At 71.3% G+C, this 55,903-nt stretch carries 46 protein-coding genes and 7 pseudogenes (1 of these 53 cut by a window edge); 25 read left to right on the top strand and 28 right to left on the bottom strand.

Annotated elements, in window-relative coordinates:
* Positions 1–204, bottom strand: partial view of a hypothetical protein gene (locus AB0L95_RS36805; RefSeq protein ID WP_365169928.1) — the start only. The gene continues 294 nt to the left of window position 1, outside the view; only the first 204 of its 498 coding nucleotides appear in the window; the start codon lies at positions 202–204; the stop codon falls past the left edge of the window.
* A gap of 117 nt (positions 205–321) precedes the next feature.
* Between AB0L95_RS36805 and AB0L95_RS36800 the strand changes: the two genes are divergently transcribed.
* On the top strand, positions 322–780 hold the full coding sequence (locus tag AB0L95_RS36800) for a nuclear transport factor 2 family protein (RefSeq protein ID WP_365169925.1): 459 nt from the start codon (positions 322–324) through the stop codon (positions 778–780).
* 78 nt (positions 781–858) lie between these two features.
* On the opposite strand, the gene AB0L95_RS36795 is transcribed toward AB0L95_RS36800, so the two are convergent.
* Positions 859–1,506: a MarR family transcriptional regulator gene (locus AB0L95_RS36795; protein ID WP_365169922.1), complete on the bottom strand. Its 648-nt coding sequence runs from the start codon at positions 1,504–1,506 to the stop codon at positions 859–861.
* Positions 1,503–3,140 carry an FUSC family protein gene (locus AB0L95_RS36790; protein WP_365169919.1) on the bottom strand — a complete coding sequence of 546 codons (1,638 nt, stop codon included), beginning with the start codon at positions 3,138–3,140 and terminating at the stop codon, positions 1,503–1,505. The genes AB0L95_RS36795 and AB0L95_RS36790 overlap by 4 nt, the downstream gene beginning before the upstream one ends.
* A gap of 170 nt (positions 3,141–3,310) precedes the next feature.
* Between AB0L95_RS36790 and AB0L95_RS36785 the strand changes: the two genes are divergently transcribed.
* The 3 genes from AB0L95_RS36785 (at position 3,311) to AB0L95_RS36775 (ending at position 5,779) form a co-directional block, all read left to right on the top strand.
* On the top strand, positions 3,311–3,856 hold the full coding sequence (locus AB0L95_RS36785) for a DUF5134 domain-containing protein (protein WP_365169917.1): 546 nt from the start codon (positions 3,311–3,313) through the stop codon (positions 3,854–3,856).
* A gap of 132 nt (positions 3,857–3,988) precedes the next feature.
* The gene (locus tag AB0L95_RS36780) at positions 3,989–4,924 is read left to right on the top strand and encodes a M56 family metallopeptidase (protein ID WP_365169914.1); all 936 of its coding nucleotides are present in this window, start codon (positions 3,989–3,991) and stop codon (positions 4,922–4,924) included.
* 156 nt (positions 4,925–5,080) lie between these two features.
* Entirely contained in the window at positions 5,081–5,779 is a 699-nt protein-coding gene (locus tag AB0L95_RS36775) for an HAD-IA family hydrolase (RefSeq protein WP_365169912.1), read from the top strand.
* Positions 5,780–5,798: 19 nt separating this feature from the next.
* Here the strand turns inward: AB0L95_RS36775 and AB0L95_RS36770 are convergent, their stop codons facing one another.
* Positions 5,799–6,044, bottom strand: a complete 246-nt coding sequence (locus tag AB0L95_RS36770) for a DUF2630 family protein (protein ID WP_365169909.1) — start codon at positions 6,042–6,044, stop codon at positions 5,799–5,801.
* Between the two features lie 395 nt (positions 6,045–6,439).
* On the opposite strand from AB0L95_RS36770, the gene AB0L95_RS36765 reads away from it, so the two are divergent.
* Positions 6,440–7,153, top strand: a complete 714-nt coding sequence (locus AB0L95_RS36765) for a helix-turn-helix domain-containing protein (RefSeq protein WP_365169906.1) — start codon at positions 6,440–6,442, stop codon at positions 7,151–7,153.
* Between the two features lie 97 nt (positions 7,154–7,250).
* Here AB0L95_RS36765 and AB0L95_RS36760 read toward each other — a convergent pair whose 3' ends face one another.
* Entirely contained in the window at positions 7,251–7,781 is a 531-nt protein-coding gene (locus AB0L95_RS36760) for a DUF6214 family protein (RefSeq protein ID WP_365169903.1), read from the bottom strand.
* A 162-nt stretch (positions 7,782–7,943) separates the two neighbouring features.
* Here AB0L95_RS36760 and AB0L95_RS36755 point away from each other — a divergent pair, with 162 nt between their 5' ends.
* A complete protein-coding gene (locus AB0L95_RS36755) occupies positions 7,944–9,386 on the top strand; it encodes an FAD-dependent oxidoreductase (RefSeq protein WP_365169900.1) in 1,443 nt (480 codons plus the stop codon).
* A gap of 72 nt (positions 9,387–9,458) precedes the next feature.
* Here the strand turns inward: AB0L95_RS36755 and AB0L95_RS36750 are convergent.
* Both AB0L95_RS36750 and AB0L95_RS36745 read right to left on the bottom strand, forming a co-directional pair.
* Positions 9,459–9,608, bottom strand: a pseudogene (locus AB0L95_RS36750) (transporter); the annotation flags it as partial.
* 60 nt (positions 9,609–9,668) lie between these two features.
* A complete protein-coding gene (locus tag AB0L95_RS36745; RefSeq protein ID WP_365169897.1) occupies positions 9,669–10,268 on the bottom strand; it encodes a hypothetical protein in 600 nt (199 codons plus the stop codon).
* Positions 10,269–10,506: 238 nt separating this feature from the next.
* On the opposite strand from AB0L95_RS36745, the gene AB0L95_RS36740 reads away from it, so the two are divergent.
* The 3 genes from AB0L95_RS36740 (at position 10,507) to AB0L95_RS36730 (ending at position 13,876) form a co-directional block, all read left to right on the top strand.
* Positions 10,507–11,592 (top strand): exo-alpha-sialidase, encoded by a 1,086-nt coding sequence (locus AB0L95_RS36740; protein ID WP_365169895.1) that lies wholly within the window; start codon positions 10,507–10,509, stop codon positions 11,590–11,592.
* Positions 11,593–11,831: 239 nt separating this feature from the next.
* Positions 11,832–12,509, top strand: coding sequence for a uracil-DNA glycosylase (locus AB0L95_RS36735; RefSeq protein ID WP_365169892.1), 678 nt, complete (start codon positions 11,832–11,834; stop codon positions 12,507–12,509).
* Positions 12,510–12,952: 443 nt separating this feature from the next.
* Positions 12,953–13,876: a hypothetical protein gene (locus tag AB0L95_RS36730; RefSeq protein WP_365169889.1), complete on the top strand. Its 924-nt coding sequence runs from the start codon at positions 12,953–12,955 to the stop codon at positions 13,874–13,876.
* Positions 13,877–14,043: 167 nt separating this feature from the next.
* On the opposite strand, the gene AB0L95_RS36725 is transcribed toward AB0L95_RS36730, so the two are convergent.
* A complete protein-coding gene (locus AB0L95_RS36725; protein ID WP_365169886.1) occupies positions 14,044–15,063 on the bottom strand; it encodes a lactonase family protein in 1,020 nt (339 codons plus the stop codon).
* Between the two features lie 76 nt (positions 15,064–15,139).
* Positions 15,140–16,627: an FUSC family protein gene (locus tag AB0L95_RS36720; protein WP_365169883.1), complete on the bottom strand. Its 1,488-nt coding sequence runs from the start codon at positions 16,625–16,627 to the stop codon at positions 15,140–15,142.
* Between the two features lie 227 nt (positions 16,628–16,854).
* On the opposite strand from AB0L95_RS36720, the gene AB0L95_RS36715 reads away from it, so the two are divergent.
* A complete protein-coding gene (locus AB0L95_RS36715) occupies positions 16,855–17,331 on the top strand; it encodes an Lrp/AsnC family transcriptional regulator (protein ID WP_365169881.1) in 477 nt (158 codons plus the stop codon).
* Positions 17,332–17,361: 30 nt separating this feature from the next.
* Positions 17,362–20,514, top strand: coding sequence for a carboxyl transferase domain-containing protein (locus AB0L95_RS36710; RefSeq protein WP_365169878.1), 3,153 nt, complete (start codon positions 17,362–17,364; stop codon positions 20,512–20,514).
* Positions 20,515–20,625: 111 nt separating this feature from the next.
* Here AB0L95_RS36710 and AB0L95_RS36705 read toward each other — a convergent pair whose 3' ends face one another.
* Positions 20,626–21,432 (bottom strand): LysR family substrate-binding domain-containing protein, encoded by an 807-nt coding sequence (locus AB0L95_RS36705; RefSeq protein ID WP_365169875.1) that lies wholly within the window; start codon positions 21,430–21,432, stop codon positions 20,626–20,628.
* A gap of 58 nt (positions 21,433–21,490) precedes the next feature.
* Between AB0L95_RS36705 and AB0L95_RS36700 the strand changes: the two genes are divergently transcribed.
* On the top strand, positions 21,491–21,883 hold the full coding sequence (locus tag AB0L95_RS36700) for a DUF5997 family protein (RefSeq protein ID WP_365169872.1): 393 nt from the start codon (positions 21,491–21,493) through the stop codon (positions 21,881–21,883).
* Between the two features lie 72 nt (positions 21,884–21,955).
* On the opposite strand, the gene AB0L95_RS36695 is transcribed toward AB0L95_RS36700, so the two are convergent.
* The 4 genes from AB0L95_RS36695 to AB0L95_RS36680 all read right to left on the bottom strand — a co-directional run bounded on the left by AB0L95_RS36695 (position 21,956) and on the right by AB0L95_RS36680 (position 24,922).
* Positions 21,956–23,023, bottom strand: coding sequence for an iron-containing redox enzyme family protein (locus AB0L95_RS36695; protein WP_365169869.1), 1,068 nt, complete (start codon positions 23,021–23,023; stop codon positions 21,956–21,958).
* Positions 23,020–23,253: a CDGSH iron-sulfur domain-containing protein gene (locus AB0L95_RS36690; protein ID WP_365169959.1), complete on the bottom strand. Its 234-nt coding sequence runs from the start codon at positions 23,251–23,253 to the stop codon at positions 23,020–23,022. The genes AB0L95_RS36695 and AB0L95_RS36690 overlap by 4 nt, the downstream gene beginning before the upstream one ends.
* A 34-nt stretch (positions 23,254–23,287) precedes the next feature.
* Complete coding sequence (locus AB0L95_RS36685) at positions 23,288–23,965, bottom strand: HemK2/MTQ2 family protein methyltransferase (protein WP_365169866.1); 678 nt, start codon at positions 23,963–23,965, stop codon at positions 23,288–23,290.
* A 117-nt stretch (positions 23,966–24,082) separates the two neighbouring features.
* The gene (locus tag AB0L95_RS36680) at positions 24,083–24,922 is read right to left on the bottom strand and encodes an SDR family oxidoreductase (protein ID WP_365169863.1); all 840 of its coding nucleotides are present in this window, start codon (positions 24,920–24,922) and stop codon (positions 24,083–24,085) included.
* A 332-nt stretch (positions 24,923–25,254) separates the two neighbouring features.
* Between AB0L95_RS36680 and AB0L95_RS36675 the strand changes: the two genes are divergently transcribed.
* From AB0L95_RS36675 to AB0L95_RS36660, 4 genes and pseudogenes are all read left to right on the top strand, one after another.
* Positions 25,255–27,132 carry a glycoside hydrolase family 15 protein gene (locus AB0L95_RS36675; protein WP_365169956.1) on the top strand — a complete coding sequence of 626 codons (1,878 nt, stop codon included), beginning with the start codon at positions 25,255–25,257 and terminating at the stop codon, positions 27,130–27,132.
* On the top strand, positions 27,129–28,058 hold the full coding sequence (locus AB0L95_RS36670; protein ID WP_365169860.1) for a cyclase family protein: 930 nt from the start codon (positions 27,129–27,131) through the stop codon (positions 28,056–28,058). Before AB0L95_RS36675 ends, AB0L95_RS36670 begins: the two co-directional genes overlap by 4 nt.
* A 16-nt stretch (positions 28,059–28,074) precedes the next feature.
* On the top strand, positions 28,075–29,688 hold the full coding sequence (locus tag AB0L95_RS36665) for a GMC family oxidoreductase (RefSeq protein ID WP_365169857.1): 1,614 nt from the start codon (positions 28,075–28,077) through the stop codon (positions 29,686–29,688).
* 154 nt (positions 29,689–29,842) lie between these two features.
* Positions 29,843–31,095: pseudogene (locus AB0L95_RS36660) on the top strand (hypothetical protein).
* Positions 31,096–31,208: 113 nt separating this feature from the next.
* On the opposite strand, the gene AB0L95_RS36655 reads toward AB0L95_RS36660, so the two are convergent.
* From AB0L95_RS36655 to AB0L95_RS36640, 4 genes are read right to left on the bottom strand one after another with little or no spacing between them, the layout of a single operon-like run.
* Positions 31,209–32,351, bottom strand: a complete 1,143-nt coding sequence (locus AB0L95_RS36655) for an XdhC family protein (RefSeq protein ID WP_365169854.1) — start codon at positions 32,349–32,351, stop codon at positions 31,209–31,211.
* Positions 32,344–34,482, bottom strand: coding sequence for a xanthine dehydrogenase family protein molybdopterin-binding subunit (locus AB0L95_RS36650; protein ID WP_365169851.1), 2,139 nt, complete (start codon positions 34,480–34,482; stop codon positions 32,344–32,346). The genes AB0L95_RS36655 and AB0L95_RS36650 overlap by 8 nt, the downstream gene beginning before the upstream one ends.
* Positions 34,479–35,471 (bottom strand): xanthine dehydrogenase family protein subunit M, encoded by a 993-nt coding sequence (locus tag AB0L95_RS36645; RefSeq protein WP_365169849.1) that lies wholly within the window; start codon positions 35,469–35,471, stop codon positions 34,479–34,481. The genes AB0L95_RS36650 and AB0L95_RS36645 overlap by 4 nt, the downstream gene beginning before the upstream one ends.
* Positions 35,468–36,040 carry a 2Fe-2S iron-sulfur cluster-binding protein gene (locus AB0L95_RS36640; RefSeq protein ID WP_365169846.1) on the bottom strand — a complete coding sequence of 191 codons (573 nt, stop codon included), beginning with the start codon at positions 36,038–36,040 and terminating at the stop codon, positions 35,468–35,470. The genes AB0L95_RS36645 and AB0L95_RS36640 overlap by 4 nt, the downstream gene beginning before the upstream one ends.
* Before the next feature lie 289 nt (positions 36,041–36,329).
* Here AB0L95_RS36640 and AB0L95_RS36635 point away from each other — a divergent pair, with 289 nt between their 5' ends.
* Together AB0L95_RS36635 and AB0L95_RS36630 are read left to right on the top strand one after the other, a co-directional pair.
* A complete protein-coding gene (locus AB0L95_RS36635; protein WP_365169843.1) occupies positions 36,330–36,908 on the top strand; it encodes a TetR/AcrR family transcriptional regulator in 579 nt (192 codons plus the stop codon).
* Positions 36,909–36,983: 75 nt separating this feature from the next.
* Positions 36,984–37,724, top strand: coding sequence for a class I SAM-dependent methyltransferase (locus tag AB0L95_RS36630; RefSeq protein ID WP_365169840.1), 741 nt, complete (start codon positions 36,984–36,986; stop codon positions 37,722–37,724).
* Positions 37,725–38,123: 399 nt separating this feature from the next.
* Here the strand turns inward: AB0L95_RS36630 and AB0L95_RS36625 are convergent, their stop codons facing one another.
* Together AB0L95_RS36625 and AB0L95_RS36620 are read right to left on the bottom strand one after the other, a co-directional pair.
* Positions 38,124–41,684 (bottom strand): protein kinase, encoded by a 3,561-nt coding sequence (locus tag AB0L95_RS36625; protein WP_365169837.1) that lies wholly within the window; start codon positions 41,682–41,684, stop codon positions 38,124–38,126.
* Between the two features lie 27 nt (positions 41,685–41,711).
* Positions 41,712–42,389: an SAVMC3_10250 family protein gene (locus AB0L95_RS36620; protein WP_365169834.1), complete on the bottom strand. Its 678-nt coding sequence runs from the start codon at positions 42,387–42,389 to the stop codon at positions 41,712–41,714.
* A 311-nt stretch (positions 42,390–42,700) separates the two neighbouring features.
* Here AB0L95_RS36620 and AB0L95_RS36615 point away from each other — a divergent pair, with 311 nt between their 5' ends.
* Positions 42,701–42,916: a DUF4177 domain-containing protein gene (locus AB0L95_RS36615; RefSeq protein WP_365169831.1), complete on the top strand. Its 216-nt coding sequence runs from the start codon at positions 42,701–42,703 to the stop codon at positions 42,914–42,916.
* Between the two features lie 293 nt (positions 42,917–43,209).
* On the opposite strand, the gene AB0L95_RS36610 is transcribed toward AB0L95_RS36615, so the two are convergent.
* The 3 genes and pseudogenes from AB0L95_RS36610 to AB0L95_RS36600 all read right to left on the bottom strand — a co-directional run.
* Positions 43,210–44,694, bottom strand: coding sequence for a DEAD/DEAH box helicase (locus tag AB0L95_RS36610; RefSeq protein ID WP_365169828.1), 1,485 nt, complete (start codon positions 44,692–44,694; stop codon positions 43,210–43,212).
* Positions 44,695–44,865: 171 nt separating this feature from the next.
* Positions 44,866–45,069, bottom strand: a complete 204-nt coding sequence (locus AB0L95_RS36605; RefSeq protein WP_210586179.1) for a cold-shock protein — start codon at positions 45,067–45,069, stop codon at positions 44,866–44,868.
* A 926-nt stretch (positions 45,070–45,995) separates the two neighbouring features.
* Positions 45,996–46,115, bottom strand: a pseudogene (locus tag AB0L95_RS36600) (LysR family transcriptional regulator); the annotation flags it as partial.
* Between the two features lie 117 nt (positions 46,116–46,232).
* Between AB0L95_RS36600 and AB0L95_RS36595 the strand changes: the two are divergent.
* Positions 46,233–46,407: pseudogene (locus AB0L95_RS36595) on the top strand (hypoxanthine oxidase); the annotation flags it as partial.
* Positions 46,408–46,435: 28 nt separating this feature from the next.
* On the opposite strand, the pseudogene AB0L95_RS36590 reads toward AB0L95_RS36595, so the two are convergent.
* Positions 46,436–46,690: pseudogene (locus AB0L95_RS36590) on the bottom strand (aminopeptidase); the annotation flags it as partial.
* 584 nt (positions 46,691–47,274) lie between these two features.
* On the opposite strand from AB0L95_RS36590, the gene AB0L95_RS36585 reads away from it, so the two are divergent.
* Complete coding sequence (locus AB0L95_RS36585; protein ID WP_365169823.1) at positions 47,275–47,694, top strand: TOBE domain-containing protein; 420 nt, start codon at positions 47,275–47,277, stop codon at positions 47,692–47,694.
* Between the two features lie 310 nt (positions 47,695–48,004).
* Here AB0L95_RS36585 and AB0L95_RS36580 read toward each other — a convergent pair whose 3' ends face one another.
* Entirely contained in the window at positions 48,005–48,811 is an 807-nt protein-coding gene (locus tag AB0L95_RS36580; protein ID WP_365169820.1) for a sulfite exporter TauE/SafE family protein, read from the bottom strand.
* A 101-nt stretch (positions 48,812–48,912) separates the two neighbouring features.
* Between AB0L95_RS36580 and AB0L95_RS36575 the strand changes: the two genes are divergently transcribed.
* The gene (locus AB0L95_RS36575; protein WP_365169817.1) at positions 48,913–49,707 is read left to right on the top strand and encodes a helix-turn-helix transcriptional regulator; all 795 of its coding nucleotides are present in this window, start codon (positions 48,913–48,915) and stop codon (positions 49,705–49,707) included.
* A 174-nt stretch (positions 49,708–49,881) separates the two neighbouring features.
* On the opposite strand, the gene AB0L95_RS36570 is transcribed toward AB0L95_RS36575, so the two are convergent.
* On the bottom strand, positions 49,882–51,306 hold the full coding sequence (locus AB0L95_RS36570) for a nucleobase:cation symporter-2 family protein (RefSeq protein WP_365169814.1): 1,425 nt from the start codon (positions 51,304–51,306) through the stop codon (positions 49,882–49,884).
* 482 nt (positions 51,307–51,788) lie between these two features.
* On the opposite strand from AB0L95_RS36570, the gene AB0L95_RS36565 reads away from it, so the two are divergent.
* The gene (locus AB0L95_RS36565; RefSeq protein ID WP_365169811.1) at positions 51,789–52,820 is read left to right on the top strand and encodes an aromatic ring-hydroxylating dioxygenase subunit alpha; all 1,032 of its coding nucleotides are present in this window, start codon (positions 51,789–51,791) and stop codon (positions 52,818–52,820) included.
* 397 nt (positions 52,821–53,217) lie between these two features.
* Here AB0L95_RS36565 and AB0L95_RS36560 read toward each other — a convergent pair whose 3' ends face one another.
* Positions 53,218–53,388, bottom strand: coding sequence for a hypothetical protein (locus tag AB0L95_RS36560; protein WP_365169809.1), 171 nt, complete (start codon positions 53,386–53,388; stop codon positions 53,218–53,220).
* Positions 53,389–53,749: 361 nt separating this feature from the next.
* Between AB0L95_RS36560 and AB0L95_RS36555 the strand changes: the two are divergent.
* Both AB0L95_RS36555 and AB0L95_RS36550 read left to right on the top strand, forming a co-directional pair.
* Positions 53,750–53,854 (top strand): annotated as a pseudogene (locus AB0L95_RS36555) (IS5/IS1182 family transposase); the annotation flags it as partial.
* 51 nt (positions 53,855–53,905) lie between these two features.
* Complete coding sequence (locus AB0L95_RS36550) at positions 53,906–54,553, top strand: class I SAM-dependent methyltransferase (RefSeq protein WP_365169806.1); 648 nt, start codon at positions 53,906–53,908, stop codon at positions 54,551–54,553.
* Between the two features lie 352 nt (positions 54,554–54,905).
* On the opposite strand, the pseudogene AB0L95_RS36545 reads toward AB0L95_RS36550, so the two are convergent.
* Positions 54,906–55,809, bottom strand: a pseudogene (locus tag AB0L95_RS36545) (amidase family protein); the annotation flags it as partial.
* Between the last annotated feature and the right edge of the window lie 94 nt (positions 55,810–55,903).

Raw genomic sequence — 55,903 nt, 5'->3', positions numbered from 1 at the left:
CCGGCGTGGCCAGGGCGCGGGAAAGCGCACCCCGGCGTCGGACGGTGTGAGCGTGGTGGCGTCCAGGGTCTGGGCCACGATCGCGTCGTCGTCCCGCTGGACGAACATCCGGCGCCCGGGCGGACCGGGCAGGACCGGGATGTCGCCCTGTGCCGAGGGGATGAGGGCGGCGACGGTGGCATGGAGCCGGGCACGAGCAGGCACGCGAATCTCCCGGGGACGGCGACGTTCCGCGAACACTACGGCACGCCTCGGACAGTGCGGCCGGTCCGCCGGGCCGGGGCTTGACCTCAAGTGCGCTTGAGGCAGAAGGCTCTGCTCATGACCGCACAGAACGATCACGCAGAAATCACCCTGCTCGTCGACCGGTTCTTCCGGGCGCTGGACGAGCGGACGTTCGCAGATGGCTGGGCCGACGACTTCCTCACCGAGGGCTCTGGTATGGAAACACCCCTGGGCACCTTCCACGGGGCCGACGCCGTGCGCGCCACCGAGGAGGCGCTCGGCCGCTACGACCGCACCCAGCACCTCGTGTCCGGGGTCGTCGTCGACGCGGCCGTCGGGGAAGACCGGGCCGCCGCTTCCTGGAACGCCCTGATGACCCATGTGCACAACGACGCCACACTCCGGGAGTACAGCGCCGACACCGATCCGCTCTTCACCGTCGGCGGCCGTTTCGATGCCGAGCTGCGACGGACCTCTGGAGGCTGGCGCTTCAGCCATGTCACGGTCCGGCCGATCTGGACCAGAGGCCGCCCGCCCCTGGGCGTGGGCGTCTAGGCCCCGCCGTCACCGCGCGGCCTGGTGCGGCCGGGCCGGGCGCACGGTCCGTGGCCGTCGTGTCCCGGCAGTGGGCGCTCAGCCGCGCGGTGTGCGGAGTCGTCCCTCCAGCTGGATCAGCAACTCCCCGAGCAGCGACGCGAGGTGCGACTGTTCCTGGTCGTCGAGGCCGGAGAGGACCGCCGTCTCGTAGGTGAGCTGCTCGGGCAGGACGGCGTCGACCAGGTCGCGGCCCGCGTCGGTGAGCCGGACATGGGCGACCCGGCGGTCCCGGGTGTCGCCGCGCCGCTCGACGAGTCCGCGTTCGGTGAGCTGCTTGAGGCGCTTGGTGACGGCGGCCCCGGAGGAGAACGTCTCGCGGGCGATCTCACCGGGCGTCAGCTCGTGGCCCGTACGCCGCAGCGTCCCGAGGACGTCGAACTCGGGCCGGGTGAGCCCCGCACGGCGCAGCGGTGCGTCCTCGGCCTGCTGGAGCAGGGCGGCGCAGCGGTTGACGCGCCCGATGATCTCCATGGGGCCCGTGTCGATGTCGGGGCGGACGGCGTGCCACTGGCGCACCACCGCGGCGACGGTGTCACTCGCGCGACCGTGGTCGACCGTCTCCCGGCCCACGCGCCGCGGCCCCACGGCGCCGACGGCCGCAGCAGGCGCCCTCGATCCGACGGCCTTTCGTCCGTCCGTGTCCTCGTCGCCCGCGGCCGCCCCCCGTCCGTTCCCTGCCGTCATGCCCGTGCGCCTTCCGAGGTGTCCAGTCCCTGCCGTCGTACCGTCGCGGCGAGCGTACGGTGTCCGGCCTGTTCGGCGCGCAGCACCCGCTCCTCCGGCAAGGCGCGCTGCCACCACTCGCCGGCCGCCGCGTCGGCCGCGGCGCGCAGGTCCACGACCGCGGCGGCGAGGCCCCGGCGCGCGACCTCCAGGGCGCCCGGTTCGGGGTGCTCCGCGGCCACCACACCGGCGGCGTGCACACGAGCCCGCTCCAGAGCGGCGAGGGCGTGTTCGATACGGTCGCCGGCCCGCCGGTTGGTGACGGCGACCGCGGCGACGAAGCCGAGGAGTGCTCCGACGAGCGTGTCCAGGACCCGGTCGGCCATCAGTGTGCCGGGCTGCTGGTACTGGGCGAACTCGGTGACGAGCAGGGCCATCGGGGTCACGCAGACACTGCCGAGCCAGTAGTTGCGGCTGATCAGCGCCTCGGCGCCGAAGTTGAGGGCGAGCCCGCACAGCACGAGGGAAAGCCGGCTCTGGTGGGCGAGCGGTGCGATGGCCGCGAACAGCACGACGCCCACCAGGTTGCCGACGACGCGCTGGACGCCGCGGCTCCAGGTGAGGGTGACATTGGCCTGGTAGAGCGAGGCGGCGGTCACCAGCGCCCAGTACGGGCGACCGACACCGAACGCGAGCGAGGCGTATCCGGCGAGGGCACAGCCGGTCGCGGTGCGCAGGGCGAGGGGGCCGAGCGGTTTGAGCCTGCGGTGCAGCGGGGGCATCGGGGCGTCGAGTTCGGCCTCGACACCGAGGAGTTCGTCGGCGGCCTCGCGGAGGTCGTCCGGCTGCGGCACCGGCCCGGTGCCCCGCAGGGCGCGGGCCCACATCCGCAGCCGCTCGGGGTCACTGTCGGCGGGTGCCGCAAGCGCGACCTCGGCCCGGACGACGAGCCGCTCCAGGGCCCGCCGCGGCGCCGAACGGGCCCCGGTGGACAGCAGCGACTGCCAGGCGGTGTGCACGGCGGCCGCCGCGCCGGCCCGGGCGGCGGCCGTACCGGTCTCGGTGAACGCGGCGGTCGCGCTCAGCGCGTGGGCGGCGGCCCGGCGCTCGGGTCCATGGGGCCGCAGCAGGCCGGGGGCCATGCCGACGATCCAGGACCAGACACCCCCTGCCGCGGCGAGGGCCAGATGGCCGGGCACCTGGTCGAGTGTCTGCGGGACGAACAGGGACGCCGAGCTGATGAAGGTGAAGATCACGTTTCCGGGCGGCCCGATCCGGGTCGCGTCGCACAGCACCTTCTGCACGGCCGCGAGCAGGGCCCCGACGGTCACCAGCACCACCACGTCCGTGGTGAGCGAGGCGGCGAGCAGGGCGACGGCGACTCCGCCGAGCATGCCGAGGACGACCAGGGCGAGGGTGCGGGCACGGGCGGCGTACGGGCGGCTGTGGCCGTAGAGGGCGCAGAGCGCGCCCGCCATGGTGTAGGCCGCGAGGTCGAGGCGGCCGAGGGCGAGCAGGACCAGATTCGGCGGGGCGACCGCGGCGACCACGCTCAGCGCGGGCTTGAACCAGATCTCCGACGGCCTGCCGAGACGCAGAAGGCCGGACAGGGGTAGCGGGCGCACACGGGAGGTTCTGGGGGTCGCACTGCTCATGTTCAGAAGATTAGCAGGTGTTTTATTCGTAAAAGAATGTGGGCACTGTTCCCTTGACCTGCGCCACGTTCCCCGCGCTCCCCCGGCGTACCCCTGTGCGCTCGCTTGCGCACCGTCGGTGACGGGCATGCCCCCTGCGTCCGTCTCAGAGTCGAGCGCGGAGGTGCGCGGTGCACGAACCGGCTTCGCCCGGCTGGCTGCTCGTCGCGCTGTGCGCGGCGACCGGTGCCTACTGTCTGCTGCGCATGCGCAGCGCCGTCGAGGAGCAGCGCCGGGCGGCGGGGGGCGAGGCGCTGATGGGGTTCGGCATGGCGGTGATGGCGGTGCCCACCGCGGTCGTGGTGCCGCCACGCTGGATCTGGGTCGCCTACGCTCTCGTCTTCGGCGGGGCCGCCCTGCGAGCTCTGTGGGCGGCCCGGACGAGCTCCCACCATCTGCACCACCTGGTGGGGGCCGGAGCGATGGTCTACATGGCGGCGGCGATGGCGGCCTCGCCCGGACACCACGAGCACGGGGGCATACCTCCCCTGACCGGGGCGCTCCTGCTGTACTTCACGGTCTATGTGCTGTGGTCGGGAGCGCGATTGGTGCCGGTGGCCGCGGTGGCCACGGCCGAGGGCGCGCGCCCTGCGGGCTGGGGCGACCGTCCTGAACTCGCACGTGCGTGCCGACTGTCCATGGCGATCGGGATGCTGGCGATGCTTCTGACCCTCTGAAGCGCTCCGCGGCGGGCGATCGCACGAGCGCATCGGCCCCCGCGAGGGACGACCCAACGAAACCGTGGCGTACGTCACTTTGCCGCGACAGCACGTATCCCGTGGCGCCGCCCGGCTCATAGGCTTCGGCCCATGATGGTCCCCGCGGCACTGTTGCTGCTCGGCGCCCTGACCGCCGTGCTCGCTCCGCGGCTGCTCGCCCAGGCGGACTGGCCGGACCGGGAACCGGTGGTCGCCCTGTGGGTGTGGCAGTGCGTGGTGGCGGCCGTGCTGGTGTGCTGCGCGCTGTCGATGACCCTCAGCGCCGCCGCGGCCTGGGCCGCCGTCCGGGGCCATGTGTTCGCCACCGCACCGCACGGCGTCGTGGACGCCTATGCGCTGGGCACCGGAAGCCCCTGGGCCGCGACCACCGCCGTGGCGCTGGCGTGCGGCGGGGTGTGGACCGCGGCGATGCTGGCGCGGGAGGTCCTACGGGCACAGGCGCGCCGTCGACGCAGCCGGGCCGAACTGCTCGTACGCTCCCCGCAGTTGCCCGGCGAGGAGCCCGGCGGCGACCGGCTGGTGGTGCTGGAGGGGGAGCGTCCGGACGCCTGGTGGCTGCCCGGAGCGTCGCCCCGGCTGGTGATCACCACGGCCGCGTTGCGCCGGCTCAAGGGCAGCCAGCTGGACGCGGTGCTCGCCCATGAGCAGGGCCACGCACGGGCCCGGCACGACTGGCTGCTGCACTCCTCGGCCGCACTGGCCAATGGTTTCCCGCAGGTGCCGGTCTTCGCCGCGTTCCGCGACGAGATGCACCGGCTGGTCGAGCTCGCCGCGGACGACATGGCGTCGCGCCGCCACGGCCGCCTCACCACCGCGCTCGCGCTGGTGGAACTCAACGAGGACCGGGGCGTGTTCGGGCCCTGCGCCACCCCGCAGGCCCATGTGCCCCAGCGCGTCCACCGTCTCCTCACTCCCCCGGACCGGCTGCCTGCGGCGCACCGGCTCAGGCTGACGGCGACGGCGGCGCTGGTTCCCGTGATTCCGGTGCTGGTGGCGTTCGTACCGGGGCTGCGGGCCCTGGGATAGCCACCGGTCGCGCAAGGCTGGGATGGCCCGCTGCGGCTCCTTCCCGGAACGGCGCCCCGCGCCCTGTCGTCGCATACGCGGCCGGGGGCAGCCGGGCCCTTCGCTCCGCCGAAAACGGTCCTTGACCCGCGCGGACCGGTCCCGAAGGATCGGCCCATGACGATCAAAGCTGTGCTCTTCGACTTCTCCGGGACCCTCTTCCGCATCGAGTCGACCGAGTCATGGCTGCGCGCCACGATGACGGAAGCCCGACTGACCCTGCCCGAGGCGGAGTTGATCCGCGCGGCCGAGCAGCTGGAGGCGGCGGGCGCGCTGGCCGGCGGCGCCGCTCCCACCGCTCCCCTGCCGGACGATCTGGTCGCGCTGTGGGCGGTGCGGGACCGTAACGCCGAGGCACACCGGGCCGCGTTCACCGGCGTCTCACGTCAGGTGCCGCTGCCGGACCCCCGGCTCCATGACGCCCTCTACGACCGCCATATGACCCCTGCCGCCTGGCGGCCCTACCCCGACACGGCCGAGGTGCTCGGCGCACTGCGGGAGCGGGGCGTGGCCGTCGGCGTGGTCAGCAACATCGGCTGGGACCTGCGACCGATCTTCCACGAGCACGGGGTCGCCCCGTACGTGGACGCATACGTGCTGTCGTACGAACACGGGATCCAGAAGCCGGACACCCGGCTGTTCGCCCTCGCCTGCGACGCGCTCGGGGTGGCTCCACGGCACACGCTGATGGTGGGGGACGACCGCCGCGCGGACGGCGGCGCGGCGGATCTGGGCTGCGCGGTGCACTTCGTCGACCACCGTCCGGTGGCCGAACGCCCGGACGGGCTCCGTCCCGTGCTGGACCTGATCCGCTGAGCCGGCCGTCCGGCCGCGCTCAGCTCTCGTAGTCCTCGACCTGCGACGCCGGGCGGACGCGGGCGTCGTCAGGGTTCTCGCCGAACTCGGTCTTGGCGCGGCGCTGGCGCAGCAGGTCCCAGCACTGATCGAGCGCGTGTTCCAGTTCGGTGAGCCGTTCGTGCTCCGTCGCATTGTCGATCCGACCGGACTGCAGCGCGTCACGCAGGTCGCGCTCCTCGTCCACCATCGCCGCGATCCGGGTCAGGATCTGCTCTTGGTCCATGTACGTACGCCTCCTCTGGGACTCGTGCCCACTCTAGGGACCGTTGAGCGCCACTGCGAGACCTGGCCGGGCCCGCGACGCATGAGGAAGGGCGCGGGTGGGGCGCGAGTTCTCGGGGCAGGTCCGGCGCGGGCGGGCCCGGCCGACGCTCGCCCCGGAGGCAGGACCGGCGCGCGGCTCGTCGGGCCCGGTCGGCACTCGACGCGGCGGAAGGGCCTCCTGGGTGTGCCGTCCGGCGGATCACACACAGGGGGCGGGGGCACGGTGACACCGGTGCCTGCCCTGGACCATCCCCCGTGTGATCCAGGGCAGACGCCCCCGGAACCGGCCCGCCGGGCACGGTCCGGATGCGCTGAGTATAGTTGGCTGGCAACCAGTCAACGCAGGAGTCCAGGATGTCCCCGCGCAGCGCCTCGGTCAATGAAGAATTGCGGCGGCGTTCCCGCGAGCGGCTTCTGCAGGCCGCGGTCGAACTGGTCAGCGAGCGCGGCTACGACGCGACGACGCTCGGCGACATCGCCGACCGCGCCGGTTCCGCGCGCGGTCTGGTGTCGTACTACTTCCCCGGCAAACGACAGCTCCTCCAGTCCGCCGTGCACCGCTTAATGCACCGCACCCTGGAGGAGGCCCTGGAACGCGAGCCGCGCACCGAGGACGGCCGCGAGCGGATGGCGCGGGCCATCGACGCGATCCTGGGGCTGACGGTTCATCACCCCGTGCTCATGCGCCAGCACATGGCGGGCATCCTGCAGGCGGAGGGGTTCGTGCGGTGCCCCGAACAGCAGCGGCTGGCGGAGCTGTTGCGCGACACGGTCGCCGGGCACGGATCGCAGGCTCCCGACGCCGACTACCCGAAGCTACGGGCCCTGTTGATGGGCTCGGTCTACGCGGCACTCGTGCCCGGCGCACCGATGCCGCTGCCGGTGCTGCGGGCCGAGCTGTTCCAACGGTACGGACTCGACTGGCGGTTGGGGACGCCGCCGGATGCCGAGGGCACGCGCGGGCCGCACGACAAGGACCTGTCGCGGTTCTTCGCGACGGAGCGCCGCGATCCCGAGAGGACCGACCAAGACAGCCGCGATCCCAAGAGGACCGACCAGGACGGCTAGCGGAGCGCTCCGGTCACGCTCCCGCCGTCGCGGACACACTCCTGCCCCCATACACGCCCCTGCCCTCGCACACCCCCCGTCCTCGTGCGCGCCCCGCTCAGCGTCGTGTGTGACGTGGTGGCAGGAAGCCGGCGTCGCGCGCCCCGCCGATCAGTCTGAGCGAGCCGCGGCGGCTGCGGCCCGTCGCGGACATCACCGCGAGCACCGGATCGACCCCTCGCTCCTGGGCCGCCAGGTACTCCTCGGCGACGAGGCGCATCCCTTCGGCGCCGGGCGGCCAGGCGGGGCGGTCGCCGGTCGCGAGCACCCCGGCGGACTCGGGCGCCGAGGCGGATTGCGCGGCGCACGCCTCCAGCAGGGGTTCCTCGATCCAGTCGGCGAGCGCCGTCAGATCGTCGAGGGACAGCGGCGGCTGCGCCCTGACCTCTTCGATCTCCACGGTTCCACCGGCCGCCACCGCGAGCACGTCCACCCGTCCCCCGTCGGGCAGATCGAGCCGGACCGCGAACCACGACGTGACACTCCCGCACTCCTGCACTTCCCAGGCGGGCCACACGGAGACCGGCCCGTCCGAAGGGAAGTCGGATCGGAAGTGATCGGAAAAATCCCCAAAGGACGCTTCCAACATATACGCAACGTAAGCGAGCGATCACATACCATGCGAAGAGCCACGCACGGCAGGAACCCGCTCCGCACTCCGTCGGCCCAGTGCCACGACCGCCCTCCCCTCCCGTCGTGCGCGGTGCGATGCTGGAGCCACCAGCGATCTCCTCAGCGAGGGAGTTCCGCCGTGCTGAATGTCGCCGTCGTCGGCTCCGGGCCGAGCGGGGTCTACACCGCCCAGAGCCTTGTCCAGCAGGACCCGGAGGTACGTGTCGACGTCCTCGACCGGCTGCCCTGCCCGTACGGGCTGGTCCGCTACGGAGTGGCGCCCGACCACGAGAAGATCAAGTCGCTGCAGAACAACCTGCGCGCGGTTCTGGAACACGAGCGGATCCGGTTCCTCGGCGGTGTCGAGGTGGGCGCGGGCGGGGTGCCGCCCGCCCGGCTGCGCGAGCTCTACCACGCGGTGGTCTACTGCGTGGGGGCCGCGACCGACCGGCATCTGGGCATTCCGGGCGAGGAGTTGCCCGGCAGCTGGTCGGCGACGGATTTCGTGTCCTGGTACAGCGCGCACCCGGACTCTGTCGCCGACGGCTTCGTGCTCGGCGCGCGGACGGCCGTGGTGATCGGCGTCGGGAACGTCGCGGTGGACGTGACCCGGATCCTCGCCCGCGGGGTGACGGAGCTGAGCCCCACCGACATGCCGCAGGCGGCGCTCACGGCGCTGGCCGCCAGCCAGGTCACGGAGATCCACATGGTGGGCCGGCGCGGCCCCTCGCAGGCCCGGTTCACCACCAAGGAGCTGCGCGAACTGGGCACCCTGCCGGACACCGAGGTGATCGTGGACGAGGAAGAACTGGCGCTCGACCCGGCGTACCTCGACCCGTCCGGGCTGCCGGCCGCCCAGCGCCGCAATATCGAGGTGCTGCGCACATGGGCCGGGACACCCCCGCGCGGCGCTCCCCGCCGGATCCGGCTGCGGTTCTTCCTGCGGCCGGTGGAGCTGCTCACGGCCGAGGGCACCTGCCCGCTGGAGCTGAGCCCGGAGCCCGGGGAAGGCCGTGTGGGCGCGGTGCGCTTCGAACGGACGATCCCCGACGGCACCGGCGGGGTCGAGGGCACCGGGCGCTACGAGGACGTGGAGGCCCAACTCGTATTGCGTTCGGTCGGCTATCGCGGGGTGCCCCTGGAGGGGCTGCCGTTCGACGCGAAGAGCGGCACCGTGCCGCACAGTTCGGGGCGAGTGCTGCGGGACGGGGCCGCCTCACCGGGCGAGTATGTGGCCGGCTGGATCAAGCGAGGTCCCACCGGCGTGATCGGCACCAACCGGCCCTGCGCCAAGGAGACGGTTGCCTCCCTGCTGGAGGACGCCTCCGGGCTCATGGGGCGGATGGTGCCCGAGGACGCGCTCCCGCTGCTGCGGGCGGACGGGCTCACTCCTGTCGAGTGGCCGGGGTGGCTGGCGATCGAGCGGGCGGAAGCCGAGCTCGGGCTCTCGCTCGGCCGGACGGTGGTGAAGCTCCCGGACTGGCAGTCCCTCATGGCCGCCGCGCGGTACGACGCGGCGGCCATGACCGTCGCGCAGCACGACGCACAGCGGCAACCGCCTCGGAATCAGCAGCCTGTCTGAGCCGCCTGCCGTCTCCCCCGTGCATGCGGTCGCGGCGCGCCCGGGGCGCGACCGTATCCGCCGCCGTGCCCGTCAGCGCTCGCGCAGCCGAGCGAGAGTGGCGTCCAGGCCCGCGCCGCGCGGCCGGTTGTGCGGGAGCTTGCCGAGCAGGCGGGCCATCCCGCAGGTGTCGGTGACGGCCGAGCGGACGAGGCCGCTCGCGACGCCGGCCGACAGCAGCCGCACTGTTCAGGGACGCAGTCGTCTGCGCCCCGGGGACCGCTCGACCCGGCCCGGGCCGGGTCAGCCCGTCTTACGACCCCACGTCGGGCCGAAGCGCGCCCAGGCCTCGTCCCACTGCGCCATGCGGCGCCGTTCCAGGCGTTCGCGGACGACGCGGCCGCCCAGGTACGGAACCGCCGCAACACTGGCCCCGACCAGCACGCCGACCATCGCCGCGCGCATCTGCGCCTCGGACTGGGAGGCGGGCCTGCTCACCAGGGAGCCGTTGCCGTCCGTCCACACGGTGACGGTCGTGCCCGTCCGGCTTCCGGCGGCCACACGCGCCTCGCCTGCGTGGGAGCGGCCGTCGGTCCCGGTCCAGCGCACATCCGCCCAGACACGTCCCGCACCGGACGCGGTCGAGGCCGTCGCCTTCGGCGCGTCCTCGGTGAGGAGGGCCACGACCGGGCGCCACTCGGCCCGCTCCTGGGCCAGGCCGTGCTCCACGGAGTGCGTCGCCGCCAGCCCCGCCAGCAGTCCCCCGACCAAGGACACCACCCACACGGTGAGGACGACCCAGGCCTCCAGCGCATCGCTGCGGCGCCGCAGCGGATTGTGCCGCCACCGCCACCACCACACCCTGGGACCGCGGAACGCCGTCATCGATGGCAGCCGCCTCATCGACGCCCTCCTTCTCACGCACACACGGATACCCCCGAACGCCCTCCCATACGAGAGGCGGGCCGCCGCTGCTCACGTGATGTCTCCCGCGCCCGGCTCCGGCCCCCGGGTCGATCCCGCTCCGTCGTTCGGCAACACGGCATATGACCTGCGCGAACGAGGCGTCTGGGGGTGACTGTCAGTGCCTGGGTGCAGACTGGCCCGTGTCTGGAACAACGGCGTTTCGGAGGTGGCCGGCATGGCCGACGTACTGCTCACCGTGGGCACACGCAAGGGACTGTTCATCGCGCGGCGACGGGGCGGCGCATGGGAGTTCGACGACAGTCCGTACTTCAACGCGCAGGCGATCTACTCGGTCGCCATCGACACCCGTGGCGCGACCCCGCGCCTGCTGGTCGGAGGGGACAGCTCGCACTGGGGACCGTCCGTCTTCCACTCCGACGACCTGGGCCGCACCTGGGCCGAGCCGGCCCGACCGGCCGTCAAGTTCCCCCAGAACACGGGCGCTTCGCTGGAGCGCGTGTGGCAGTTGCACCCGGCGGCCGCGGAGCCGGACGTCGTGTACGCGGGCACGGAACCGGCCGCGCTGTACCGCTCGGAGGACCGCGGCGAGAGCTTCGAGCTGGTGCGTCCTCTGTGGGAGCACCCGACGCGCGGCAGATGGGTGCCGGGCGGTGGGGGCGAGGGCCTGCACACGGTGGTGACCGACAAGCGGGACCCCAAGGCCGTGACGGTCGCCGTGTCGACGGCCGGGGTGTTCCGGACCCAGGACGGCGGCGTGAGCTGGGAGCCGTCCAACTCGGGTGTGTCCGCGGTCTTCCTGCCCGATCCGAACCCGGAGTTCGGCCAGTGCGTCCACAAGATCGCACAGGACGCGGCGGTCCCGGACCGGCTGTATCTGCAGAACCACTGGGGGGTCTACAGAAGCGACGACGGGGGCGGGCACTGGACGGACATCGGCGGCGGGCTGCCCTCCACGTTCGGCTTCGCCGCGGCCTCCCATCCGCATCGCGGGGACACGGTGTACGTCTTCCCGATCAACGCGGACGCCGACCGGGTCCCGGCAGGCCACCGGTGCCGCGTCTTCCGGACGGCGGACGCGGGCAGGAGCTGGGAACCGCTCATGGCCGGCCTGCCCGACGAGGACCACTACGGCACGGTGCTGCGCGACGCCCTGTGCACGGACGACGGGGACCCCGCGGGCGTGTACTTCGGCAATCGCAACGGCGAGTTGTACGCGTCGGCGGACGACGGGGACAGCTGGCAGCAGCTCGCGTCCCATCTACCGGACGTACTGTGCGTACGGGCGGCGGTGATCGCCTGATCCGACACAGGCAGGACCGCGGCCTCTGAGGCAGCCCCTGACGCCACGACGGCGACACCTGAAACGGCCCTTGAGAGGAGGGACTTACGCCCGGGCTCCTGAGAGGAAGGACTCGCGCTCGGTTGCGCTCGGTCACATCCGCCCGTCCCCTGCCTCGTTCGTGACCCGCCCGATCACTCCCGGTCGCCCTCGGACCACCGGTTGATCGTCGGCGTGCGCCCGGCAGTAGGGTGACGCTCGTGGCACCACGACCGTTGCATGAGATCGTCGAAACCGGCTGGGCGAAGGCCCTGGAACCCGTGGCCGGAAGGATCGCCGAGATGGGCGACTTCCTGCGCGCGGAGATCGGCGCGGGGCGTACCTACCTCCCCGCGGGGCCGAACGTCCTACGAGCCTTCCAGCAGCCCTTCGACGACGTCCGCGTCCTGATCGTCGGACAGGATCCGTATCCGACCCCGGGACACGCGGTGGGGCTGTCGTTCTCGGTCGCCCCGGACGTCCGTCCGCTGCCGGGGAGCCTGATCAACATCTTCCGGGAGCTGAACACCGATCTGGGCCTGCCCCAGCCGTCCAACGGCGATCTCACACCGTGGACTCAACAGGGCGTGCTGCTGCTCAACAGGGCGCTGACCACGGCCCCGCGCCGTCCCGCGGCACACCGGGGCAAGGGCTGGGAAGAGGTCACCGAGCAGGCGATCCGGGCGCTGGCGGCACGCGGAAAGCCGCTGGTGTCCATCCTGTGGGGCCGTGACGCCCGCAATCTGCGGCCCTTGCTCGGCGAGTTGCCGTCGGTCGAGTCGGCGCACCCGTCGCCGATGTCGGCGGACCGCGGCTTCTTCGGCTCGCGCCCGTTCAGCCGCGCCAACGACCTGCTGCTCAGGCAGGGCGCACAGCCGGTGGACTGGCGTCTGCCGTAACGTCTGCGGGTCTCGCGGGCGGCCGTGATCGAGAGGGCGCCGCGGCCCCTCTCCCGGCGGCCCTGAGCCGCCCTGACCGGTGACCTGTTCCGTATGAGAGACGCGCTCCTGACGCCGCGCCAGGAGGAATCGGCACTCCGGCTTCCGCACGCTCGGCAGGTCCCCTCCCAGGACGACCGCCGTACGGCGCCGGGTCGTACGCGCACCGGCGGGCGACGCGCTCAAACTGCCGTACGGCGAACGATCGCTGCGCCTCACGACCGAAAAGGGCGAGTGGTCCTCCTTGTCGGGAGTGGGTCGATACTCAGGGGCGCGACGGGAAAGTCACACGGTATCGATCACTTCTCATCCGTACGTAACTCATCAGACAAAACCGGACGGATACCGCTCACCTGCACCCTCCCCGAACAGGGGAGCCCACAAAGCCAGTAGCATGCGGCGCCATGAGCTCCCCCACTGGGCCCGCATCTGGCCTGCCTGTACGAATGCCGCGACCCCGCCAGCCGGGGCGGCACCGCCGACCCGAACCGCTGGCGGCTCCCGAAGGCGCGCCCGCGCTCGTCCTCGCGGTGCCGGGCGCGCCCAGCGCCGCCATTCGCAGCCTCGCCGAGGAGGTTGTGAGCATCGCGCGTTCCGAGCTGCCCGGTCTCGACGCGCGGATCGGTTACGTGGATGGGGATGAGTCCGAGTTCCCCACGCTGCAGTCCGTCCTCAGCCGCACCGCCGAGGAGCGCACAGCCCGCTACGAGCAGGCGATCGCGGCCGGCGTGGAGGCCAAGGCGCCCGAGGGCCCCGTCGCCGTCGTGGTGCCCCTGCTGGCCGGTCCGGACAGCGCGCTGCTGCGCCGGGTCCGTCAGGCCGTGATGGACAGCCGTGTCGCGGCCGACCTCACCGATGCCCTCGGCCCGCACCCGCTGCTCGCCGAGGCGCTGCACGTACGCCTGTCGGAGGCCGGCCTCGCCCGCGCCGACCGCGCCCGCCTGTTCACCGTGGCGACGGCCGCGGACGGCATCATCCTCGCGTCCGTGGGCGGCGACGAGGCCGTCCAGGCGGCCGGGATCACGGGCATGCTGCTGGCCGCACGGCTCGCCGTGCCGGTGATGGCGGCCGCGCTGGACCAGGAAGGCTCGATCGCGGCCGTCGCGGAGCAGCTGCGCGCCTCGGGCTCGCAGCAGCTCGCGCTGGCCCCGTACCTGATCGGCCCGGAGCTGGAGGCCGGTCTGCTGAACGCGGCCGCCGAGGAGGCGGGCTGCCCCGCCGCCGAGGCTCTGGGCGCGTACCCGGCCGTCGGCAAGCTGGCGCTCGCCAAGTACACGACGGCGCTCGGCATCGCCCCGCAGCAGCCGCAGGGCGCGCCGGCCCGCTGAGCCCCGCACAAGAGCACCTGTACGACCAGGGCCCGCTTCCCTCACGGGAGCGGGCCCTTCTGCCTGACCAGGCCGCGGGACAACTGCCGAGGCAGGACACGGACGGACAAAAACAGACGAGAACCGATGAGAACGGGCGAGAACGGGCGGGGCCAGAGGAGAGGCCGTCAGCCGAAGACGACGCAGGAGGCCGCCGGAGCCTCCACCGAACCGCCGCGCCGCGGCAGGCCGGTCTCCCGGTCCAGCGCGAACCAGGTCACGTCCCCGGACCGCTCGTTGGCGACGTAGAGAAAACCCGCCGACAGGGCGATCGCACGCGGCCAGACGCCCCCGCACGGCACCGCGGCCACCGGCCGCAGCCCGTCGCCCTCGACGGCCAGCACGGACAGCAGGTCCTGTCCTCGGGTCGCGGTCCACACGAAGCGCCCGTCGGGTGAGGCGACGATCCCCGACGGGTAGGCGTCGCCCGTGGGCGCCTGAGGCAGCACCGGTGTCTCGGTGACCGGTTCGAGGGCCCCGGCCTCGGCGTCCCAGCGGCAGACGGTGACGGTCGGCGTCAGCTCGTTGAGGACGTAGGCGCGGTCGCCGTCCGGATGGAAGGCCAGATGGCGCGGTCCCGACCCGGCGGGCAGCGGCGTCTCCCGATGCAGCCGCAGGGTGTTGTCCTGAAGTGCGCAGACGCGGATCGAGTCCGTGCCCAGGTCGACGCTGACGACCCAGCGGCCGCTGGGGTCGGGCCGCACCTGATGGGCATGTGGCCCCTCCTGCCGCCGCGGGTCGGGCCCGGCGCCTCGATGCCGGAGCACGCCCGAGGCGCTCTCCGCCAAGGCCCCTTCAGCGCGCAGGGGGACGGCGGTGACGCTGCCGGAGCCGTAGTCGGCGGTCAGGAGGTGGCCGGCGTGCAGGCTCAGATGCGTGGGTCCGTCGCCGACAGGGACCGGTGGACCGGCGGGTTCGAGCCGGTCGCCGTAGCGGCGGTACGCGGCGACCGCGCCGTCGGGCCGCTCGCTGACCGCGTACAGCACGCTCCCGGACAGAGCCAGCCAGGACGGGTCGGGCAGCCCGTCGTACGCACCGAGGACGGTCAGCGCTCCGCTGTCCGGATCGACGGCGGCCGTGAGGATGCCTCGCCCTCCCGCCGTCGTGAACGAACCGATGTACGCCCGCCGTCCGCCGCCGTCCGCCATGCCGTCCCCTCTCCTCGGTGCTCCGCCGGGACGACGGTAGCAGCAGGTCTAGACCAAAGGACGGGAGGTGGGGAAGTCAGGCCCGGGCGGGCGACGAGCCGCCCAGTGGTGCGGCCAGCGCGAGCAGGGCCCGTTCCAGGCCGTGGAGGTGGCCGAGGGCCTGCTCGGCGCCCGGGTGATGGCCGGGGACGCCCGGATGCGGTGCGACAACGCGCTGGGGCACCGCGCCGAACAGTGCCTCCACCGCGGCCTCGACCCGCCGGCACGCGGCGGTGAGGCGGGCGTCGTGCGAGGCGTCGGGGTCGGCGGCCACGGCCACCAGGCCACGCGTCTCCCGGGCGCACACGTCGAGCAGGGCGAGCACCTGCAGGGCCCGCGCCTTGCGCGCCCGCAGCGGATTCAGCGGGTGCACCAGCGGCGCGAGGGCTCCCTGTACCCGCGCGAGCAGCGCTTCCAACTCGGCGGCGCGGGACGCGGGGTCCGCCTCCGTGTCGCCCGCGAGCCGTCGCGCCGCCGCGGCGGTGCAGCCGTGGACGGCGTGCACGGCCCGGCGCACCCACCGGTCGGTGACCTCGTGGGTGGTGATCGGCAGGACGAACGCGACGGCGAGCGCGGCACCGAGCGCCCCGACGCCCGTCTCCGCGAGGCGCAGACCGAGCAGACCGGCGTGCAGGACGCCGAGCAGGCCGTACAGCAGGCCGGCCATGACGGTGACGAAGAACATCATCCAGCTGTAGGACAACGCCGCCGTGTAGAAGATCCCGAACACACAGGCGGCGATGAGCACGGCCGTGGGGGCAGGGGCACCGTGCAGCGGCACGGCGACCAGCAGCCCGACGACGATGCCGGTCACCGTGCCGACGACGCGCCGGAAGCCGCGGATCAGTGTCTCGCCGCGCGAGGCGGTGTTCACAAAGATCCACCAGGTGGCGCCGACGGCCCAGTACCAGCGCTCGTGCGACAGCACCTGGCCTGCGGCGACCGCGAAGGCGCACGCGGCCGTTGCCTGGAAGGCCTGCCGGGTGGCCGGCCGGGCCAGTCCCCGCCCGCCCAGCGGCGCGGGCGCGGTGGGCAGCGGCCTGCGGCGTTCGACGCACCACAGGCCGAACCGGACCGCCGCCGCGGCGGCCAGCGACAGCGCCACGGCCGCGAACAGCTCCGGCAGCCGATCCGGGACGGCGTGCAGGAACTGCGCGACGAAGAACGTCATGAAGGCGAAGATGCCGAGCGCATTGCCCCGTGGCCCCCAGCGGCGGGCGTACACACCGGCGAAGACCACCGCGAGCCACGCCGCGTCCCGCACCGCGGGCGCCCCGTGCAGGGCGGTCGCGAGCGTGAGGACGGGGAGTCCGACGACGGGCAGCAGCGCGGTGGTGGCCGCCTGGCCCCGCACCGTCGGGTCGGCGACCGTGAACAGCGCGAGGAGCGCGGCGAGTCCGCCGGTGATCGAGGCGGGCAGGGACAGTCCGGCCCCCTCGCACACCGCCACGCCCAGGCCGATGCCGAGCACCGCGCGCAGCGAGACCCGCAGCCGGAACAGCCCCGGATCCGGAGCCATGAACATCTTCTTCACCGTGGGAGACCCGCCCCTGCATGTCTGTGTGCCGCCCGGACATGGGAATGGCGCCGCGGGCACGGTTTCCGGCTTCGTCACCGGTCCTGCGCTGCGCGGCGCCATTGATACGCATCAGGAAAGCATCAGTAAGGCAGTGGCTCAAGCGGCTGCCTGTCGACTGGGCCATTGGTACAGTCACGCCGGATCCAGTCCTGCGCACGAAAGGCCAACGGACCATGGCCGTGGACGAACTCGACACCCACATCCTGCGGCTGCTGATTCAGCAGCCGCGCACCAGCGTGCGGGAGTACGCCCGGATCCTGGGCGTCGCCCGCGGCACGGTGCAGGCCCGGCTGGACCGCCTGGAGCGTGACGGGGTGATCACCGGTACGGGCCCTTTCCTGTCCCCCGCCGCGCTCGGCCACCCGGTGCTCGCGTTCGTGCACATCGAGGTCACTCAGGGGCACCTGGACGATGTGGGCGACGCGCTCGCGGCCGTGCCGGAGATCGTCGAGGCGTTCTCGATCACCGGGGGCGGTGATCTGATGACCCGGGTCGTGGCACGGGACAACGCACACCTGGAGGACGTCATCCAGGCTCTGATCAGCCTGCCGGGGGTCGTACGCACCCGCACGGAGGTGGCACTGCGCGAGCGAGTGCCGCACCGGCTGCTGCCGCTGGTGGAGTCGATCGGCCGCACGGCCGTGAGCTGACTGTCGAGAAACTCGATCGGGGAGGGATTCATGGGCTCTGCCGCCGTGCTCGTCGCGAACCGCGGTGAGATCGCCGTCCGGGTGCTGCGCGCCGCCGCCGAACTGGGCCTGCGGACGGTCGCCGTGTATGCGGACGGCGACGATCCGCACACCCGGCACGCCGACGAGGCCGTGCCGGTCGGCGACTATCTGGACGCGCGGGCGCTGGTGGCGGCCGCGCGCTCGGCCGGCTGCGGCTTTCTGCACCCGGGCTACGGTTTCCTCAGCGAGGATCCGCAGCTGGCCCGGCTCTGCGCCGCCGAGGGCGTCACCTTCGTCGGCCCCGCACCGGACGTCCTCGCGCTCTTCGGCGACAAGGCACGCGCGCGTGCGCTCGCCGCGGACTGCGGCGTGCCCGTACTGCCGGGCGGCGGCACGACCTTGCCGGAGGCCCGGGAGTTCCTGCACGGCGGACCGCTGATGATCAAGGCGGTCGGCGGGGGCGGCGGGCGCGGGATGCGGGTGGTACGCACGGCCGGTGAGCTGGAGGAGGCCTGGGAGCGCTGCCGCTCCGAGGCGCGGACGGGGTTCGGTCGCGACACGCTGTACGTCGAGCGGCTGCTGGAGGGCGCCCGGCACATCGAGGTGCAGATCCTCGGTGACACGAGCGGCGCCGTCGCCCATCTGTGGGAGCGGGACTGCAGCACGCAACGCCGCCACCAGAAGCTCATCGAGATCGCACCGGCACCGGAACTCCCCGATTCCGTGCGCGAGAAGCTTCTGGCGGCCGCGCTGCGCCTGGCCCGCGCCACCGGCTACACGGGGCTCGGCACCTTCGAATTCCTGGTGCGGGACGCGGAGTTCCACTTCATTGAGGCCAACCCACGGCTCCAGGTGGAGCACACGGTCACCGAGGAGGTGACGGGCGTCGATCTGGTGGCCGTCCAACTGCGCCTGGCGGCGGGCGAGTCGCTCGCGTCGCTGGGCCTCGCGGGCCCACCTCCGCCGCCGCGCGGGTTCGCGGTGCAGGCCCGGGTCAACGCCGAGGTGGCAGCCGCCGACGGCGCTGTCCGGCCGTCGGCAGGGCGGCTGACCCGCTTCGAGGTACCGACAGGACCGGGGGTGCGCGTCGACACAGCACTTCGGACCGGCGCCGACGTGGGCGTGCGCTACGACTCGTTGCTCGCGAAGGTGGTGGCGCACGTTCCGCAGGGCGGCTGGGAGGCGGCCAGTGCCCGGGCGCGACGGGCACTCGGAGAGTTCACGGTGGAGGGCGTGCGGACGTCGATCCCGCTGCTGCGGGCGGTGCTGGAGCGGCCGGACTTCTGGGCGCACACGGGCTTCGTCCAGCAGTGTCTGCCGGAGCTGGTGCCCGACGAGCCGGCCCCGGCCGACGGCTCGGCGACCGGCGGCACCGTGACCGCACCGCTCAGCGGCACGGTGGTCTCCGTCGGGGTCGCACCGGGCGAGACGGTGCGCGCGGACGGGCAGCTGCTGGTGCTGGAGGCGATGAAGATGGAGCACGTCGTGCGCGCTCCGGGCTCGGGAGTCGTACGCGCCCTGCACGCGCGCGTGGGCGACACCGTGGGCGAGGGCCGCCCCCTGCTGGAGCTGGACATCACGGATGACGGACCCCTTGAGGACGACGGCGCGCCGCTCCTGGACCCGGACGCCGTACGGCCCGATCTCGCCGAGGCCGTCCGGCGGCATGCGTTCGGCCTGGACGAGAACCGGCCGGAGGCCGTGGCGCAGCGCCATGCGCTCGGCCGTCGTACGGCGCGCGAGAACATCGCCGACCTGTGCGACGAGGGGTCGTTCACCGAGTTCGGCGCGCTCGCGATCGCCGCGCAGCGGCGCCGGCGTTCGCTGGAGGACCTCATCCGGTCGACGCCCGCGGACGGCATGGTCACCGGCACCGGGCGGGTGGACGGCGCACCGTGCGTGGTGATGTCGTACGACTACACGGTCCTGGCGGGCACCCAGGGACTGCAGAACCACCGCAAGACCGACCGGATGCTCCGGATCGCCGGGGAACGCGGGCTGCCCGTGGTGCTGTTCGCGGAGGGCGGCGGGGGGCGGCCCGGGGACACGGACACCACGGCCGTGGCGGGCCTGGACGTGACCACGTTCCAACGGATGGGCCGCCTCAGCGGCAGTGTCCCGTTGGTCGGCATCGCCTCGGGGCGCTGTTTCGCGGGCAACGCGGCCCTCCTCGGCTGCTGCGACGTCGTGATCGCCACGCCCGACGCCACGATCGGCATGGGCGGACCGGCGATGATCGAGGGCGGCGGGCTCGGCGTGTACCGCCCCGAGGAGGTGGGGCCGCGCGCGGTCCAGGCCGCGGGCGGGGTGGTGGACGTCGAGGCCGCCGACGAGGCGGAGGCGGTGGATGCGGCCCGGCGATACCTCTCGTACTTCCGGGGGCCGCAGGAGAGCTGGGAGGCGCCCGACGCCCGGTTGCTGCGTCACGCCGTCCCGGAGAACCGCCGTCGGGCGTACGACGTGCGTACGGTGATCGGGGCGCTGGCGGACACCGGTGCGGTGCTGGAGCTGCGGCGGCCCTTCGGGGTGGGCGTCCTGACGTGTCTGGTCCGGATCGGGGGCCGCCCGATGGGCTTGATCGCGAACAATCCGGCGCACCTCGGCGGGGCCGTCGACCGTGACGCCGCCGACAAGGCCGCCCGCTTCCTCCAGCTCTGTGACGCGTTCGGGCTGCCGGTCGTCTCGCTGTGCGACACACCGGGCTTCATGGTGGGACCGGACGCCGAACGGACGGCGACGGTACGTCACTTCGCCCGCCTCTTCGTCACCGGCGCCAACCTGCGGGTGCCGCTGGTGAGCCTGGTTCTGCGGAAGGCGTACGGCCTGGGCGCGATGGCGATGATGGGCGGTTCCACCCACGCTCCGCTGGCCACCGCGGCCTGGCCCACGGGCGAGTTCGGCGGCATGGGTCTGGAGGGTGCGGTCCGCCTCGGCTACCGCAGGGAACTGGCCGCCATCGAGGACCCGGAGGAACGGGCCCGTGTGTTCGAGGCACGGGTCGCGGAGCTGTACGAGCGCGGCAAGGCCGTCAACGCGGCAGCCGCGCTGGAGATCGACGCGGTGATCGATCCGGCCATGTCACGGGAGTGGATCCTCGCGGCGCTGGAGGACTGGGCGGGGCCGGAGGACGAACGGAGGCGCGGTTTCGTGGACACGTGGTGAGGCGGGATGCGGCGCCGGCACCGGTGCGCGCAGGACGGGGCACCGTCGAGCGCATCGCGGCGCCAGGGTCGGTGCCGGTGTCGTGTGTCCGCCGGGGTCGGTGTCGCGCGTCTACGACCGGCGGCGGGGCTTGCCGCGCCGGCTGCTCTGGGCTCCCCCGGAACCGCTCCGCGCACTCCTGCCCGTGGTGCCCGCGGGCTTCCCCGCCCGTCCCGTCTTCCCCGCCGTCTTCCCGGCCGCAGGCTGGCGCCGGGCACCGGCCGCGTCGGTGCGTGACTGCTTCGGCTGCGCGGCGGCCTGGGCCGGGGTGCGCCCCCGCGTGCTGTTCACCGTCCGTCCGCGCACGATCCCGATGAAGTCCTCGACCAGGTCCGTGGTCGCGTCCTCGGGCCAGGAGAGAGCGATACCCGACTGGGGGGCGTCCACCACGGTCCGGTAGGTGAGGTCACGGCGGTGGTACAGCCGCGCCAGCGACTGCGGGACGACCAGGAGCCCCACACCCGCCGCCACCAGCTCGATCGCGTCCTCCGTCGTGGCGGGCCGCTCGAACGCGGGCAGCCCGGGCGGCTGCTCCCAGCCGAGGACGTCGTCGAGGGGGTGGAACACGACCTCGTCGGCGAGGTCCCCCAGGGACACCTCTTCCACGGCGGTCACCAGGTGGTCCTTGGGGACGACGACGACCGTCGTCTCGGTGTAGAGGGGGATCGCGCTGAAGAAGGTGCGGTCCACCGGCAGCCGCAGGAGTCCCGCGTCGGCCTCGCGGTCGCGGAGCACGCCAGGGGCCTCGGCCGCCGGCACCTGGAGCAGCCTGAGCGGGACGTCGGGCAGGCGTTCGTTCCAGATCCGCACCCACTTGGCGGGCGTCACCCCGGGGACGTACGCGAGCCGGAACGAGGAGGTTGCTTCCGAGCCTGTCACCCCGCCAGGTTACCGGGCGTGGTCGGCGGACCCTTACCCGGCGGATAGTCTTGACACCATGAAGTCGCACCAGACCGCCCAGACGATGAAGCCCGCGACCGCGGCGAAGAAGCTGGGTGTGTACCTCCCCGCCACCCCCGCCGAGTTCCAGGAGGGTGTCGTCTCGCGCGCCGAGCTGAACGAGCTCCAGGCGAATCCGCCGGAGTGGCTGCGGGAGCTGCGGCTCAACGGACCGCACCCTCGCCCGGTGGTGGCGGCGAAGCTGGGCGTGTCCATCGCGGGTCTGGCGCGTGGCGGGGTCGCGGAGGCCCTCACCACCGAGCAGATCGACGCGCTCAAGGAGGACCGGCCCGAGTGGCTGGAGAAGGAACGCGCCACCCAGGCCGAGGTCCGCAAGGAAGCCGCCCGCATCAAGAAGCGGAACGCCGAGCGCGCCGAACAGGACCGCTAGGCCCCTCCCTGACGTCCGTCCCCCGAATCTCCGCCACGGGGCCCACGGGGCCGCGCTCCCCGGCCCCGCCGGTCAGATGGTGCCGCGGCCGGGTTCCCCGTCGTCGGCCCGGCGGGCCTCCCGTACCGGCGGCAGTGGTCCCGTCCGCAGGGCGGAGCCCCCTCCGCGCCACGCCTTGAGCAGGTACGCGGCGAGCCGGTCCTCCAGGAAGTCCGTGGCCCGGACGCCGAACACGACATCGGCCTCCAGGCCGGGCTCGCTCTCCAGCAGCCCGCCGACCACATCGTGGCGTACGACCTGCTCATGGACCGCGTCCGCCACCACGTGCTCCTCGTAGAAGCGCGTGGCCGCCGCGCCCGCGCCGACCCGGCGCAGGGCCTCCGCCAGACGGCGCGACCCCGGGGACGAGGTCACCTCCACGGCCGCGAAATGGCCGGTCAGGGCGCCCCTGAGGCCCCGGTGCAGGCCGAACAGCGACATCAGGTTGACCGTGGCGAGCAGCTCGGCGGGGGCGGCATCCAGGTAGTACCCGTAGGCCGTGCTGAGCCCCAGGTCCTGCATCAGATCCGCGTAGAGTCCCGCGTGGATCTCGTCGGCCCGTCCCGCCCCGAACTCGTCGAACTCCACGGCCGCCATGGCCGCCTTGGCCCGGCCGTGCAGCCGGGGGATCACCCAGGCGTGCGGATCGGCCTCCTTGAGGTGGTACAGCGACCGCAGCGCCGCGTACTCCCGCAGATGCTCCAGCCGGCCCTGGTTCCTCAGGAAGTGGGAGACGCCGGTGCCGTCGTCTCCGACCGGCTCGGCCTGGAGTTCGTCGAGGGCCTGCCGGGAGCCGACGCCGGCAACGGGGACGTCGGCCCGCAGAGCGGCCTGGAACCGCTCTTCGAGGGCGCGGCGGAGGGCGAGCAGCGCGGGATCCCATTCACGGTCGTCGTCGACCCCGTCGAATCCCTCGTAGTGCAGCTCGTACAGCACATAGAGCGCGAGCTGGAGATCCTCCCCGTAGGGCTCGCCGTCCTCCGACGGGGTGGCAGGGGCGCTCCCCTCGCGCAGGGCGGTCGCCACCGCGTGCGAGAGCGGTCCCCTGGCGTACGGCAGGGACGGGCTGCACCGGCGCGGTTCGGACCGGGTGATCGTCACTCCTGCGTCTCCCCTCCTGAGGGTCCGGGATCCTCTCCTCCTGCCGGTCCGGGATCGTTCAGGGGCCTCTCCCGGCGACGGTGGCTGGTGTCGCACCAGGGATAGGTACGGCTGCGCCGACAGGTACAGACGGCCACCAGGAACCGCCGGCTCACCACCCGCTCGCCGTCCGGGCCGATGATCTCCACCGGCCCCTCGACCAGCAACGGACCGTCCCGATCGGCCCGGATACGGCAGACGCGTTCCCGCCCGCGCGACACGGCTTCACGTTCGTACGGCACGGATGACCACCAGCTCTTCCACCATGTCGTCGCCCGTCAGGCCGCGCTGCCGTAGCCAGGTCAGCCGAGAGAGCAGTACCCGGCCGTAGGGCACCCTCGTACGGTCCATGGCCGTGGCGCTCAGTCCCTCCCCGGTCAGCCGCGCGAGCGTGTCCTCGACCCCGCACAACGCCGACTGCACCATGAGCAGGACACCGTGCGGGCGCAGCAGTGTGGTCGCGGCAGCGCAGATGCGGTCGAGCACCATACGGCCGTCCCACCCGGCGTCCCAGGCACGCGCGGCGCCCCGGGGAACCGCGCGGCAGGGCGACGGGACGTACGGCGGATTGCTGACCACGAGGTCGAAGCTGCGTCCGGGCACCGCCGAGGTGAGGTCACCACGGCGCACGCTGATGTTCTGCCGGCTGAGCAGCGCGTTCACCCGGGTCGCGAACACCGCCCGCCAGGAGATGTCGACCGCGGTGACCCGCGCGCCGAGCCGTGCGGCCGTCAGCGCGAGCGCCCCGGTACCGGTGCCCAGGTCCAGGACCTCCGTCCCCGGGGCGAGCCGCTCCCGGCACAGGGCCCAGGTCAGCAGCCGGGTGTCGTCCTGGGGCTCGTACACACCCGGTGGGACCCACGCGGGAGACCGCGGGATCGGGCAGCGGGCTTCGACGGTCATCGGCTCCTCCGTGTCTCCCTGGACGACACGCAGCCCCGAGTCCCCAGATGTGTCTGATCGACACGTGCGTGTCCGCTGGACGCGGGGCACCGGAGGAGGATCCGATCAGCGGCGGGTTCAGCCTCCTGTGGCGAAGCCGGGGAACAGGGTCATACCGCCGTCGACGTAGAGAGTGGCGCCGACGACGTAGTCGAGCAGGTCGGAGGCCAGTACGCCGACCGCCCGCGCGATGTCCTCCGGCTGGCCCACCCTGCCGTACGGGATCAACTCCAGCAGGCTTGCCTCGGCCTGGGGAGTGTCCCAGGCGCTGCGGTTGATGGGGGTGCGGATCGCTCCGGGTGCGACTCCGTTGACCCGGATCCGCTGCGGTGCCAGCTCCTGGGCCATGGTTTCCATCAGCATCTGGACGCCGCCTTTGGAAGCCGCGTAGTTCACATGGCCGGCCCAGGGGATCACCTGGTGCACCGAGCTCATGCAAATGATCTTCCCGGCGGACGACGACACCTCGGGGACCACTCCCCTGCGCAGGAACTCCTTGGTCACCTCCCGCGCACACAGGAACTGCCCGGTGAGATTGACGTCCAGGACCTTCTGCCACTGCGCGAGGGTCATGTCCCTGAGGCGGGCGTCCCGCTGCAGACCGGCGTTGGCGACCAGGATGTCGACCGTGCCCAGCTCCTCCACCATGCGGGACACCATGCCGACGACCTGGTCCTCCTGGGAGACGTCCGCCTGGTGGGCGTAGGCGCGCACCCCGAAGGCCTCGATCTCCCGCACCACCTGATCCGCGGAGTCGGCGTCGGCGACGTAGTTGACGACGACGTCGGCGCCCATCCGGCCCAGACCGACGGCGGTGGCCTTGCCGATCCCGGAATTGGCGCCGGTGACCAACGCCTTCTGCCCCTTCAGGAGCGCAATGCCGCCGGTCCTCAAAGCCTCGTCCACGCTGGTGCCCACGCTCGCCTCCAGTCGGTACCGCCCCGGAACACGGCCGGGACCACCTCGGTTCTCCGGCCGGTCACCCCTGACCACACCACTCGACCACCCATGACCACACCACTTCGCGCAGCACTCCGGGCGCCGCGAAACCCGACTCGGGCGCGCCTTCACTCCTTCGGCGTCCGCTGCTTCGGCGTTCCCTGCCTCGGCGTTCGCTGCTTCGGCGCTCACTCCTTGTGCGTCGCGGAAACGGGGGCCGTCCGGCAGGGCGGTGGCGCGGGCGGCCGCCCGGGGCCGAGACCGCCCGTACTCGCCGCGCGCACCCTCACCTCATGGGCCACATTGGGACCATGGATCGCTATCCGCCGATCGCCGATCACGGACTGGTGGGTGATCTGCAGACCGCCGCCCTGGTCTCCGCTCAGGGTGTCGTGGACTGGTTCGCCGCGCCGCGGTTCGACTCGCCCAGTGTCTTCGCGTCCCTGCTCGACCACGACCGCGGAGGCTACTTCCGACTGGCACCGGTGGGCGGGGACGGCGGAACCTGGCGGCAGCTCTACTACCCGGACAGCGCCGTGCTGGTGACCCGGTTCATGTCGGCCGAAGGCGTGGGCGAAGTGATCGACTGCATGCCCGCCGACCGCCCGCACCGGGCCAGTGACCGCCACACCCTGGTACGGGCCGTGCGGACCGTGCGCGGCACGGTCCGCTTCGCCCTGGAGTGCCGCCCCCGGTTCGACTACGCACGAGCCGCGCACACCGTCGAACTGCGGGAGGACACCGCCTCCTTCCACTCCCCGGGCATGACCGCCCATCTGCAGAGCACTTTTCCCCTGCGGCGCGACGGACAGGACGTCATCGGCGAGGTGACCCTGCGCGAGGGCCAGGTCTCCGCCACGGTCTTCACCGTCTGCGAGCCGGGCGGGTCCGCGCCCCCGCCGCCCACCGAGGAGCAACTGTCCGGCGAGATCTGGAAGACCATCGGCTTCTGGCAGCGATGGGTCCACACCTGCCGCTACCGGGGACGGTGGCCGGACATGGTGCACCGCTCGGCCATCACCCTGAAGCTGCTCACCTACGCCCCCACCGGAGCCCCGATCGCCGCCGCCACCATGGGCCTGCCGGAACAGATCGGCGGGGAACGCAACTGGGACTACCGCTACACCTGGGTCCGGGACGGTTCGCTGTCGGTGCGCGCCCTGCTCGACCTCGGCTTCGTCGAGGAGGCGAACGCCTTCGTCCGGTGGCTGGGAGACCGGCTGCACGATCAGGCGGGGCCCGACGGAGAACCGTTGCAGATCATGTACCGGGTGGACGGGGACCCTCATCTGCCCGAGGAGATCCTGCCGCACCTGGCGGGCTATCGGGGCTCCTCACCGGTCCGGGCCGGGAACGCCGCGGCGGACCAGCTCCAGCTGGACATCTACGGCGAGGCCCTGTACGCGATCTCCGAGGGCCGCAAGATCGGCACGCATGTGGGCTACCACGGCTGGAAGGGACTCAGCCGCACCCTGGACTGGCTCGCCGACTCCTGGGACCGGCCCGACGAGGGCATCTGGGAGACCCGCGGCGGCCGCAAGGACTTCACCTACAGCCGAGTGATGTGCTGGGTGGCGTTCGACTGCGGTCTGCGGCTGGTCCAGGAGTGGCGCCGACCGGCGGACACCGCGCTCTGGACCGCCGCCCGCGACGCCATCCTCGACCAGGTCATGGAGCGCGGCTGGAGCAAGGAGGAACAGGCACTGGTCCAGCACTACGACAGCAACGTCCTGGACGCGTCGCTGCTCCTGGTCCCCCGGCTGGGTTTCCTCGCACCCATGAGCCCGGGCTGGCTGAACACACTGAACGCCATCGACCGCAAACTGGTCTCCGACAGCCTGGTCTACCGCTACGACCCGGCCGCCTCCCCCGACGGACTGCGCGGCGAGGAAGGCACCTTCAGCCTCTGCACCTTCCTCTACGTCGACGCCCTGGCACGCTCGGGCCAACTGGCCAAGGCGCGCTACACGTTCGAGAAGATGCAGACCTACGCCAACCACGTCGGACTGTTCGCCGAGGAGATCGGACCCGGCGGCGAGCAGTTGGGCAACTTCCCCCAGGCCTTCACCCATCTCTCGCTCATCATGGCCGCCTCCTCGCTCGACGACGCCCTCGACGAGGCCGCCGACCGGTCCTACCTCCCGCCGGACGACGAGAAAGCACCCCCATGGCGCATCACCCCGGTATGACCGATCCCCTCGCACTCAGCCCGGACGACTTCGAGGCGCTGTACCGGCGCCTGCGCGGAGCGGCCGGCGCCGCCCCCACCCCCAGAGGGGCCCTGGACCGGATCACGCCGGAGCTGGTACGGCGCGCGGTGGGCGAAGTCCGCACCGGACGCACCGTGTCGATGGCCGCACCGGTGGAAACACGGGAGGAGCCCGACTGCCCCGACCCGGCCCGGCACTGGCTGACCGCCCCGGTCCCGCCCGAATCGCCCGCCGACGGGCTGCACTTCGCCAGGGACCGGCTGGCGATGAACATGCACAGCAACGTCGACAGCCATCTCGACGCACTGTGCCACGTCATCTGGGAGGGAACCCTCTACGGCGGCACCCCGCCGAGCAGCCTCACGCCGTCCGGAGCCACCGCGCTCTCCGTCGACCTGGCACGCGACGGCATCGTCGGACGCGGAGTCCTGTTGGACATCCCCGCGCTGCACGGGGTGCCGTGGCTCGAACCCGGCGCCCAGGTGACGACCGAGGACCTCGTGGCCGCGGAAGCCGCACAGAACGTCCGGGTGGAGCCGGGAGACCTGCTGTTCGTGCGGGTGGGGCACCGCCGGCGCCGCAGGGCCATGGGTCCCTGGGACGCCGCGCGCGAGCGGGCCGGTATCCACCCCGCCGCGATGGAGTTCCTCGCCGAGCGGGAGGTCGCGGTCCTGGGCTGCGACAGCAACAGCGACGCCGCACCCGGCGCGATCCCCGGGGTCGCGTTCCCGATCCATGTGCTCGCCGTGCACGCCATGGGCATCCATCTGCTGGACTATCTGCAGTTCGAGGACCTGACGCCGCTCTGTGCCGGACGGGGGCACTGGTCCTTCCTGTGCGTCATCGCTCCGCTCCGGATCCCCGGGGCCACCGGATCCCCCGTCAACCCGATCGCCGTCCTGTGAAGGGGGGAACCGGAACATGACCGACGACCGGCACTACGACGTCATCGTCATCGGATCCGGCGCGGGCGGCGGCACCCTGGCCCACCGACTGGCCCCCACCGGCGCACGCGTCCTCATCCTGGAACGCGGCGACTATCTGCCGCGGGAGCGCGACAACTGGGACTCCTCCGCCGTCTTCGTCAGGGCCAAGTACCGAGCACCCGAGGTCTGGTACGACCGGCACGACAACGCCTTCCCGCCGGAGGTCAACTACTACGTCGGCGGGAACACCAAGTTCTACGGCGCGGCCCTGTTCCGCCTGCGTCCCGAGGGCTTCGGCGAACTGCGTCACCACGACGGCATCTCCCCCGCCTGGCCGCTGGACTACGCGGACTTCGAGCCGTACTACACCCAGGCCGAGCACCTGTACCGGGTGCACGGCCGCCATGGGGAGGATCCCACCGAGGGGCCGGCGAGCGCCCCGTACGCTCATCCGCCGGTCCGGCACGAGCCGCGGATCCAGCGGCTCAACGACGATCTGGAGAAGCAGGGGTTGCACCCGTTCCACCTCCCCATGGGGGTCGATCTGGTCCAGGACGCGCAAGGCCGCGCGACCAGGGACGGCGCATGCATCCGCTGCGACCGCGTCGACGGCTTTCCCTGTCTGCTGCTGGCCAAGTCCGACGCACAGGTCATCTGTGTCGACCCCGCGCTGCGGTACGACAACGTCACCCTCGTCACGGGCGCCACCGTGCGGCGCCTGGAGACCGACGGCAGCGGACGGACCGTCACCGCCGTCGTCGCCGAACTCGCCGACCAGGCCGACGAGGCCGACCAGGGGCTCGTGCGCTACCGAGGGGACATCGTGGTGGTCGCCTGCGGGGCGGTGAACTCCGCGGCCCTGCTGCTGCGTTCGGCCGGCGACCGGCATCCGGACGGGCTGGCCAACAGCTCGGGCGTCGTCGGCCGCCACTACATGCGCCACAACAACCTGGCGTTGATGGCGGTGTCGCTCGAACCCAACGACACCCGCTTCCAGAAGACACTGGCGCTGAACGACTGGTACCTGGGCGCCGACGACTGGGACTATCCGCTCGGCGGTGTCCAGATGCTCGGCAAGTCGGACGCCGAGCAGATCCGCGGCGAGGCCCCGCACTGGGCCGCTCTCGCCGCACCGGACCTGCCCTTCGAGACTCTGGCCCACCACGCGGTCGACTTCTGGCTCTGCGGTGAGGACCTCCCCCGGCCCGACAACCGGGTCACCCTGGACCACGAGGGCGGTATCCACCTGGCCCTGGACGAGCGGAACAACATCGCCGGAGTCACCCGGCTGCGGCACAAGCTGCAGGGGATGCTCAGCAGTCTGGGCATGCACCGGAACCATCTGCTGCCCCACAGCCTCTATCTGCACAAGGGCATGCCCATCGGCGCCACCGCCCACCAGGCCGGCACCGTCCGCTTCGGCGACGATCCGCGCAGTTCGGCCCTGGACATCCAGTGCAAGGCCCATGACCTCGACAACCTCTATGTCGTGGACACGAGTTTCTTCCCGAGCATCGGAGCCGTGAACCCGTCCCTGACCGCGATCGCCAACGCGTTGCGCGTCGGCGACCACATCGCCGAACGCCTCGGCGCACGGGCGGCAACCTGACGCACGGACAGGGACTGACGCACGGGCGGGGGCTGACGCACGGGCGGGGGCTGACGCACGGGCGGGCCCCGGCGGATGGGCGGCCTCCGGTGGTGGGCGGCCGGGGCGAAAAACCCGAATGCACCGCCTCGCGCGACCGTGGAATCATGCGGCGGTGATCCACCGTCTCGAACCGCTGGTCGTCCGGCACACCCACCGCCTGCCCTCCCCCACGGGACCCTCGGGGAAGGGCGACATCGCAGCGCGGCAGTTCGACGCCGCGCTGATGTCCGTGGGCTTCAAACTCTCGGCGGACCTGCTGGAGCATCTGTCGGCGCTGTCCGGGGACACGGTCGTCTGACACCGCCGTACGCACCCTGGACACCGTCCGGGAGATGGTCGGGGACCATGTGCGGCACAACGTCTACTTCGTCGACTTCCCGGCCAATGTGCCCGACACCTTCGACTTCTGGATGGGCTGCATCGCCGAGGCGCTCGACGACGACACCACGCGCGAGCGCACACAGGCCCAGCTGGAAAGCGGTGTGCTGGACCTGCTCACCCTCCCGTCCTACGGCAACTACCGGCACACCTACGCCCAGATGCTCGCCGCCCATGACGAGCTGAGTCGACCCCGATGTCCTGGAAGTCGCGCTCCCGCTCAGCGGCCGGGCGACCACGTCCGGCCTCGGCGTGCTGCCCCGGGGTTCCGTCTCCCCCGTCGACGGCGAACTGCTGCGCTTCTTCGTCTACTGGAAGCAGACGGCCCACCGCACCGACTACGACCTGTCAGCACTGACCCTGAACTCCGACTACTCGACCCGCTCCTGGCTGTCCTACACGCATCTCGCCGACGTCGAGGGCGAGCACTCGGGCGACGTCACCGACGCCCCCGACGGCGCCTCGGAGTTCATCAACCTGCGGCTGGGCGCCGTGCGCGGCACCGTCATCGTCCCGCAGGTCCACATCTTCGCGGGCGAGGGCTTCGAGGAGACGGAGGAGTCGTTCCTCGGGTTCATGCTGCGCGACGCCGAGCAGCGAGGCCGGCCGTTCGAGCCGCGCACCGTGCGCATGAAGTCCGAACTGCGCGGCCCCGGCCGGGTCGCGCTGCCGCTGGCGTTCCACCGCGGCCATGACGACCGGTGGCGCGCCGGATGGCTGCACCTCTATCTCAAGGCGAACCGTCGGCCAACCGGGTCGAGGAGCACCGGGTGTCGGTCGCGACGCTGCTACGCGGCGTCATGGAGCGCGCTCCCCTGACGGTCCGGTATCTCACCGACCTGATGGCCGACGGTGCCACACGTGTGACGGCCTGGGACGGCGAGACGGTCCCGGACGGTCCGGTCACCTACATCGGTCTGGAGCGGCCGAGGGACTGCCTCCCGGGTCATCACCCCGGGAAATCTGCGCGACCTGATCCCGGACTGACTGCTACCGTTGATCACGGTGAGGGCTATGAGGGGGCTTCCTTCTCAATTCCCTTTGATGCCAGTCCCTTCGCTCTCCTCGCCCTCGACGTCGCGCGGCGGCACCCCGGCCCCTCAGGCGGCCACGGCGCCGCCGCGTGCACCGCTGTCGCGGTGGATGGGCCTCCCGGAGCCGGTCAGCGGGACGCCGGTGCCGCCTCGCCGGGACGCCACGATCTCCGCCGCTATGGACAGTGCGGTCTCCTCGGGCGTACGCGCGCCGAGATCGAGGCCGATCGGCGACCTCAGCCGGGCCATCTCCCGCCCGCTCACGCCTGCTTCACGCAGTCGTCGGGTGCGGTCCTCGTGGGTGCGGTGCGAGCCCATGGCGCCGACGTAGGCGACCGGCAGCCGCAGGGCGGCCTTCAGCAGCGGTATGTCGAACTTGGGGTCGTGGGTGAGCACGCACAGGACCGTGCGTTCGTCGGTCGCGGTGCGCTGGAGATAGCGGTGCGGCCAGTCCACGACGATGTCGTCGGCCTCGGGGAAGCGGGCTCGCGTGGCGAAGACGGGGCGGGCGTCGCACACGGTCACGTGATAGCCGAGGAACTTGCCCACCCGCACGAGCGCCCCGGCGAAGTCGATCGCGCCGAAGACGATCATGCGGGGCTGCGGCACGCGCGACTCGACGAACAGGGTGAGACCGCCGGGGCAGTGCGACCCGTCCTCGGAGAGGCCGACCGTGCCGGTGCGCCCGGTGTCCAGAAGCGCCCGGGTCTCGGCCGCCGCCGTCCGGTCCAGCTCCGGACGGCCTCCGAGGCCGCCTTCGCCGGCTCCGTCGGGGCGGACCAGCAGGGCCCCGCCGAGGAGTTCGGCCGGGCCCCGGACGATCCGCGCGAGCGCCACCGGCTCACCCCGTACGGCCGCCGCCAGCGCCGAGCGGAACACCGCCGTGGCGGGCGCCTGCGCATCGACCGGGGTGATCAGGACGTCGATGACGCCGCCGCAGGTCAGGCCGACGGAGAAGGCGTCCTCGTCGCTGTAGCCGAACCGTTCGACGACGCTCTCGCCGTCGTTCAGCGCCTGGCGGCACAGCTCGTACACCGCCCCCTCGACACAGCCGCCGGAGACCGAGCCGATGACCGTTCCGTCGCTGTCGACGGCGAGGGCGGCACCCGGGTCGCGGGGCGCGCTGCCGCCGACGCCGACGACGGTCGCCACGGCGAAGGACCGGCCCTGGTCCATCCAGCGGTTCAGCTCCTCGGCGATGTCAAGCATGCGTCGCTCCCTCGGCGGCCGACAGGACACGGTCCGGCCGGATGGGCAGGTTCCGGTGACGGACGCCGGTCGCGTGCCAGACCGCGTTGGCGATCGCCGCCGCGGCGCCCACGATGCCGATCTCACCGACGCCCTTGATCCCGACCGGGTCGTCCGGGTCCGGGTCGTCGATCCAGTCCGCCTCGATGAGCGGCACGTCGGCGTGCGTGGCGACGTGATAGCCCGCGAGGTCGGCTCCCACGTGGCCGCCCGTGGCCGCGTCCCGTACCGCCTCCTCGTGCAGTGCCATGGAGATGCCCCAGATCATGCCTCCGACGAACTGGCTGCGCGCGGTGAGCGGGTTGACCACCCGGCCCGCCGCGAAGACGCCGAGCATGCGCCGCACCCGTACCTCGCCGGTGGTGACGTCCACCGCGACCTCGGCGAACTGCGCCCCGAAGGAGTGCCGTTCCTTCCTCGCGAGGGCCCCGATGGCCGCGGAGGTGTCGGACCGTACCGTGATCCCCTCCGGAGGGATGCCCGCCCCGAGAGCGAGCCGCTCCCGCAGCTCACCGGCCGCGGTCTGGACGGCCCAGGCCCAGGAGCGGGTGCCCATCGAGCCGCCGGCGATCATCGCCGGACCGAAGTCGCTGTCCCCGATCCGCACGCGGACGCGCTCCGGCGTCACGTCGAGCGCGTCGGCGGCGATCAGGGTGAGCGCGGTCCGCGCGCCCGTTCCGATGTCCGAGGCGGCGATCCGCACGGTGAAGGTGCCGTCCGGCTCGGCCGTCAGGGCCGCCGTGGACGGTCCGGCTCCCGACGGGAAGGAGGCGGCCGCGGTGCCGGTGCCGAGCAGCCAGCGCCCGTCGCGGCGCCGGCCGGGCCGCGGATCCCGGTCCGCCCAGCCGAACCGCCGGGCGCCCTCGCGGAAGCACGCGAGCAGATTGCGGCTGCTGAACGGCAGTCCGGACAGGGGGCCCCGCTCGGGCTCGTTGCGTACGCGCAGCTCGATCGGGTCGATCCGGCACTTCTCGGCGAGTTCGTCGAGCGCGGCCTCCAGCGCGAACGACCCGGGTGCCTCGCCCGGCGCGCGCATCCAGGTCGGGGTCGGCACATCGAGCCGTACGACCCGGTTGGCCGTGTGATGGGCGTCGGCGTCGTACATCACCCGGGCCGGTGCGGCGCCCGGCTCGACGAACTCGTGCACGGCGGAGGTGAGGCTCAGACAGCTGTGTTCCAGCGCGCGCAGCCGCCCGTCGGCGTCGGCCCCCAGCCTGACCCGCTGTGTCGTGGGACTGCGGTAGCCGGCCAGGGAGAACATCTGACGGCGGGTCATGACCACGCGGACCGGCCGCTGGAGAACGGTCGCGGCCATCACGGCGCCCACCTGGTGGGCTCGGACACCCTTGCTGCCGAAGCCGCCGCCGATGTGCTCGGACCGCACCCGCACCGAGTCCGGGTCGAGCGAGAGCAGCTTCGCGAGTTCGCCCGCGACCCAAGTGGTGCCCTGGTTGGAGTCGACGACCTCGAGTCGGCCGCCGTCCCAGTGGGCCGCCGCCGCGTGCGGCTCCATCGGGTTGTGGTGCTCTTCCGGGGTGGTGTACTCGGCGTCCACGACGACGGCGGAGGCGGCGAGTTCGGCCTGGAGGTCGCCCTTCTCCGCCACCCCCGGCGTATGGCCCTCCACCGGGTACGCGTCCGGGTGTCCGGCGAAGAAGGCGACGTCGTGCGGTTCCTGCTCGTAGTGCACCACGAGCGCCTCTGCGGCCTCCCTGGCCTGTTCGGGTGTCTCGGCGACGACCAGCGCGACGGGCCAGCCCAGATGCGGCACCCGGTCGTTCTGGAAGAGGGCCACGCTCGGGTCCGGCCGGGATCCGAGCATGCCGACGAAGTCGCTGTCGACGCGTGGTGCGTTCTCGTGGTGCAGCACGGTGAGGACGCCGGGCATGGCGAGGACGGGGGCGGTCTCGATCGAGCGGACGCGGCCACGGGCGACGGTGGACAGGACCAGCCAGCCGTGGGCGAGCCCGGCGAAGGGGATCTCGCCGGCGTAGCGGGCCGCTCCGGTGACCTTGTCCCGGCCCTCCACACGGGTGTGCGGCGTGCCGACGGAGCCCCGCGTCGTGGTGGTGCCGGTCGTGGCGGTGGTCATCGGTCGGTCTCCTCGGCGAGTTCGGTCAGCAGGGCCACCACGAGATTGCGCATGAGCGTGACCTTGTATCCGTTGTGGGGCAGCGGCTCAGCCGCCGCCAGTTCGGCGTCCGCGGCGGCGGCGAACGTCTCGGCGTCGGCCGGTGCCCCGGTCAGCACCCGCTCGGCCGTGCGGGCCCGCCAGGGCCGGGACGCGACCGCGCCGAAGGCCAGTCGCGCCTCGCGCACAAGACCGTCGCGCACGTCGAGCGCGGCGGCGATCGAGCCGATCGCGAAGGCGTACGAGGCGCGCTCGCGCACCTTGCGATAGCGGGAGCGGGCGGCGACCGGGGCGGGCGGCAGCGTGACGCCGGTGATCAACGCGCCCGTCGGCAGCGCGGTCTCCCGGTGCGGGGTGTCGCCGACCGGCAGATAGAACTCGCTGAGCGGCAACTCGCCTGGCCCGTCGGCGGTTTCGTACGAGACCACCGCGTCGAAGGCGGTGAGCGCCACGCCCATGTCCGAGGGGTGGACGGCCACACAGTGCTCGGAGGCGCCCAGGATGGCGTGATTGTGGTGCTCGCCCTCGACGGCGGGGCAACCGCTGCCGGGACGGCGCTTGTTGCAGGGGCGGGTCACATCGGTGAAGTAGCCACAGCGGGTGCGCTGGAGCAGATTGCCGCCGACCGTGGCCATGTTGCGCAGTTGCCCGGAGGCGCCGGCCAGCACGGCCTGCGTCAACGCCGGGTAGCGCCCCCGGACTTCGGGGTGGGCCGCGAGGTCGCTGTTGGTGACGGTCGCGCCGATGCGCACCCCGCCCTCCGGGGTCGACTCCACCCGGTCCAGGGGGAGTTGCCGTACGTCGACGAGTCGGGCGGGCCGCTCTACGCCGGTCTTCATCAGGTCGACGAGGTTGGTGCCACCCGCGAGGAAGCGCGCCTCCGGATCGGCCCCGAGCAGCGCCACCGCGCCGGCGACGTCGGACGCCCTCTGATAGCCGAACTCCTTCATGCCACCGCCTCCGTGGCCTCGTCGGCCGCCGCCTGGACGGCGGCCGCCCGGGCGACGGCCTGGACGATCGACACATACGCGCCGCAGCGGCACAGGTTCCCGCTCATCCGTTCCCGGATCTCGTCGGCCGTCAACGGCGGTGGGCCCGCTTCGGGTCGTACGTCGTCGGTGACGGCGCTGGGCCAGCCCGCCGCGTGTTCCTCGATCACCGCGACGGCGGAGCAGATCTGGCCCGGGGTGCAGTAGCCGCACTGGTAGCCGTCGAAGTCGAGAAACGCCTGCTGCACCGGATGCAGCCGCTCCCCCTCGGCCACCCCTTCGATGGTGGTGATCTCACGATCCTCGGCGGCCACCGCCAGTTGCAGGCAGGAAACCGCCCGGCGCCCGTCGATCAGAACCGTGCACGCACCGCACTGTCCCTGGTCACAGCCCTTCTTCGTACCGGTCAGATCGAGACGCTCGCGCAGGGCGTCGAGCAGGGTGGTGCGGTGGTCGGCGGTCAGCTGGTGCTTCTCGCCGTTGATGTTCAAGGTGATGGCGCTGTACGTCGACGAGGGGGCTGGGGCCATGATCAGCCTTCTTTCGCATATCCGGGATCCGGAAGGCGTTCAAGGTGGGCGGTCCGGCGGGCAGACGGTTCAGGAGACGGTGGGCCGGCCCCTTTGACGGGGCGGGGCACTTCGGAGACATACGTGATACGCGGCAGGAGTGCCGACGGTCACGCCCCTGTCGTTCGCATCGACGGCGTCCGCCGCTATGGTGGAGCTAACCGGACAGCTGTCCGCTATTGCACGAACTTAACGGACAGCTGTCCGCTTAGCAAGACCGGGTTCGGCCAGGAGCCTGGGAGGAGGACGAGTGCAGCAGAAGAAGGACGCACCCCAGCGCTCGGACGCACAGCGCAATCGCGAGCGCATCCTGGAAGTGGCACTGGCCGAGCTGACGCGCTGCGCGGACGCCCCGCTGAGCGTGATCGCCAAGAAGGCGGGCGTCGGACAGGGCACGTTCTACCGCAACTTCCCCCATCGCGAGGCGCTCGTCCTCGAGATCTACCGCTACGAGATGCAGCAGGTCGCCGACAGCGCGACGCAGTTGCTGCGCAGCCGGGAGCCCGATCGGGCACTGCGTGAGTGGATGGACCGCCTCGCCGAGTTCGCCATGGCCAAGGCCGGGCTGGCGGACGCGATCCGGCTGGCCACCAGCGCCCCGGGCAGCCAGGCGAAGCCGGGGCACGCCCCAGTGGCCTCCGCGGCCGAACTCCTGCTCCGCGCCAACGAGGAGGCGGGCACGATCCGCCCCGGAGTCACCGCGGACGACTTCCTCCTGGCCATCGCCGGCCTCTGGCAGATCGACCCCCGCGGCGACTGGCAGCCGCGGGCCGCCCGGCTCCTGGACCTCGTCATGGACGGCCTGCGCGCGGGGGCACCAGAGCGGTGAGGGCCGCCGCGCCCGCCTCGGAGGCGCGGTAAATACGTGGACAGCGCTCCGTCGCGCCCGCCACAGTTGTCGCTCGTGACGAGTAGTGAGCTGTGGACCCGTGCGACCGCCGACCGCTACGACGCCGAGGAGACCGAGATGTCCTCGGCCGCCGTCCTCGGACCGACTCTCGCCTTCCTCGCCGAACTCGCGGGGGACGGCCGGGCGCTGGAGTTCGCCATCGGAACCGGGCGCGTGGGCGTCCCGCTCCGGGAGCGCGGCGTGCCGGTGGTGGGCATCGAGCTGTCCGAACCCATGGCAGCGGTCCTGCGACGCAAGACCGACGAGAACACCCTGCCGGTCGTCATCGGGGACATGGCCACGACCGTCGTCCCGGGCGAGTTCACCTTGGTCTATCTGGTCTACAACACCATCTCGAACCTGCTCACGCAGGACGAGCAGGTCGAGTGCTTCCGCAACGCCGCACGTCATCTGGCGCCCGGCGGCCGGTTCGTCATCGAGCTGGGCGTGCCGCCGCTGCGGTTCCTGCCGCCCGGCCAGGTGGCGGTGCCGTTCGACGTCTCGGAACGGCACCTCGGCTTCGACACCTTCGACCTCGTCCAGCAGATCCTGGTCTCGCACCACCTCACCCGCGACGACGAGGAAGGCCACTACCGCCGCGACAGTTCCCGGCACCGGTACGCCTGGCCGGCGGAGCTCGACCTGATGGCACGGATCGCGGGGCTCGCACTGGAACGACGCGTCGCGGACTGGGACGGGACGCCGTTCGCCCAGGATTCCACGAAGCACATCTCCGTGTGGCGCAAGTCGGCCTGAGCCGCCTGTCCCGGCATCCGCCCTGCCCGAGGAACGCCAGGCAGAACGCGTCCACGGCCGTCGGGTCGAGGACGAAGAGGAAGGTGCGAGCCTCCCGGACATAGCGCAGCGCCTCGGTCTCCTCCCGGGTGACGAACCACTCGCCGGCCGTGTCGAAAATGTGCACCAGGCGTCCGGGTTCATCGGCTTGCCGCAGTGCTCGTGCACGCAGTAGCCGCTCAGCCGGGCGTCCCTGCTCATCAACATCAGCAGCCTCGCACGTCCGAAGCAGCTCGGGCAGAGCATGCCCCGGGGCAGCGAATCCCACGACCGAGGTCCACCCGGCCTGCGCCCGGTCCCCGCCCGAGACGGCACGTGTCGTGAGGCTTGCCCGACGTCAGGCCCGCCGACGTCATGGTCTCAGTCAGCCGCCTCGCGAGCCGCCAACTCCCAGTCGAGCTCCCATACACGAATGCTTCCGGCCACGCTTCCCGTAAGCACGAAGCGGCCGTCGGGTGTCATCGCCAGGCAGGTGACGCCCGCCTCATGGCCGTCCAGGGCGCGCAGCCGACGCCCACTGGTGACATCCCATACGACCGGAGGGGTTTGGAAGCCGCCCGAGACCGCGAAGTCACCCTGTGCGGTCATGCGGAGGAAGTGGTTGAGATCGCGCCCCGCGCCCAGCGGATCGTCGGTGCTGAACGACCGGACGACGTCCCCCGACGCGGTGTTCCACAGCCGGATTCCCTCGGCCTCGCCGGTCAGCGCAAGACTCCCGTCCGCGCTGAGGCACACCACGTGCATGGTGTGCAGGAACTCGCCGCGCAGGATGTGTGTGGGCACAGCCCGTCGCAGGTCGTAGAGCTGGACCAGGTCACCCCTGGCGAACGCGGCGAGGCGGCCTTCGGAAGCGATCGCGATGTCATCGGTACGGTGACGCCACGGTGATCGCACCTCGCGGCCTGTCCCCAGGTCCCAGATGCGGACGTGGCCGTCGTTGTGGCCGACCACGGCCTGTCGCCCGTCGGCGCTGAACCGAACGGGTGCCGATTCGCCGAGCGGGGCGCGTGTCCCCAGCACCAGTTGGCATGTGCCCGTCTCAAGGGACCACAAGCGCACGGTGCCGTCCCTGCTGCCTGACAGGACCTGCCGCGCGTCAGGACTCAAGCAGACCGCCTCGACCTTGTCCTCGTGGCCCTCCAGAATCCGCGTGCAGCTGCCCTTGTCGACCGCCCACGCCCGGACTGTTCCGTCGCCGCCGCCGGACACCGCGACCCGTCCGTCGCCGGACACGTCAACCGCACCCACATAGTCGCCGTGCCCGGCGAGGACCTTGGGCGACCACACTGCTCGGAGCCCGGTCTTCCTGGAGTGCCGGCTCAGCGCCCACCAGGCGGACAGGACGTTCGGCTCGCGCTCGTAGCCGGCGGTCTTCCGGGCCACGGTGAGCAAGCCGAGAGCCGCCCGGAAACGGCCCTCTGCCATCGCCTGTTCGGCCTCTGCGACCCGCGCGTTCACCAAGGTGCCCAGTCGGCTCAGCTCATTGTGCGGGCGCGGCCGGGTCAGGCTCGGAACAGCGGCGTAGGCCGTGGGCAGTCGCCACCGTCGCACCTTTCTGTCCTGACCGGCGGACAGCGCGAACCTGCATTCAGGGTCCAGGACGACGACGGCCGTCCCGTGCTCGTGCCCTGGAAAGGTCCTCAGGCATCGGCCGCGGTCGATGTCCCAGAACCGAACGGTGCCGTCGAAGGCGTCGCCGGAGAGCAAGAACTTCGCGTCGGGGCTCAGCGACAGCGTGTCGGCTGTATGTCCCGTCAGTACACGGACACACCTGCCATCGGCCAGATCCCAGATCCTCAGGGTCCGGTCATGACTCCCGGTGGCCACGAAACGTTCGTCGGCGCTCAAACAAATGGCGGTCACATACGACGTGTGCCCGGTCAGGACGTGCCGGCAAAGACCGGTGTCCAGATCCCACACCCCAACGGACTCCGACCGGTCCTCCCATCCGGCACCCTTGGCACCACTGCCCAGTAACCAGCGTCGTAGAGGACTTGTCCGGACCAGACGCGTGCGACCGATATGCGGTGCACGACTGTGCCGTTGCTCCCCACTGCTGGTGTCCAGGAACCGGAAACCGCCGTCCGCGCCCGGCCAGTACGCGGCGAGGCCGTCCTCGCTCAGACTGACCCGGGCCAGTTGCATACCGGACCGGTCGGAGTCCGGGGAAGTGACCGCGCATTCACGCGAGGCATGCTCGTCGGCCAGGTTCCAGAACCAGACGGTTCCCCCTTCGTCCGCGGACACCGCGAAGCCCCCGTCCGGGGTGAGGTCGACGGACTGTATCGGCTCGCGGTGACCGTCGAGGACCTTCAGGCACCGGCCTGTGCCGACGTCCCACAACCGCACCTTGCCATCCCAGGTCCCGGTCAGCGCCAACCGCCCGTCGGGAGTGAGGGCGAGCGCGGCATCGTCGTGGAACGTCACGGGAAGCCTCGCGAAATCCGATTCTGAAGGCGCCGAGAGTATGGCCTCTCGAACGGTCTCCAGCCCGCCGGGCTCCCTGGAGGCGGGCTCTCCGCTACGCGTCGACTCCCGATGCGGGTACGGCCGCCACGCGATCTCCCACTCGTCGACGCACCGGGCGTCGGTGATCCCACCGGCCCGGACGGCGTGCAGCGTGGCCTGGATGTCCGGCTCGGCGCTCCATTCCGGCGGCACACCCTCCAGGAGCACGCCGGCCGAAGCGAGGTCCCCGCGTTCCATGTGCACCTGGGCGAGCAGATGACTCGCTTCCCAAGCGTCGCCTCTGTCCACCCGAAGCGCTTCCATCTCGGCGATGAGTTCCTGGTCGGTGACGGTGCCGGCCCGCCACCGCGCAAGGCCCGCGTTGTAGCGGGTCGACACATTCTGCGGATCGGCCGCCAGCGCCTTCTGCAAAGCCTGCTCGGCCTCGTCCGGTCGGCCGAGGTCCAGCAGCGACAGCGACCGGTTGTTGAACTCGTCGGCACGCAGATCGGCCGCCACGGGAGCCTTGCGCGAATACGGAACACCCACGACGTCCCGATGGACGTCGGCCAGAACGGTGACGACCTCGGCCAACGAGCCCGGCCGGCGAGCCGGATCCCGGTGCAGACATCTCGCCAGCAGGTCGGCCAGACGCGACGGCATGGCCGGCAACCCGGCCATGCCGTCGCCTCGGCAGCCGTCCAGCGCCGCGCCTGCTTCCGGCCCGTCGTCCCAGACGGGACCGCCGGTGAACATCTCCAGTACCGACACCGCGAAGCTGTAGACATCGGTACGCCGTCCGAGCGGACGGTTCTCCGCCTGCTCGGGCGAGGCGTACTGCTGTGTGCCGCCACCGCCGCCCGGCACGAGGACGCTGGCGCCGGGTGCCGCGTGCGGATCGGCGGGTGGGACGTCCGGAGGGAGCTTGGCTGCCGCGTCTCGCGCCAGGGCCAGTCCGAAATCGGTGATCTTGGCGGTGCCGACGCCATCGAGCAGCACGTTGTCCGGCTTCATGTCCCGGTGCACCAGATGCCGGCTGTGCGCGTGGTCGAGCCCCCATGCCATCTGGATGGCCACATCCAGTATCCGCGCCAACACCGCCTGCCGATCGCCCTGGTACAGCCGCCGGTCGTCGACCCAGTCACGAAGGCTGCCGCCCGGCACGTACTCGGCGAACACCCGGGGGACGCCGCCCAGCGTCCGGACGTAGTGGCAGCCGCACACATGCGGGTGCAACCCCAGCGACACCCATGTCTCGGCTTCGGTGATGAACAACGTACGGGCGGCTTCCGTCCTGAACAGGGCCGGCCGTGGGCATTTCACCGCCAGGTCGACACCCCACATCAGGTGCCGCACCCGGTAGACCACCCCCATCCCGCCACGCCCGAGCACGGCTGCTACCTCGTAGAGGCCGTCGACTACGTCACCGACCCTCCAAGTGGACAGCGCTCCATCCTGCTGCGGCACACTCATGCCGGCCTCCGTGATAGGTGAGCGTGCCTAGTCGGCCTGAGCCACGTAGATCGGCGAGCCAAGCAGTACGGACATGCCGTCACGCGGATCGAAGTCCCCGCCGGGGCTGGTCCCGTGCAGCAGCCGCTTGGCGATGAACTCGACGTTCTGTGCGGGGGCCTTGAGACCCCGGACCGCCCGGTGCACGGTGGTGAGCGCCATGCGATCGGCGCGGGCGAAGCCGTCATCGACCGCGTCGACGACCAGTTCGTCCTCCAACTCGGACTCCGCGCCCAACTGGCGGAGCATGGTCGGCATCAACGACGACGAGGCACGAGACTCCTCTACGCCTGGCACCGCGCCCAGCAGGTGTCGGGCGGACCCTCCGAGCCCCACCACGTTACGGTCGTCCCAGCCGCCGAGAAACACCAACGAGGGATCCGCGTCGCCCGGCATCGCTCCCCACCTCATCGGCAGCACACCCCCGAAGAACTGTCCCGGCTCGTCGACCGACCCGAGATCACCGTGGTCCTGCAGGTGGCGTACGACCCGTTCAAGCCGCGAGAATCGGTCGGCCGGCGGCGGCTCGACGGTCCGCTTCGCCGCGACCATGTGCAGGTTCACACCTAACTCGGTCGTGCGCCTGGCCGCGAAGCCCGGGTCGATCTGTGACAGCAGCATGTCCACCTTGCTGTCACTGATGTAGAGGTAGTACCGAAACGTCATGCCGCCCCATCGCGGACTCGGCCACGCACAGCCACGTGGACGCCTTCACACCCGAAAACCGAGTATGCCCGCCGCCCTGGTCGCATCGCAGCGATTCGATCAACAAGCCCCCTCACAGCAGAAGCAGCTCTTCAGGGAGGAGAGAGCTCTCCGTTCGGGCACGGTTCACGTCCGCCGAACTCCGTCAGGGCGACCACGCTCACCGTGCCTCCCGATGACCTGACGCCCACCCCGCCGTGTCGGGCGACGTCGAGCGGTGATTGGCTGTCCTCAGTTCTGTCAGCCAGTCCATCCATCGAAAGGCCCCAGCCATGAGCGACTCCTACACACTCGAATACAAGGTCGTCACCTTCCGCGAGTCACTGATCGGGGACGCGCTGGACAGCGACAAGCTGGAGAAGGTTCTGAACAAGCACGCCGAGGACGGCTGGGCCCTCAAGGCGATCACGGCCGCCGACGTCAAGGGCCGTATAGGGCCTGGCGCGGTCGAGGGCCTGCTTCTCACTCTGGAGCGTCCGCGCCGCTGACGGCCATGGGTCCCGCGGAGGACCCAGACCGCTCAGCGCGAGCCGGCCGGTGGCCCCTGACAGCGACGGGCCGTTCCCGACCTCGCCTCGGGTAGAACGTCGGCCACCGTCGGCGCGACGGCGACGGGCACCCCTACGCCGGGCCAGGAGCACACCGGTCGAGCACGGGTGCTCACTGTCGCGCGCGCCGAGCACGGCGCGTGCGGCCGGTGCGTCGTTCTCGGCCGCGGCACGTTCCTCACCGAGGAGCGGGTGCGGTCACGCCCGCAGCGTACGGGGGCACCGTTGCCGGGCTATGCGCCGCGACGGACCCGGGCGGCCTTGCGGGCCTCGGCGATCTGACGGGCCTCAGCGGACCGGCGAGACTCGCCACCGCCGCCGGCCCGCCCCGGGCGGGTGCCCAGACCGCGGAAGGGAGCGCCGCCGCGCTTCGGGCGCTCCGCGACCGGCCCGCTGCCGCCGACGGGCACACCGGAGGGAGCCTGGGCGCCGGTGATGCGGCTCAGCTCGGCCTCGCCGGAGCGGACCTGCGTGATCTGCGGCCTGATGCCCGCGTCGGACATGAGACGGGCCATGTCCCGGCGCTGGTTGGGGAGGACCAGCGTGACGACACTGCCGGACTCGCCGGCGCGGGCCGTACGGCCGCCGCGGTGCAGATAGTCCTTGTGGTCGCCGGGCGGGTCGACGTTGACGACGAGATCGAGGTCGTCGATGTGGATGCCCCGAGCCGCGACGTTGGTGGCCACAAGCGCCGTGACGTCGCCGGTCTTGAACTGTGCCAGGGTGCGGGTGCGCTGGGGCTGCGACTTGCCGCCGTGCAGCGCCGCGGCCTTCACACCGCTGCTCAGCAGGTGCTTGGTGAACTGGTCGACGGCATGCTTGGTGTCCAGGAACATGATCACGCGCCCGTCGCGGGCAGCGATCTCGGTGGCGGTGGCGTATTTGTCGGCGCCATGCACCTGCAACACGTGATGCTCCATTGTGGTGACCGCGCCCGCCGACGGGTCGACCGAATGGACCACCGGGTCATGGAGGTATCGACGGACCAGAAGGTCGATGTTGCGGTCCAGCGTGGCCGAGAACAGCATGCGCTGACCCCCAGGACGAACCTGGTCCAGCAGTTCGGTGACCTGCGGCATGAAGCCCATGTCCGCCATCTGGTCGGCTTCGTCCAGGACGGTGATGTTCACTCGGTCCAGGCGGCAGTCATTACGCTCGATGAGATCCGTGAGGCGGCCAGGAGTGGCGACGACCACCTCGGCCCCGGCACGCAGCGCGGCGGCCTGCCTGCCGATCGACATGCCGCCGACCACAGTGGCCAGCCGCAGCTTCAGCAACCGGGCGTACGGGGTGAGCGCATCGGTGACCTGCTGGGCCAGCTCGCGGGTGGGGACGAGGATCAGGGCCAGCGGCTTCCGCGACTCGGCACGCTGCCCGGCCGTGCGCACGAGGAGCGCCAGGCCGAAGGCGAGCGTCTTGCCGGATCCGGTGCGCCCGCGGCCGAGGACGTCGCGTCCCGCGAGGGAGTTCGGCAATGTGGCGGCCTGGATCGGGAAGGGTTCGTTCACGCCGAGACGGGTGAGCATCTTCAGCAACTCGACGGGCATGTCCAGCTCACCGAAGGTCGCGACCGCGGGGAGGGCCGGGGTGACGGTGACCGGCAGCGCGAACTCCCCCTTCGGTGCGGAGGGACGGCGCCCTGTCTCAGCGGGACCGACGCCGGGGCGGCCCGGACCCTGTGAACGGAAACGGTCGTTCGTGCGAGCTGAACGGCTCATGGAGAACCTTCCTCGGCAGGGCGCGCACGAGGAATTCCCGACAGGAATGAGCCGGATGAATTGCAAGAACGGGCCGAATATGAGACTAAAAGAATTCCACCGGAATAGAAAAAACAGTAAGCTGGGGCCCCGCCGCAAGGCGGGACCCCAGCTTACTCATACGCCTCGATGTCAGGCGGGAGTGATGTTCTCCGCCTGCGGACCCTTCTGGCCCTGCGTGACGTCGAAGTTAACCTTCTGGCCTTCCTGGAGCTCACGGAAGCCCTGGGTGGCGATGTTCGAGTAGTGGGCGAAGACGTCCGGGCCGCCGCCGTCCTGCTCGATGAAGCCGAAGCCCTTTTCCGCGTTGAACCACTTGACGGTGCCAGTAGCCATGTCACATCTCCTTGGGGGCAGTGCCCGCGGACTCACACCGTGTGAGCCCCTGCGTTGCCACAATGAGCCCCGTCCGGATAAGCACCGGAGATACAAAAATGCCCGACGACATCAGCCGCCAAGGCACTTGAAGTTTCGGGAACCACAACTGCAACTGCCGACAAGCTTAGCACGGTACACGCATCCGCACTACTTTCACCCGCGACGCAAAGCCTCAGCCGCGCGGCGGCACCGGCTCGGCAGGCCGGCGCCGCCCCGGGTACATACGGAAGGTGAATATTCAGATTACACAAGGTGCGACCAATGAGAACTCGCCCTCCCCAGCGACTGGCACCCGGCCCGCTCGATCCTTTCGTTACCCGAACAAAGCCAATCGAACCTCTCGACTCGGATGATCCGGAGTCGTTTCCGGGAAAGGCAGGCTCGGAATCACCCGGTTTCGAGCTGTTCGAATTCCTCCTGCCTCCGGGCCTCGCGCTCCTCGCATGGTTCGGCGTCGCCCGGCCGAAATTCCAGGCCGGGCGCATTGCCGCTCTTGCGTGATGGCCGCGAGGTCGCGAGCGAACGGCGGGGGTATTTCGACGGTGAAGCGGGAAGTCGACGGACGTGCCACCGCCCGCGTCTGACCGGGGCGGGCCTTGCGGCGGCCTCCGCGGCTCACTTGTTGACCGAGTACGAGTGGGCGCCGACGCCGCCAGGGCGCCCCCGTCGACGATCAGGTACTCGTCGCGGATCGCCCGGCCCGCGAGCCAGGACTCCAGGATCTCCCGGGTGCCGGCCGCCTAGCGGGCCTGCGCGGAGAGGGAGGAGCCGGACATGTGCGGGGTCATGCCGTGGTGCGGCATGGAGCGCCAGGGGTGGTCGGCGGGGGCGGGCTGTTGATGAGATAGGCACCGCGCTTCATGGTGGTCAGCAACTAGCGACTGTTCGAGCCGCCGTATCGCGGCCGACAGCGACGGCTGGGAGACATAGCAGGAAGCCGCCGCGCGGACGAAGTGGCGCTCCCGGGCGAGCGCCACCAGGTATTCCAGCTGGCGCAGCAACATACGCGACCCCCTAGGGTTTCGGTGTGCCGACGTACAGCAGCAGTCAGGCCGCGCGCCTGCTGGGGGTGAGCCCGGAAACCGTTCGCCGCCCGGCGGACGGCTGCCGATGGGCCGGGGCGGGTCCGTCGCAGTGTGCACGCGGCCGACCCGGGCAAGGTCATGAACCCGGTGCGGTGCCGGAGCCAGGTCGAGAGCGGCCCCTGCAACTTGGTCGCCCCCCTTCGCCAACGCCCTGCGAGACGCGACCGGCGTCCGCTTCACCGAGCTGGCGCTGACCCGCGACCAGGTCTGACCGGCCCTTCACCGGGCAGGCGTGAGCCTCAGCCGAGGGTGAGCAGTTCCTCGTAGAACCCGCCGAACTCCCGCTCCCGGTCGATGAGATGGATCTCCAGGATCCAGTGGCAGCGGCGCCCGGCCTTGTCGGTGCGCCGCACTGGGGTGTCGTTGGCAGGGGTGATGTACGACTCCGTGTCCGCGCCGTCGATCGTCTCGTGCGGGAACTCGCCCACCAGGTGTCCGGCATGCCAGCCGCCGAGCGCCCAGCCGGCCTCGGCGGCCAGCCGCTCCACCTCGGCCTTCAGCGCGGCCCGTAACTGCGCCAGTTCCGCGGTACGGCTCGGGAAGTCGTCGTAGGCGGCCGTCGGCCCGCCCATCACCACCAGGGCCACCAGGTCGTCCACGGTGTCCGGCACCAGTTCGCCCGCCCAGGTGCGGCAGACCCGCATCGGCAGCCCGGCCGCCGCGAGTGCGCTACCGATGGCGTACGGACCCTCCTGCGGTGCGTGCTCCACGAACTGGATCACGGGCCACCACCTCCCGCACGACCGTACCTGGAGAGCAGTCGCAGCCAAACGCAAATACATAGGCAGGAGCCGGGGCCAAGCTGTATTTACAATCTCCTTTCCGCTACTGCCCGCGTAGCTGCGGTCGCCTTCACGGGACGGCGGGATTCCGGCAGTCCAGGACCCCGTCTCGGGGGCTTCTCTGATGTGCCAGGTACCGACGATCGCGCAGGTGGCGGATGCGACGAGGTCCACAACAGGCGTTGCCGAACCGGCTAGCTTGGCAACATACAGTCGACACAAGCCCGGCAATCCATCCCTTTCCTCTTCCTCTTCCTCTTCCTCTTCCTCTTCCTCTTCCTGTGAGGCGACTCGTCATGAGCCTGAGCATCCGCAACCAGATTCCCGGCACCGTCATCGCCGTCACCCCCGGTGAGGTGATGGCGAGCGTGAAGGTGCGCCTCGACGGCGGCCAGGACCTCACCGCCGCGATCACCCTGGAGGCGGTCACGGACCTGGGACTCGCCGAGGGCTCGGCCGTACGCGCCATGATGAAGTCCACCGAGGTCGCACTCGCCACCGGCCGCGTGGAGGGGCTGTCGATCCGCAACAGGCTGCCCGGCACGGTCAGCGATGTCACCACCGGCAAGGCGATGGCCACGGTCAAGGTCGCGGTCGACGGGGGCGAGCTCACCGCGGCGATCACCAAGGACGCGGTCACCGACCTCGGTCTGACGGCCGGTTCGCCGGTCGTGGCGCTGATCAAGTCGACCGAGGTGTCTCTCGCGACCGCGTGACTCCCGGCCGTGGCAGGGCCTGGACTGCGCTGGGCTGCGTCGCAGGCGAGCGACAGGGCGCGGCCGAGGCCGCCGACGCGTCCGCCCGCATCCCTCCCGTCCAGCGTCGTGTGCATGGCTGGCCGGTCTCGCCCTACGGTCCGGTCCCCCGTTTCCGTCCCGAGCGCTGGAACCTGCGCGTCTTCGGCGCCACCGCCTCGGGCGGAGTGCACGAGTGGACGTTCGACGATCTCAGTGGATCAGCGGTCGGCTCCTGTCGAGCAACGGCGGATTCTCCTGACGCCGTCGGGAAGTTCGAGGCATCGGCGCGTCAGACTCCCATGGCCACCATCACGATCAGCACGACCATGAGCAGGACGAGGTAGGCGACAGAGTGGACGCGGTCCGGGACCCTGCCGGTGACTCGACTCACCACGGCGATGGTGGGAAGTGATCCGAGGAGCAGGACGGCACCCGCGGTGAGATCGACGTAACCGAGCTGTCCTGCGCCGGCTGGCGTGGTGGGGGCGAGGGCGTAGACGAGGGTCCCGGCCACGGCGACGGGGACGCTGAGGAGGTTGGCCATGGCGGTCGCCTCGGCCATGGGCAGGCCCCTGCGGCGCAGGAGCGGAACGGTCATGACGCTGCCGCCCACGCCCAGGCCGGCGGCCACCAGGCCGATACCGATCCCGCCGAGGGTGGTGGTGCCCCGGCCCAGGGGCTTCGGATGCGTCCGGTGGGCCACGGAGAGGAAGCCCTTCCGCAGCAGACTGTCGGTGATGGTCACCAGCAGGTAGGCGGCGAACAGCAGGCGCAGCACCGTACCGCCGATCAAGGCGGCCGCGAAGGATCCGGCGCCGGCGCCGACCGCGATGGACGCCGCCAGCGGCCAGACGTACGCGCGGCGCAACCGACTCTCACGCCACTGGACCAGCGCCGCCGCCACGGCGTTCACGACCATGACTGCCGCCGAGGTCGCCACCGCGACGTGCATGGCATCGGCTCCCTGACGTGCCGTTGCGGCCAGGACACCGTAGACGACGGGAACGGTGACGAAACCGCCGCCGAAGCCGAAGAGCACGGTCGTGACGCCGGTCAGGCAGCCGAAGAACAGGAGAGTGGAGAGAAAGGTCAGCACTGGTCAGACGCTAGGGATCGAGAGGCTTGGCGGGCAATCGATGACTTGTCGTCTTCCTACGCGCAGCCGACAAGGACAAGGGTCCCGCGTAGCCTCACGGCATGCGCAACATCCCGGTCGCGGCGGTGGACGACCTCGATCGTGCCGTGCTGGCCATCGGCACCGACTACTCCGAGGACCACCTGCTCGCCTGGCACGAGCACCGGCGTGCCCAGGTCCTGTACGCGGCCGCCGGCGTCATGCGGGTCGAAACAGCGGACGGCAGCTGGACGATCCCCACCGCCCGCGCGGTACTGATCCCGTCCAGGACCCGGCACCAGGTCACCATGGTGGGCGTCAGCACCCGCAGCCTCTATGTCGAGCCCGCTGCCGTGCCGTGGTTTCCCGCCCGCTGCCAGGCCGTCGACGTCTCCGCGCTGCTGCGGGAACTGATCCTGGAAGCGGTCGAGATGGAGCCGCGTTACGCCGAGCACAGCCGGGACGCGGCGGTCGTCGCCCTCATCCTCCACGAGCTGAGAAGCCTCACCCCGCTGCCGCTCGACCTGCCGCTGCCGTCCGAGCCGCCGCTGCGCGGTCTGTGCGAGGCGTTCCTGCAGAAGCCGGACATCCATGACCCGCCCGCTCGTTGGTGCGCGGCCCTCAACATCAGCGAACGCACCCTCGCCCGCCTCTTCCAGCGCGGCACCGGCCTGAACTTCTCACAATGGCGCCAACGCGCCTGCGTCCTGCACTCCCTGCGGCACCTCACCGCGGGCATGCCCGTCACACGCGTCGCGGCGCTGCTCGGCTACGACAACCCCGCCGCCTACACAGCCGCGTTCAAGAGGCTCCTCGGCCGTCCGCCGACGGCCTACAGGAGCCCCGGCACCACCGGCGTCCAGGGCCGACATCCTTGATCAACGAACCCCCGGCCCAGGGCCGGACGCGTAGGGCCGGCCGCAGAAATCGCGGGCATCGGCGTCGAGCCGACTCGGCCAAGCTGCCCCCCACCCCACGAACAAGCTGGGCTCCGGAAAAGGGGCGTGTTCCCGGAGCCCTCGCAACTGGCCGCAGCCACTGCTGTGCCGGCGTCAGGTGGCGGGCGCGGAGTCGGGGACGGCCGTCTGGACCGACTCCGTCTCCGGCTTTGTCTCCGGCTCCGGCTGCTCGGTCTTCTTCCCGCCGGGTGTGTGGTTGAACAGCAGGTTCAGCAGGAACGCGGCGACGGTGGCGCTGGTGATGGCGCTGCCGCCGATGATCTGCACCCAGGTCGGGAAGGCGTGGTAGATCGACGGGGCCACGACCGGGAGCATGCCGACGCCGATGGAGACGGCGACGATGAGCAGGTTGTTGGTGCCCTCGAACTCCACTTTGCGCAGGGTGTTGATGCCGACCGAAGTGACGGTGGCGAACATGACCAACCCGGCCCCGCCGATGACCGGACCCGGCAGGGAGGCGACGATCTCGCCGAGCTTGGGGATGAGCGCGAGGACGACGAGGATCCCGCCGGCGACGGCGGCGACGTAGCGGCTGCGGACCTTGGTCATGCCGACCAGGCCGACGTTCTGGGCGAAGACGGTGTCGAGGAAACCGTTCATGACGCCGCCGAAGATGCCGGAGACGCCGTCGGCGGCAAGTCCCCGCGCCAGGTCCTTCCGGGAGAGCGGGCGTCCGGTCATCTCGCCGACGGCGAGCATGTCGGCGGTGGACTCGGTGAACGTCACCAGCATCACCACGCACATGGAGATGACGGCAGCGACCGGGAACTCCGGGGCACCGAAGTGGAAGGGAGCGGCCAGGCCGAACCAGTCGGCGCCGCCCGCGGAGGAGAAGTCCGTCAGGCCCATGGGGATGGCGATCAGCGTGCCGACGATCAGTCCGAGCAGGACGCCGAGCTGGGAGAGGAAGCCGCTTGTGAAGCGGTTCACCAGCACGATGAGCAGCACGATGCCACCCGCCAGAGCGAGGTGGCTCGGGGCGGCGTAGTCCTTGGCCGTGGCGTCCTGGCCGGCGATCAGCCCGGCCGCCACCCCGATCAGGGAGAGTCCGATGACGGTGATGACGGATCCGCTGACCAGCGGCGGGAAGAACCTGACCGCGCGGGCGAACGGCACGGCGACGAGCAACCCGAAGACACCGGCGGCGATCATCGAGCCGTACACCGCCTGCATCCCGTACTCGCCCGCGATGAGGATCATCGGGGTGACGGCGGTGAAGGTGGCGCCCGCGACGACCGGCAGCCTCACGCCCAACACCTTGCCGATGCCCAGTGTCTGAAGCAGCGTCACCAGGCCGGCCACGAGCAGGTCGGCGTTGATGAGCAGGCCGATGGTGGAGGTGTCGAGCTTGGCCGCCGATCCGAAGACGAGCGGGACGGTGACGCAGCCGGTGTACATCACCAGCACATGCTGCAGGCCGAGCAGACCGAGCCGGGCGGGCGGCAGGACCTCGTCGACCGGGTGCCGGACGGGCGCGGCAGTGGTTGGGGACGCGGATGCGTCAGGAGCCTGGGACACAGGGAGCCTCCGGAAGCGTCGACCAGAAGAGCGGGTCAAGCTTTTTGTTGATGCCGTTTCACCCGTGTTTCCGCGGACGAACAGTGCTGTTGCTTTTGCTGCGTCCGGTCGCTCGTGATCGCCCGACAGCGCCCGGACATGGCCCGTTAACAACCGTGGAACGGCCGCGATACGGAGATGCGTCATCGTCACTGCCAAGAATGCAGGATTCCGGACACCCTGAGGAGGTGGCGCCTTGACGCTCGTACGCGGACGTCTCTCCGATCTCCGTAGCCGTGTCCACCAGTCGGCGTGGACGCGTGGCCGTGTCGCCCACGGTGTGCCGAGGACCCATGAGGCCGCCCGCGCCTGAACGGCGCCACTCCGCGTGCCGCTGCCACGGCCGCGTCCGGCCTTGACCCCGTCAACGCCCGACTGCACGCCTCCGCGCCCGGCCCCTCATTGTGCCCGGTCGGCGTTCACCTGCGAAGGACCCACTCCTCATGACCACGGTCGCGCCCCCGCCTGCCCAGGCCGCGCTCGTCCTGCCCCGCGAGTGCACCTTCGACCCCGGCGACTGGGCCGTCCTCGCCCGTCACTGGTACCCGGTCGCCCTGTCGAGCGAGATCGTCGACGAGCCGCTCTCCGTACGCCTCCTCGACGAACCGCTGGTCGCCTACCGCGCCGACGGGCGCGTCGTCGTCGCCAACGACATGTGCCCGCACCGCGGCGTCCCGCTCAGCAAGGGGTACGGCGCCGGCATCCGCTGCGCCTACCACGGCCTGCGCTTCGGCGAATCCGGCCGCTGCACCGACGTACCCGCACATCCCGCCTCGAAGATCCCTGCCCGGCTCAACCTGCGCAGCTACCCGGTCGTCGGGCGCTACGGCCTGGTGTGGGCCTGCCTGCGCCCCGTCCCCGACGCAGATCCCGTCATCCCGGCCATGGCCCACTGGGACGACGAGGGCTTCCAGCAGATCAACTGCCCGTGGATCGACATCGACGCCCTCGCCGGACGCCAGGTCGAAGGCTTCGTCGACGCCGTCCACTTCGGCTTCGTCCACCTCGGCTCCTTCGGCGACCCCGACAAAACCGAGGTCCCCGACTACACCCCGGTCCGCCACCAGTACGGCCACTCCGTCGACTACTGGAGCACGGTCAGCAACTACCCCCACGGCACGAAGGAGGCCCCGCCCGGCTTCCAGTGGCTGCGCCACTTCGACGTGCACCTGCCGTTCACCGCCACGCTCGTCGTGCACTTCCCGGACGGCGGACTGCTCAACATCATGAACGCCTCCTCCCCGGTCTCCGCCCGCCGGACCCGTATGTTCGCTCCCATTGCCCGCAACGTCGATACCGACCAGCCCGTCCAGGCCGTATACGACTTCAACCGCACGGTGTTCGAGGAGGACCGCGCCATCGTCGAGATCCAGAAACCCGAGAACCTGCCCCTCGACCCGAAACTCGAAGTCCGCATTCCCGCGCCGACCGCAGCTCCGTCGCCTACCGCCGCGGCCTGCGCAAGCTGGGTCTGAGCCACTTCTTCACGGCGTGAGGACAGGACCACGATGAACTCCCTCGACACCGTGGTGCACGCGATCTCCCTCGCCTGCCCGTCCGGCACCAGCCGCACCCACGAACTCCGCCCGGCCGACCCGGCCGTGACCCTGCCCGCCTTCGAGGCCGGCGCCCACATCGACGTCCACGTCGGGCCATCCCTGATCCGGCCGTATTCGCTCCGCAACTCCCTACAGATGACCGGCTGTTACCCCATCGGCGTGCGCCCGGACGACACAGGTCGCGGTGGATCCGCCGCCATGCACCACGACATCCGGTTCCCCGGCGGTGTCGAGCTCGCGCAGTGCCTGGATCGCTCAGAAGCGTGTGTACGCGCTGCGGCGACGAGCAGCGTCGACGATGTGTCTACTGTTGTCAGCTCGCATCGGCAGTTGCCTCCGGCTGTCGGGGGTCGGTTTCCAGGCCGGTGATGATCTTCTCCAGGCTGCCGAGGACCTGGCGGTTCATCCCGGCCACGCGGGCTTGGCCGCGGGCCTCAGCGGCGTAGATGATCTGCGGCAGGAACTCGGGGGTAGTGACGGACATCGGGCAGGTCAGGCAGGTTTCTCTGAACTACGCACGTGGCATGACCGTGAGGAACTGCATGGTCCCACCACACTCGTGGCACCTCGGCCAGACGAATTCATCCGGAACGAGTGGGACTCCGCCGGTTCGTGGTGTGGGCGCGTCGGCCGTGGTCTCCCCGTCGTAGATCAGCAGCATGGTCACGGCCCAAGAGCTGGCCCGTAACCCACGAGGTGAGGGTCATGCTGTGTCAGGGTCGGTGCCAATGGCACCGACCGAGCGAAGCGAACGCACTCATAGATGTCGTCGTCGTAGCCGTGCTCGATGACGCTCACCAGAGGCTGCGGGCCCTGGAGCATGATCAAGGTGGGACGGTCTCGCCCTGGCTGGTGTGTTCCCGGCGTCGGAACCTTCCCGGACAGCCCCGTTCACCGGGTTGAGCCCGCGACAGTTCACGAAGCGCGTGACCGCGTTGCGGCGGGAGGGAGGATCGTGAATCTCTCGGCCCGCCTCCGGGCCGGCAACTACTATCGCGAGCATGGTCGAACACGATGCCCTCAGCACCACCCGCCAGGCCTACGACGCAGCCGCCCCCCTGTATGCACAGCTGTTCCGTGACGAATTGCGTGACATGCCTTTGGACCGTGCGATCTTGAGTGCCTTTGCCGAGGTCGTGAGTGCGAGTGGGGACGGCCAGATCGCGGATCTGGGCTGTGGACCTGGCCACATCACGGCTCATCTGGACGAGTTGGGGCTCGCGGCGTTCGGCGTTGATGCCTCGTCTGCGATGATCAACTTGGCTCGACAGGCATATCCAGCCCTGCGGTTCGACGTGGGTTCAATGGCCGCGCTGAACATCGCTGACGGCGTGCTGGGCGGCGTACTCTCACGTTGGTCCATCATCCACACTCCGCCACAGGAACTTCCCGCCATCTTGGCGGAGTTCCACCGCGTGCTGGCATCTGGCGGCCACCTTCTGATCGGCTTTTGGGGCAGCGACGATCCGTCTCACCCGACGCAGGTCTTCGATCACACAGTCGCACCGGCCTATCGGTGGTCGCCTGATCACCTCGCCGCGATGCTGCGCGAGTCCGGGTTGGCCGAGGTAGCCCGGATGGTTCGCGAGCCTCAGCCCACCGATCGGCGCCAGTTCCAGGGGATTCACCTGCTCGCCTGTAAGGCCTAGGCGGGGCTCGACGGTGCTGTGGCTGGTGGGGCGACGGTCGAGCTGAGCGAGTTTCTCCACTGCTCCGGCAAGGCTGACCTGGAGTCTTTCTGCTTCTCCGAGCCAGCCTTCCCGCTCGGCCTCGGCGATGCGGGCGACGAGGTTGAGTGAGCATCTGCCACAAGCATGCTCATGGACGCACGGGGTCGGGGTTCATCCGTGGCGCAGGGAGCAGCCACCGGCTGCCGCCGGGCGACCTTCTGTCGTGTTGCCGGAGCCGGGTGACATTCGAGTTCCGGGCAGCGACTGCGCGCATTCGGAAGATCTCGTCGTGATCCGCGCCTCCTCCTCGACGGACACCCGGCAGGACGCCCTACTTCGGTGCCTGGAAGCCGCCGGTCTCCTGCTCGAGCAGTTCGGCCAGCCGCAGCGGGGTGCGGTCCCGAACATCGGACCGATGAGCTGCACTCCCACCGGCAGACCCCCGGGAGACCGGCCCGCTGGTATGGCGGTGGCGGGCAGGCCGGGCATGGTGGCCAGACCGGCCCAGACGAACTGGTCGAAGTACGGGTACTCGACGCCGTCGATGTCGATCCGGCGTTCCCTCGGATCGGGGTTGTGGTCGTGCGGGAACGCGGGAGTGGGCGTGATGGGACACACCACGGCGTCAAACTCGGCGAAAAGCTGCCGCCAGCCGTGGCGATGGAGCTCGCGACGGTTGTTGCCTCGATCCAGTCGCGGTGGCTGAACACCATGCCGCGCAGCCGCGCCGCATCGAGACTCTGGTCGTCTGTGCTCAGTCCGGCGGCGCGGGTCCGCAGCTGCTCGTACGCTTCGACGGGAAAGCGTGCAACGGAGCTCGAAAACAGCAACTGCGTGTAGAGCGTCGCGGCTTCGGTCAGATCGGGCAGCGGCGGACTGTGCCGTTCGACGCGGGCGCCGCCGTCGACAAGCGCGTCGGCCACCCGGTTCACACCCGCCAGCACAGCGGACCCGGTCGGAATGAGCGGATGATTGCCGAGGACCAAGACCCTGAAATCGCGGAGCCGCTCGTGGCCCGCGGGCGGCAGCGTCAAGTCGTGCGCCACACCGAACGTCAGCGGATCCGGTCCGGCCATTACGTCGAGCACGAGCGTGAGGTCGCGGGCACTGCGCGCCATCGGACCGACGACGGCGAGGTCAAGGTCGGCCGGCCATGCCGGCGCGGTCGGCGGGACCGTACCCCGGTTCGCCGCCAGCCCGAGCGTCGGCTTGTGTGCGTAGACACCGCAGAAATGGGGCTCTCCTGCCGTATGTGTGGGCGCCCTGAACTGCCCCGATACAGGAAACACGCCGCCTCCTGTGATCCTTGAGGTGTCTAGGCTCAAGTTG

This window comes from Streptomyces sp. NPDC052036, from assembly GCF_040680495.1.
Lineage (GTDB): Bacteria > Actinomycetota > Actinomycetes > Streptomycetales > Streptomycetaceae > Streptomyces.
Note: the sequence above shows the minus strand (reverse complement) of the source record. Positions and strands in the feature narration are given on the sequence as shown.

What these genes read in the sequence shown, in the direction of transcription:
- AB0L95_RS36800 (WP_365169925.1), top strand. Translation starts at nt 322, where the DNA reads ATGACCGCACAGAACGATCACGCAGAAATCACCCTGCTCGTCGACCGG.
- AB0L95_RS36795 (WP_365169922.1), bottom strand. Translation starts at nt 1,506, where the DNA reads ATGACGGCAGGGAACGGACGGGGGGCGGCCGCGGGCGACGAGGACACG.
- AB0L95_RS36790 (WP_365169919.1), bottom strand. Translation starts at nt 3,140, where the DNA reads ATGAGCAGTGCGACCCCCAGAACCTCCCGTGTGCGCCCGCTACCCCTG.
- AB0L95_RS36780 (WP_365169914.1), top strand. Translation starts at nt 3,989, where the DNA reads ATGATGGTCCCCGCGGCACTGTTGCTGCTCGGCGCCCTGACCGCCGTG.
- AB0L95_RS36775 (WP_365169912.1), top strand. Translation starts at nt 5,081, where the DNA reads ATGACGATCAAAGCTGTGCTCTTCGACTTCTCCGGGACCCTCTTCCGC.
- AB0L95_RS36770 (WP_365169909.1), bottom strand. Translation starts at nt 6,044, where the DNA reads ATGGACCAAGAGCAGATCCTGACCCGGATCGCGGCGATGGTGGACGAG.
- AB0L95_RS36765 (WP_365169906.1), top strand. Translation starts at nt 6,440, where the DNA reads ATGTCCCCGCGCAGCGCCTCGGTCAATGAAGAATTGCGGCGGCGTTCC.
- AB0L95_RS36760 (WP_365169903.1), bottom strand. Translation starts at nt 7,781, where the DNA reads ATGTTGGAAGCGTCCTTTGGGGATTTTTCCGATCACTTCCGATCCGAC.
- AB0L95_RS36745 (WP_365169897.1), bottom strand. Translation starts at nt 10,268, where the DNA reads ATGAGGCGGCTGCCATCGATGACGGCGTTCCGCGGTCCCAGGGTGTGG.
- AB0L95_RS36740 (WP_365169895.1), top strand. Translation starts at nt 10,507, where the DNA reads ATGGCCGACGTACTGCTCACCGTGGGCACACGCAAGGGACTGTTCATC.
- AB0L95_RS36730 (WP_365169889.1), top strand. Translation starts at nt 12,953, where the DNA reads ATGAGCTCCCCCACTGGGCCCGCATCTGGCCTGCCTGTACGAATGCCG.
- AB0L95_RS36725 (WP_365169886.1), bottom strand. Translation starts at nt 15,063, where the DNA reads ATGGCGGACGGCGGCGGACGGCGGGCGTACATCGGTTCGTTCACGACG.
- AB0L95_RS36720 (WP_365169883.1), bottom strand. Translation starts at nt 16,627, where the DNA reads ATGTTCATGGCTCCGGATCCGGGGCTGTTCCGGCTGCGGGTCTCGCTG.
- AB0L95_RS36715 (WP_365169881.1), top strand. Translation starts at nt 16,855, where the DNA reads ATGGCCGTGGACGAACTCGACACCCACATCCTGCGGCTGCTGATTCAG.
- AB0L95_RS36710 (WP_365169878.1), top strand. Translation starts at nt 17,362, where the DNA reads ATGGGCTCTGCCGCCGTGCTCGTCGCGAACCGCGGTGAGATCGCCGTC.
- AB0L95_RS36700 (WP_365169872.1), top strand. Translation starts at nt 21,491, where the DNA reads ATGAAGTCGCACCAGACCGCCCAGACGATGAAGCCCGCGACCGCGGCG.
- AB0L95_RS36685 (WP_365169866.1), bottom strand. Translation starts at nt 23,965, where the DNA reads ATGACCGTCGAAGCCCGCTGCCCGATCCCGCGGTCTCCCGCGTGGGTC.
- AB0L95_RS36675 (WP_365169956.1), top strand. Translation starts at nt 25,255, where the DNA reads ATGGATCGCTATCCGCCGATCGCCGATCACGGACTGGTGGGTGATCTG.
- AB0L95_RS36670 (WP_365169860.1), top strand. Translation starts at nt 27,129, where the DNA reads ATGACCGATCCCCTCGCACTCAGCCCGGACGACTTCGAGGCGCTGTAC.
- AB0L95_RS36665 (WP_365169857.1), top strand. Translation starts at nt 28,075, where the DNA reads ATGACCGACGACCGGCACTACGACGTCATCGTCATCGGATCCGGCGCG.
- AB0L95_RS36655 (WP_365169854.1), bottom strand. Translation starts at nt 32,351, where the DNA reads ATGCTTGACATCGCCGAGGAGCTGAACCGCTGGATGGACCAGGGCCGG.
- AB0L95_RS36650 (WP_365169851.1), bottom strand. Translation starts at nt 34,482, where the DNA reads ATGACCACCGCCACGACCGGCACCACCACGACGCGGGGCTCCGTCGGC.
- AB0L95_RS36645 (WP_365169849.1), bottom strand. Translation starts at nt 35,471, where the DNA reads ATGAAGGAGTTCGGCTATCAGAGGGCGTCCGACGTCGCCGGCGCGGTG.
- AB0L95_RS36640 (WP_365169846.1), bottom strand. Translation starts at nt 36,040, where the DNA reads ATGGCCCCAGCCCCCTCGTCGACGTACAGCGCCATCACCTTGAACATC.
- AB0L95_RS36625 (WP_365169837.1), bottom strand. Translation starts at nt 41,684, where the DNA reads ATGAGTGTGCCGCAGCAGGATGGAGCGCTGTCCACTTGGAGGGTCGGT.
- AB0L95_RS36620 (WP_365169834.1), bottom strand. Translation starts at nt 42,389, where the DNA reads ATGACGTTTCGGTACTACCTCTACATCAGTGACAGCAAGGTGGACATG.
- AB0L95_RS36615 (WP_365169831.1), top strand. Translation starts at nt 42,701, where the DNA reads ATGAGCGACTCCTACACACTCGAATACAAGGTCGTCACCTTCCGCGAG.
- AB0L95_RS36610 (WP_365169828.1), bottom strand. Translation starts at nt 44,694, where the DNA reads ATGAGCCGTTCAGCTCGCACGAACGACCGTTTCCGTTCACAGGGTCCG.
- AB0L95_RS36605 (WP_210586179.1), bottom strand. Translation starts at nt 45,069, where the DNA reads ATGGCTACTGGCACCGTCAAGTGGTTCAACGCGGAAAAGGGCTTCGGC.
- AB0L95_RS36585 (WP_365169823.1), top strand. Translation starts at nt 47,275, where the DNA reads ATGAGCCTGAGCATCCGCAACCAGATTCCCGGCACCGTCATCGCCGTC.
- AB0L95_RS36575 (WP_365169817.1), top strand. Translation starts at nt 48,913, where the DNA reads ATGCGCAACATCCCGGTCGCGGCGGTGGACGACCTCGATCGTGCCGTG.
- AB0L95_RS36565 (WP_365169811.1), top strand. Translation starts at nt 51,789, where the DNA reads ATGACCACGGTCGCGCCCCCGCCTGCCCAGGCCGCGCTCGTCCTGCCC.
- AB0L95_RS36560 (WP_365169809.1), bottom strand. Translation starts at nt 53,388, where the DNA reads ATGTCCGTCACTACCCCCGAGTTCCTGCCGCAGATCATCTACGCCGCT.
- AB0L95_RS36550 (WP_365169806.1), top strand. Translation starts at nt 53,906, where the DNA reads ATGGTCGAACACGATGCCCTCAGCACCACCCGCCAGGCCTACGACGCA.